The sequence below is a fragment of the Burkholderia sp. AW33-5 genome, from assembly GCF_053427615.1.
Map to the genome: position 1 here is coordinate 167,759 of NZ_JBSAXA010000006.1, position 55,377 is coordinate 223,135.

Genomic DNA, 55,377 nt, shown 5'->3' on the forward strand with positions numbered 1-55,377 from the left:
ACTGAATGGACGGGAATCCGTTTCTGAAGATACAGGGCCTGGGTCGAGCGCTGATGCTGCCGATCGCGGTGTTGCCGGTCGCCGGCATCCTGCTGCGGCTCGGACAGCCGGACGTGTTCAACATCAAGATGATCGCCGACGCCGGCGGCGCGATCTTCGACAACCTGCCGCTGCTGTTCGCGATCGGCGTGGCGGTCGGTTTCGCGAAGGACAACAACGGCGTGGCGGCGCTCGCGGGCGCGATCGGTTACCTGATCGAAACCGCGATCATGAAGGATATCGATCCCAAGCTGAACATGGGCGTGCTGTCCGGGATCATCGCGGGCGTGGTCGCGGGCTTGCTGTACAACCGCTACAAGGACATCAAGCTGCCGGACTACCTCGCGTTCTTCGGCGGCAAGCGGTTCGTGCCGATCATCACGGGGCTGGTGTGCGTGGTGCTCGGCATCGCGTTCGGGTACGTGTGGCAGCCGATCCAGCATGCGATCGACGCGGCCGGTCAGTGGCTGACGACGGCGGGCGCGATCGGTGCGTTCGTGTTCGGCTTCCTGAACCGCCTGTTGCTCGTCACGGGCCTGCACCACATCATCAACTCGCTCGCGTGGTTCGTGTTCGGCAACTTCACGCCGCCGGCCGGCGGCGAGCTCGTGCACGGCGACCTGCACCGCTTCTTCGCGGGCGATCCGACCGCGGGCACCTTCATGGCCGGCTTCTTCCCGATCATGATGTTCGGCCTGCCGGCCGCGTGTCTCGCGATGCTGCATGAAGCGCCGAAGGAGCGCCGCGCGATGGTCGGCGGCCTGCTGTTCTCGATGGCGCTCACGTCGTTCCTGACCGGGGTGACCGAGCCGATCGAATTCAGCTTCATGTTCCTCGCACCGGTGCTGTACGTGATCCACGCGGTGCTCACGGGGCTGTCGCTCGCGGTCTGCCAGATCCTCGGCGTGAAGCTCGGCTTCACGTTCTCGGCCGGCGCGATCGACTACGTGCTGAACTACGGGCTGTCGACGAAGGGCTGGATCGCGGTGCCGCTCGGTATCGCATACGGCGTCGCGTATTACGGACTGTTCCGCTTCTTCATCCGCAAGTTCAACATGGCGACGCCGGGCCGCGAGCCGGCCTCGGCCGATGCGGCGGCCGAGTCGTACGCATCGGGCGGCTTCGTCGCGCCGGCGGCCGGCGCCGCCGCGGCAGCACCGCGTGCGCAGCGCTACATCGCCGCGCTCGGCGGTGCAGGCAACCTGACGGTCGTCGACGCATGCACGACGCGCCTGCGCCTGACCGTCGTCGATCCGGAGAAGGTGTCGGAGCCGGAACTGAAGTCGATCGGCGCGCGCGGCGTGCTCAAGCGCGGCGGCAACAGCGTGCAGGTGATCATCGGGCCCGAGGCCGACATCATTGCCGACGAGATGCGCTCGGCGATCGGCAGCGGCGCGACCGGCGCCGCTGAGACGGCCACGGCCACGGCCACGGCCACGGCCGCTGCGGCTCAGCCGGTCACGGGCGCGGCCGCCGGTCCGCTCGATCCCGATCCGCTGCGCTGGCTCGCGGTGTTCGGCGGGGCGACCAACGTCGCTTCGCTCGACGCGATCGCGACCACGCGCCTGCGCGTCGTCGTGCGTGACGCATCGGCGGTCGATCGCGATCGACTCGGCGCGCTCGACGTCGCATGGGTGTCGCCGGACACGTTCCACATCGTCTGCGGCAACGCGGCGGCACGCTACGCGGAACAGCTCGGCGCGCGCCTGACGTCGACGGGCGGCGGGGCGGCGCCGCAACCGGCCTGATCCGGCACGATGCGATGAGGTGGGCCCGATCCGCGTGGCGGGTTCGGGCCGCCGGCCGGTAAAACGAAAACGGCTTGCGATACGTCGCAAGCCGTTTTGCTTTGACGGGGCGTGGGCGCGATGCAATCGTCCGCATCGCGCACCGCTTGCGCGGATCTGCAACCGCTCAATCGTTCACGGGTTCGTCAGCGTGAAGGTCGGCTTCCGGTAGCCGATGCCGGCCCGGTCGAGCTTCGGCAATTCGCGCTGCGTGAGCAGCGTCGCGAAGCCGGCCCAGTCGCGCTGCAGCGCGGCCAGGTCGACGTGATGCGTGTCGCCGCGCTTGAACCGCACGCCGGCCGCATACGGCAGCTCCCAGTCGGCCCGGTGCCACGCGCGTTCGGCGAGCGCGAGCAGCCGCGGATAGGCCATGTATTCGAGGAACGTGTCGTTGCGCATCACCTCGCCCCACGCCTGTCCCTGCATGCCTTCGATGCGCGGCGCGGGGCCGGTGCCCGTCACCTCGAATGCGTTGCCGTCACGATCGCCCATCACTTCGGCGTTCTGCGGCAGGTTCTCGGGCGCGAACGAGAACACCTTGTACTCGTCCGTCGCGTGCGAGCCCCAGTAATAGCCGCGCTCGCGCGGGTTGAGCGTGTACGGGAAGTCGAAGTACAGGTAGTCGGGCAGCGCGAGCACCGTCAGGTAACCCTTGCTGCTCAGGTCGCGTGCGCTGTCCGACGCGCCCCAGAAGACCGTGTCCCACAGCGACACCATCACGTGGCGCGTGCTGAAGTCCTGCGGCCCGTTCGCATGCTTGATGCCGTCCTGCCACGCGGCCATCGTGTCGATCCCGTTCGCGTCGACCGCCGCGCTCACCTGTTTCGCGAAACGCGTCGGCAACTCGTCGATCGATTTGATCTCGCCGCGCTGGAGCAGCGCCGTACACGCGGGCGAACGCGCCCACGGCTTGTCCTGCGCGGCGAGATCGATGCGCCCCTTGTTTGGATCGGTGCCGTTCAGCGGCTGGAAGCCCCCGCCGAGGAAGATGTTCTTCGCCTCGTCGCCGCCGTAGTGCCAGGTGTGCAGCGGCGCCTGCGCGTCCGCATGCATCGCCGCGATTTCGCGGATCACCTTCGACGCGAAATTGAGCGCGCCCGGCACGCACGGATTCAGGTCGCTGCGCCGATCGTAGAACTGCACCGTCGTCAGGTTCGTCGTGTCCTGCGGATCGAGCAGCCGGTACGCGTTCGCTTCCTGCTCGCGGCCGGCCGCGTGCAGCCGCCGGTAGCGCGCCTCCATCGTCACGACGGCCGCGCGCGCATGCGCGGGCATGTCGATCTCGGGGATGATCCTGACGAAGCGGGCAGCCGCGTAGCGCACGAGCGCCACGTAGTCGTCGCGCGTCAGGTAGCCGCTGCCCGAGCGGTTGTCGGGGCCCGAGCCGAGCTGCGGCAGCAGGCAGCGCGTCTCGCTCGGGTCGTGACAGCGGCGCGAGCCGATATCGGTCAGCTCCGGCAGGCCGGGAATCTCGATGCGCCAGCCTTCGTCGTCGGACAGATGCAGGTGCAGGCGGTTGAGCTTGTATGCGCTCATCTGATCGATCAGGCGGCGCAGCGTCGCCGGGTGCTTGAAGTTGCGCGCGAGGTCGACGTGCATCCCGCGATGCGTGAAGCGCGGTGCATCCTCGACGAGCATCGCCGGGATCGGGCCGCCGCCGGCGGGCGCGAGCGAGTAGAGCGTCTGCACGCCGTAGTAGAGGCCCGCGCGATCGTAGCCTTCGATCAGCACGCCGCGCGGCCCGATCGCGAGCCGGTAGCCGCCCGGCACCGCAATGTCGGCCGGCAGCCGGCGCGGTGCGACGGCACCGCGGACCGGCACGCGCGCGCCGTCGAGCCCGAGTGTCGTCGCACGTTCGCGCAGCGCCGCGATTTGCCCATCCGGCAGGTCCGGCAGCGCGAGCTCGACGCCGCGCAGGTCGAGCGTGCCGGGCAGCGGCTGTTCGCGTTTCACGCTCGGCAGTGCGCGGCTCGCGTCGGGGCGTGCCGCCACGGGCGGCGCGTTGCCGGTCGAATTGTTTTGCGCGTCGGCCGGCAGCGATTCGACATAGCGGAGCTCGTCGTCGGTGTCGTTGTAGCGGAGCACGGCGGGCGGTGCGCCGTCGACGACGACATACGGGCGCGGAATCACGTCGCTGTAGCGCAGCAGCCAGTATTCGGCGACGAACGGCAGTTCGATGCGTTCGCCGGGCGCGAGCCGCACCGAGCCCGGCTGCGGCGTCAGCTCGTACAGGTCGCCGGTGAGCCGCCGCAGCGCGAAGCCCGGACGATCGATCCGCAGCAGCCGCCGGATGCTGTGCAGGTACAGCTTCCAGCCGCCGTCGGCGATCGTCTGGTGGCCGCGGTTCTGCAGGATCAGGCGGCCGGTCGCGCAGGCTGCGCCGTCGGCGCCGAGATCGGCGCACGGCACGCCGGCCGCGGCCGCGTGGTTGTTGTCGACGGCGACGCGCAGCGCGAGGCCGTTCGACAGAAGCGTCGCGAGACTGGCCGCTTGCGCGGCCGGTTGTGCGATGCCGGCAGCCGCGACGGCGGCGGTCGGCGTCGGCTGCGCGCCGATCGCGACGGGCGGCAGCGCCGCGATCAACAGGGCGGCAACGAAGGATGGCAAGGTGTGCTTCATTCGAACTCCTGAGAAAAAAGTGGGCGTGGCGGCGTCGTTGGGGGCGACGTCGCCGCGATCGGGTCTTTCAATGGAGCTGCGGGAGATACCCGCGCACGGGGCGATGCAGCCGCACCGCGCGCATTCGGCACGCGGGGGCGTGCGTTACGGAACGGGAGGCGGGCACGCGTGCCGATCGGATCGGCGGGGCGGCGGATGCGTGCTCATCGGCGGCGCACGGCAATCGCCGCGGCAACGATGCGACCGCGGCGGAGTGGGTTCGACCGGCCGCGCACGATCGCAACGGCGGCCGCTGCCGCATACGCATGGCAACTCGGCGCGCGGGCGCGCGCCAGACACGGGATTCGCATGTCTCCCCCACCAGATGGATTCGGCCTGTCGGCGACCGTGTCCAAAGATCTTATGAAACCTTTGATTGGTATTCAAGTGGTATCAATCTGGCGCTAAATTGGCATCGGGGATTCGCGGGGCCGCCGATGGTGCGGACGAAAAAAAACCTCGCATGACGCGAGGTTCGTTCCGGACGGGAGGGGCGGTGCGAGCCGCCTTCCCGCGTGCGATCAGCCGCGGCGTGCGCGCACCGGCGCTTCCTGCGGCTTCTGCCGTGCTTCGAGCCACATCGCGTTGACGATGCCGAACGACAGCGCGACGCCGATACCGAGAATCCAGCTGAAATACCACATGATCCGACTCCTTGCGAAACGGTGGGCAGGGGCGCGTGCGCGCCCCGGCCGGGTTCAATACATCGAGTGCTTGTTCTCTTCGAGCGACTGATGCGTGACCTTGCCGCGCATCACGCGGTACACCCAGCTCGTGTAGAGCAGGACGATCGGCAGGAACACGATCACCGCGAACAGCATCACCTGCAGCGTCATGTGGCTCGACGTCGAGTCCCACACGGTCAGGCTGCTGCGCGGGTCGAGCGACGACGGCATGATGAACGGGAACATCGAGAAGCCTGCGGTCAGGATGACGCCGGTGATCATCAGGCCGGTGCAGAAGAACGCCGTCTTTTCCTGCTTCGAGCCGGCGAGCAGCAGCGCGAGCAGGCCGCCCGCGATCCCGACGACGGGTGCCGCGATCATCCACGGATACTCGCCGTAATTCGCGAGCCACAGGCCCGAGCCGGCGGCGACGTCCTTGAGCAGCGGGTTCGCGACCGTGTCGGTCGGCGCGGCGTGCGTGATGTGGAAGCCGCCGATGGTCGACGCGATCAGCACGCCGGCCAGCACGAACAGCACGACCGCGAGGAGCGCCGACACGCGCAGCGCGATCGACGCGCGGCGTGCGATCACGCCGTCGGTCTTCATCTTGATGAACGCGGCGCCGTGCGCGACGAGCATCGTGAGGCTGACGAGCCCGCAGAGCAGTGCGAACGGGTTCAGCAACGCCCAGAAGCCGCCGTAGTAGGTCACGCGCAGGTCGCTGTCGAACTTGAACGGCACGCCCTGCAGCAGGTTGCCGAACGCGACGCCGAACACCAGCGCCGGCACGAAGCCGCCGACGAACAGGCCCCAGTCCCAGCCGGCGCGCCAGCGCGGGTCGGGCCGCTTGCTGCGATAGTCGAAGCCGACCGGCCGGAAGAACAGCGCGAACAGCACGAGCAGCATCGCGAAGTAGAAGCCGGAGAACGACGCGGCATAGACGAGCGGCCAGGCGGCGAACATCGCGCCGCCGGCCGTGATCAGCCACACCTGGTTGCCTTCCCACGTCGCGCCGACCGTGTTGACGATGATGCGGCGTTCCTCGTCGGTCTTGCCGAGGAACGGCAGCAGCGCGGTCGCGCCCATGTCGAAGCCGTCGGTGACGGCGAAGCCGATCAGCAGCACGCCGACGAGCAGCCACCAGATCAGCTTGAGAGTTGCATAGTCCATAGCGATTCCTTGTTCGGTTTCAGGTGCGCGCTCAGGCCGACGCGTGCTCGCCGGCGGCCGCCAGCTCGTGGTGATAGCGGCCGGTATGCAGCGAGGACGGGCCGAGACGCGCGTACTTGAACATCAGCTTGATCTCGATGACGAACAGTGCCGTGTAGAACGCGATGAAACCGGCGAGGCTCAGGTACAGGTCCGTCGACGTCAGGCTGGACGCGGACAGATGCGTCGGCAGGATGCCCGCGATCGTCCACGGCTGGCGGCCGAGCTCGGCGACGACCCAGCCGAATTCCGCGGCGAGCCACGGCAGCGGGATCGCCCACACTGCATAGCGCAGGAACCAGCGGCGGTTGTCCTGCAGCAACTGCCGGCGCGCGCAGAACCAGAACGCGGCGACGAAGGTCGCGAGGAACAGGAAGCCGAGGAACACCATGATCCGGAACGAGAAGAACACGGGCGCGACCGGCGGGATCGTCTTCTTCGCGGCGGCCTTGATCTGCTCCGGCGTCGCATCGACCACGTTCGGCGTGAACTGCTTGAGCATCAGCCCGTAGCCGAGATACTGCTTGTGCTGATCGAACAGCGCGCGGGTCGCGTCGCTCTTGTCGCCTTCCTTGATCTTCTGCAATGCGCCGTACGCGACCATCCCGCTCTGGATGTGTTCCTCGCTGTGCTTCGCGAGCTCGCGCAGGCCGATCACCGGTTCGTCGATCGAGCGTGTCGCGATCAGGCCGAGCGCGTACGGGATCTTGATCGCGTAGTCGGTGCGCTCTTCCTTCTGGTTCGGGATGCCGATCAGCGTGAACGATGCGGGTGCCGGCTGGGTTTCCCATTCCGATTCGATCGCGGCGAGCTTCATCTTCTGCACTTCGCCGGTCGTGTAGCCCGATTCGTCGCCGAGCACGATCACGCAGAGCGTCGACGCGAGACCGAAGCCTGCCGCGACCGCGAACGAGCGCAGCGCGAAGTCGGTGTCGCGCTTCTTCAGCAGGTACCACGACGAGATGCCGAGCACGAACATCGCGGCCGTCACGTAGCCGGCCGACACGGTGTGCACGAACTTCACCTGGGCGACCGGGTTGAACAGCACGTCGAACAGGTTCGTCAGCTCCATGCGCATCGTCTGGTAGTTGAACTCGGCGCCGACCGGATTGTTCATCCAGCCGTTCGCGACGAGGATCCAGAGCGCGGACAGGTTCGAACCCAGCGCGACGAGGAACGTGACCAGCAGGTGCTTGACCTTCGACAGGCGGTTCCAGCCGAAGAAGAACAGGCCGACGAACGTCGATTCGAGGAAGAACGCCATCAGGCCTTCGACCGCGAGCGGCACGCCGAAGATGTCGCCGACGTAGTGCGAGTAGTACGACCAGTTCGTGCCGAACTGGAATTCGAGCGTGATGCCGGTCGTCACGCCCATCGCGAAGTTGATCCCGAACAACTTGCCCCAGAACTGGGTCATGTCCTTGTAGACCTGTTTGCCGGTCATCACGTAGACGGCTTCCATGATGACGAGCAGCCAGGACAGGCCGAGCGTCAGCGGCACGAACAGGAAGTGGTAGAGCGCCGTGATGCCGAACTGCAGACGCGACAGATCGACGACTTCGCTACTTATCATGGTGGTCTCCCTCGGTAGATGCAGGCGCCGGCACCGAGAGCAGCTTCTCGGCGACGACGGCAGGCGGCAGCGACATGTGCTTGGCCTGCGGATGATTGAAGAATGCGTATTTGAGCGACATCAGGAGGATCAGCTTGACGATCACCACCAGCGTGATGTCGCGCATGAGGGTCGGCCCGCGCGCCCACGCGGCGATGCGTGCGCGCCAGCCGAGCGTGCCGGCGGCCTGCGGGGGAGGCGGCGCAGGCTCTTTATTGATCGAGATCAAGGCGATTATCCTGAATCGATTTACGTGGGTTTTGGGGCGACTCTACGTCGGATTTATGACGGCAGTTAAGCTGTTTTAATCCTTTTAAGCCGACATGCCAATTTTAAAATGCCGGCTTTCCGATGCCGAGTGTTGCGCTGCGGCAGACCGTCGCGAAGCACGTGTCGAAACTTGATGCAGATCAAGGTTATGCGGAAGGGGGCGGAATTCGCCCGATACCCGATCAATAAGGTCGATTAATACGGGGTGATCGAGGCCAAAACATAGACGAAAAAAAACCGCTGCCGGGTGGGCAGCGGTTTTGGGTAAGGCGCTCTAAATCGCGGAGTTACGCGTATTCGGCGAGTGCCGTGCGCATCTTCTTCATGGCGCTCGCTTCGATCTGGCGGATGCGTTCCGCCGATACGCCGAACTCGGCCGCGAGATCGTGCAGCGTCGAGCCGCCCGAGCCGTCGTCGTCGACGTTCAGCCAGCGCGCCTCGATGATCCGGCGGCTGCGTGCGTCGAGTGCCTCGAGCGCCTGCGCGATGCCGTCCGTCTGCAGCATGTCGCGCTGACGCGCGGCGAGCACGGCGGTCGGCTCGTTGTGCGAATCGGCCAGATAGGCGATCGGTGCGTACGACTCCTCGCCGTCTTCCACTTGGCCCTCGAGCGCGATGTCGCCGCCCGACAGACGCGTCTCCATCTCGGTCACGTCTTCGCGCTTGACGTTGAGCTCCTGCGCGAGGCCGTCGATTTCCTCGGGCGTCATCGCCTGCATGCTCTTCTTGTGGCTGCGCAGGTTGAAGAACAGCTTGCGCTGCGCCTTCGTCGTCGCGACCTTCACCATCCGCCAGTTGCGCAGGATGTACTCATGGATCTCGGCCTTGATCCAGTGGATCGCATACGACACCAGGCGCACGTTTTGCGCCGGGTCGAAACGTTTCACGGCCTTCATCAGGCCGATGTTGCCTTCCTGGATCAGGTCGCCGTGCGGCAGGCCGTAGCCGAGGTAGTTGCGCGCGATCGACACGACGAGCCGCAGGTGCGACAGCACGAGGCGGCGTGCCGAGTCGAGGTTGTTGTCTTCGCGGAATTCGGTCGCGTACTGGCGTTCCTCTTCGGCGGTCAGGAGCGGGATCCGGTTGACGGCCTGGATGTACGCGTCGATGTTGCCGAGCTGGCCCGACAACATCGATTGAGTCGCGAGCGCCAGCGAGCCTGCCGATTCGGCCTTGGCCGGCGTCGGGCTCAGGGTGTTCGGAAGGGTCAGGGCGTGGCTCACTAAAAAACTCCTTTGGAATCAGGGACAAACCCCTGGTCTCGGATGAGATTCCGGGGCCCATCTTAGCACTCCCGTAATCCGAGTGCTAATTCCTTAGAGGGGGTGCGGGCATCCAAGTTCCCGGTTCTCTATCGAACTTGTCGAGTCGATAGTCTAATTTGCGACCGGAGTGGCCGGTGGAAGTTCCGTAAGTTGTTGTTTCTGATAGTAATCAGTAGACGGTTTCGATTTTTGTAGTTTTGGAAGCAAACAATTTCGCTTCGTGATGCCGATTCGAAAAGTCCTTTACCATACCATTCAGTTCGCTCGGGCCCGGCCGCTGCGGCAAGGCTCCATTCAACCCACGAAGTTGGAGTGTCTGATGAACAATAAGAAGAATTGCCGGCCCCGTAGTCGGCTTGCGCTGCATGCGCTGCTGGCGGCGTCGCTGCTGGGCGGATCGGGTGCCGCGTTCGCGGATCGATGGGGAATCCAGGCGGGCGGCGGGTTTTCCGATCGCCACGGGATCGACAAGGCCGATCTCGGCGTCGTGTGGGATCCGGGCTGGAACTGGTGGGAAATCGGCGGCTGGCACTTCGCGTTCGTGATGGAAGGCCACGCCGGCTACTGGCACACGGGCGGCAATGTTCATGGCAGCATCGGCGAATTCGGTGCGACGCCGATGTTCCGCTTCATCAAGAGCGCGGGGCAGGTGCGGCCGTTCATCGAGGCCGGCGCCGGCATCCGCTTCCTGACGTCCCCGACGATCTCCAACAAACTGTCGCTGGCGACGTCGTTCCAGTTCGTGGACGTCGTCGGCGTCGGCGCGCAGTTCGGAGAACGGCAACAGTATCAGCTCGGCTACCGTTTTCAACATGTGTCTAACGCGGGTATCAAAGAGCCGAATCCTGGTATAAATTTCCACCAGTTCTACGTGCAGTACAACTTCTGATCCGCACGCCCGCGCACGGCGGGCGCGTTGCCGAGGAGTCAGGCGATGGCGAAGGTGGTCGATGCGATTCGCGCGCTCGAGCGCGATCGGTTCCGGGCGATGGTCGACGGGGACGGCGAGGCGCTCGAGGCGCAATTGTCGGACAAGGTGTTCTTCGTGCACACCAACGGCAAACGCGAAACCAAGCAGCAGTTCATCGACGCCATCGTCGCCGGCCGCCGCCGCTATCGTCAGATCGAAATCCAGTCGCAGGACCTGCTGCCCGTCGGCGACGCAACCTGCGTCGTCACCGGGCGCGCACTGATCGAGATGGAAACGAACAACGGCGGGCTGGTGTTTCCGATCGCCTATACCGCCGTCCATACCCATGAGCAGGGGCAGTGGCGCCTGCTGGCGTGGCAGGCGACGCGGTGCGCGACCGAGACATGAGCGCGCGTGGCGCTCCTTTTCGTGTCCCGACCGAGGCGGCCTTCTGGGCCGCTTTTCATTGCCCGTGCGGCGCGGATCGCGCGGCGCACGGGCGGTCACGCACCGCTCGCTGACGTTCGAACCCTGAAACGAAAATCTGCCGATCAGGCTGCCGCACGGCGGTCGGCGCACTGCCAGGCCGAGCGGTTGATCGCGCTGACGACCGCGTCGAGCGCGGCGCTTGCCGCATCGGCGTGCACGCCGACGCCATGCCGCAGCGGTGCATCGCCGACCCGGCAGCCGACCGATACCGCAATTCGTCCGTCCCTCGTGCGCGCGTGTTCGCACGAGGCGACGTCGATCGTCGCGCCGGCCGCCGTCGCGAAGGCCGCGGCCGTGCGTTGCACGACGTCTTCGGGTGTCGCGCCGGCCGGCGGCGCGCCCGCGATGTCGCGGTTCTGCCAGCGTGCGGCGTCGCCGTGGCGCGCGGCCGGGCCGTCGGTCTTGAAGAATTCGCGGGCGAACAGCGCGCAGATCGCGTCGCCGGTCACTTCCTCGCCGGACGTGTCGGCGAGCGTCTGCACCGCGTGGCTGAATTCGATCTGCACGCGCCGCGTCGGCGTGAAGCCCATCCCGCGTTCGAGCAGGAACGTCGCGCCGCCCTTGCCGGACTGACTGTTCACGCGAATGACCGCGTCATAGCTGCGACCGAGGTCGGCCGGGTCGATCGGCAGATACGGCACTTCCCACACCGCGTCGGGGCGCTGCTGCGCAAAGCCCTTGCGGATCGCATCCTGGTGCGAGCCCGAGAACGCGGTGAACACGAGGTCGCCCGCGTACGGATGACGCGGATGCACCGGAATCTGGTTGCAGCGCTCGACTACGCGGCGCACCGCGTCGATGTCGGAGAAATCGAGGCCCGGATCGATGCCCTGCGTATAGAGGTTCAGCGCGAGCGTGACGAGATCGACGTTGCCGGTGCGCTCGCCGTTGCCGAACAGGCAGCCTTCGATGCGGTCGGCGCCCGCGAGCAGCGCGAGTTCCGCGGCCGCGACCGCGGTGCCGCGATCGTTGTGCGGATGCACGGACAGCACGATGCTGTCGCGATACGCGAGGTTGCGGTCCATCCACTCGATCTGGTCGGCGAACACGTTCGGGCTCGCGGCTTCGACGGTCGCCGGCAGGTTGACGATCATCTTGTGATCGCGGGTCGGCCGCCACGCCTGCGCGACCGCGTCGCACACTTCGCGCGCGAACGTCAGCTCGGTCATGCTGAAGGTTTCCGGCGAATACTGGTAGGTCCAGTGCGTGTCGGGGCGGGCCGCCGCGTGTTCCTTGATGAGTCGCGTGCCCTCGACCGCGAGCGCCTTCACGTCGTCCTTCGACATCCCGAACACGATGCGCCGGAACGACGGGCAGATCGCGTTGTACAAGTGCACGATCGCGCGCGGCACGCCTTCGAGCGCGTCGAAGGTGCGCGCGATCAGGTCTTCGCGCGACTGCACGAGCACTTCGATCGTCACGTCGTCGGGAATGCGCTTGTCGTCGATCAGCTTGCGGACGAAATCGAAGTCGGTTTGCGACGCCGACGGAAAACCGACTTCGATTTCCTTGAAACCGATCGCGACCAGCATGTCGAAGAATTCCAGCTTCTGTTCGATGCTCATCGGCTCGATCAGCGACTGGTTGCCGTCGCGCAGGTCGGTGCTCATCCAGACCGGCGCACGCTCGATGGTGCGGGTCGGCCAGCGGCGGCCATTGATGCGGACGGGCTCGAACGGACGGTACTTGTCTTGCGGGTTGCGCTTCATCTTCTGGACCTCGGGTCTCAAGTCGCGAGCGAAGACGGGCGGCATGGGCGACGGGTGGCGCTGCCTCGCACCGTGGCGCGGCAAACGCGCTGCGGATGCGGATGATCTTCGCGAATCGGCCGACGGATAGACGGACGAATGCTGACGACTTCGGGTTGTAAAAACTGCGAGAAGGGTGCTGCGAGGAACTGCAGGGAGGGACCGTGCGGACAGCACACGGCGCTAAGACAGCCTTAGGCTAGTCGTAGCGATAGCGACCGCGCTAGGCGGCCGGAGGTAATTCGGAGGGTGTTCGGAAAGGAACGCATGGCGACAACTCTATGCCAGGATGCGTGCGCGTGTCAAATGGTCGGTCGAAAGGCCGGTGCGGCGGCGTGCCGGCCCGGGATGCCGGTCACGGTGCGAGCCGGGCGATTCGTACGATCGTCTCGACCTGCCGCGCAAGCGCGTCGGGTACCGGAATTTCGCCGCGCAACACGGCGTCCGTCCACGCGGCCGTGGTTGCCGCGTCGCGCGATTCGGGCAGCGCGACGGGCGGCGCGTCGCTCGACGAGCGCTCGGGCTCGATCATCGTGTCGCATACGCCGTCGTGCAGCCAGTCGACCTGCACCTGGCGCCGCGTGTCGGCCACCGCTTCGCCTTCCGTGCCGCGCGCGAGCAGCGCGCCGCCGAGTGCGGCGTCCGGATGATCGCGGAACAGTTGCGCGAGGCTGTCGCGGTACGGCGGATGCGTGTAGTTGACGAGCCGCAACCCGGCCGGCGCGAACGGCTGCAGGATCTTCACGAGCGTGTGCGTCGAGTTGCGCACGCCGAGCACGCCGCGCAGCGACAGCAGACGCGCGATGCGCGGCGCCAGCGCGGCGATGGGCGCGAACGCGACGCGGCGTTCCGCGAGCATGTCCTCGATCGCGTCGTGCGACGTCGACGGCGGGATCGACAGCGCCGAGAAGATCTCCGCGCTCGTCACGCGGCCCGGATCGCGCTCGACACCGTGCACGAGCACCGGCACGCCTTCGCGCGCGAGCAGCAGTGCGAGCAGCGGCACCAGGTTCGGCTGCTTGCGCGCGCCGTTGTAGCTCGGGATCGACACCGGGCGGAACGCGGCATCCTGCACGTGCACGGGTTCGAACGACGCCTGCGCGGCGGCGAGCATCGCGGCCAGTTCGTCGGCGCTTTCACCCTTCAGACGATAGGCGATCAGGATCGCGCCGAGTTCGACGTCCGACACGCGCGCGTCGAGCATCGCGCGATAAAGCTCGAACGTGTCTTCGGCGGACAGCGCGCGTGCGCCGTGCGGGCCGCGGCCGATTTCCTTGATGAAGCGGGCGCAAGGGAACGGCGAGGTTGCGGGGTCGAGGGAAGCGGTCATCGGGGCGTGGGGCGGGCGGCTGGCATCGGGCCGCGCGGTGAGCGGTAAGGAATGCCCCGAGTATCGCACGGGCACGGCTGCGCGCGCCGACGCGGCGCGGCGCGCTAAACTCGGGTTCCCGGCGGTGCCGCGTGCGCCGCGGACGCCGTCGCCGGCCGAATACGAATTCCAGAGAGACATCCCATGAAGCTCTACAGCTATTTCCGCAGTTCCGCGTCGTACCGCGTGCGGATCGCCCTGAACCTGAAGCAGCTGCCGTACGACACGGTTCCCGTGCACATGCTGCGCGACGGCGGCGAGCAATTGAAGGACGCCTACCGCGCGGTGAATCCGGATGCGGTCGTGCCGACGCTGATCGACGGCGATGCCACGCTGCAGCAGTCGCTCGCGATCATCGAATATCTCGAGGAAACGCATCCCGAACCGGCGCTGTTGCCGAAGCAGCCGGTCGACCGCGCGTATGTGCGGGCGATCGCGCTGCAGGTGGCGTGCGAGATCCATCCGCTGAACAACCTGCGCGTGCTCAAGTACCTGAAGCACACGCTGAAGGTGTCGGAGGAAGCGAAGAACGACTGGTACCGGCACTGGATCGAGGCGGGTTTCGCATCGCTCGAGACGCGCCTCGCGAACGATCCGCGCACCGGCAAGCTGTGCTTCGGCGACACGCCGACGCTCGCCGATATCTGCATCGTGCCGCAGGTGTTCAACGCGAACCGTTTCTCGATCGATACGACGCGCTTTCCGACGATCCAGCGGATCGCCGATCATGCGTCGACGCTCGACGCGTTCAAGGCCGCCGAGCCCGGCGCGCAGCCCGACGCCGAATGACGTCGCGCGGCTGTCAGCCACCGGCTGACGGCTTCCGGACGCGCATCAAAAAAGGGCGCCCGAAGGCGCCCCGTGCGGTGCGGGCCGGCGACGTTCAGCCGAGCAGCGCGTCCGCGAATTCCACTGCGCTGAACGGCTGCAGATCCTCGACCTTCTCGCCGACGCCGATGAAGTAGACGGGCACCGGGCGCTGCCGTGCGATCGCGGCGAGAATGCCGCCCTTCGCGGTGCCGTCGAGCTTCGTGACGATCAGGCCCGTGAGGCCGAGCGCATCGTCGAATGCCTTCACCTGCGTGAGCGCGTTCTGGCCCGTGTTCGCGTCGATCACGAGCAGCACCTCGTGCGGCGCGCCATCGTGCGCCTTCGAGATCACGCGCTTCACCTTCTTCAGCTCTTCCATCAGGTGCAGCTGCGTCGGCAGGCGGCCGGCCGTGTCGGCCATCATCACGTCGATCCTGCGCGCGCGCGCGGCGCTGACCGCGTCGAAGATCACCGCGGCCGGGTCGCCGCTTTCCTGCTGGACGACCGTCACGTTGTTGCGCTCGCCCCAGACCGCCAGTTGTTCGCGCGCGGCCGCGCGGAACGTGTCGCCCGCGGCCAGCAGCACCGACTGGTCGAAGCTCTGCAGGTGCTTCGCGAGCTTGCCGATGCTGGTGGTCTTGCCTGCGCCGTTCACGCCCGTGATCATCATCACGAGCGGCTGCGCGCGGCCGAGCATCAGCGATTTCTCGAGCGGCTTCAGCAGTTCGACGAGCAGGTCGTGCAGCGCGCCCTTCACCTGCTGCGGATCGGTCAGCCGGCCCGCACGCACCTTCTCGCGCAGCGCGCCGAGCAGGTACTCGGTCGCATCGACGCCGGCGTCGGCCATCAGCAGCGCGGCTTCGAGCTCTTCGTACAGGTCCTCGTCGATCTTCGTGTTGACGAACACGCCGGTAATGCTCGAGCCCGTCTTCGCGAGGCCCGACTTCAGGCGCGCGAGCCACGATTTCTTCGCGGAGGCGTCCTGCGTCGGCGGCGGCACGATCTCGACCGCTTCGACGACTTCGTCACTGCCGTCGTTGGTCGGCGTGACCGTCATCACGACAGCCGGCGCGGCCGGCTGCGGTTGCGCGGGCGCTTGCGGCGCTTCGATCGCCTGGCGCGCGTCGGCGGCGGGCGAGTCGGACGGTTCGTCCGGTTGCGGCGCATCGATCGATTGCGATTCCGCGGAGTCGGGCTCCTGCGTTTTCTTGAATCGTTTGAAGAAGCTGAACATGGTCTGACGTCGGGAAGAGGGCGGGGCGCCGCCAGGGCGGAGCGCCGGAGGGCGCCGTCATGCGTGCGCACGGCGGCCGAAACCCTGCATTTTATCAGTGCGGCGGCGCACTCGCGTCAGCCGGTGCCGCCGCTGTGGTAACGTGCGCCTGTTTGGCGGTGCGCCCTCCCGCGCACCCGGTCCCCCCGTCGTCGATATTCCGTATGTCCCGTTCCTCTTCCGGCCGCCCGACGGCCCCCCCTGGTCGCGGCAAGCCGCACACGATCCGCATCATCGGCGGTGACTGGAAGCGCACGCCGCTCGCCGTGCTCGATCTCGACGGCCTGCGGCCGACGCCCGATCGCGTGCGCGAGACGCTGTTCAACTGGCTCGGCCAGGATCTCGAAGGCCGGCGCTGCCTCGACCTGTTCGCGGGCACCGGCGCGCTTGGATTCGAGGCTGCGTCGCGCGGCGCGACGAGTGTCGTGATGGTCGAGCGCCACCCGCGCGCGGCGCAGCAGCTGCGCGCGATCAAGGACAAGCTCGGTGCACGCTCGGTCGAGGTCGCGGAAGCCGACGCGCTGCGGCTCGCTGCCGGGCTGACCCCGGGCGCGTTCGACGTCGTGTTCCTCGATCCGCCATTCGGTGAGCCGGCCGTGCTCGATCGCGCGATTGCGCTGACGGCGCCGCTCGTCGCGCCGGATGGCGCGCTGTACGTCGAGACGGGCGCGGAGCTCGACCCGGCCGCGCACGAAGCGCTGGCCGGTTGGCAGGTGGTGAAGCACGGCAAGGCGGGTGCGGTTCACTATCATTTGCTGCGGCGCGAAAATGATGAATAATGCGCGTTCCATGCGAGGCGGCGCACCGCAAAGGCGACGCATGCCCATCTCGGCAGTGGCGTGCGCGTCGCACGGCTGCCACCCCGTTTGCGTGATGACAGGAGGAGCGACATGGTAGTCGCCGTGTATCCCGGTACGTTCGATCCGCTGACGCGCGGGCACGAAGACCTCGTGCGGCGTGCGTCGAGCATTTTTGATACGCTGGTGGTCGGTGTTGCCGACAGCCGCGCGAAGAAGCCGTTTTTCTCGCTGGAAGAACGTCTGAAGATTGCGAACGAGGTGCTCGGCCATTATCCGAACGTGAAGGTGATGGGGTTCAAGGGCCTGTTGAAGGACTTCGTCCGCACCAACAACGCGCGCGTGATCGTGCGCGGGCTGCGTGCCGTATCCGATTTCGAATATGAGTTCCAGATGGCGGGGATGAACCGCTATCTGCTGCCCGACGTCGAGACGATGTTCATGACGCCGTCCGATCAGTATCAGTTCATCTCGGGGACGATCGTGCGCGAAATCGCGCAGTTGGGCGGCGATGTCAGCAAGTTCGTGTTTCCGTCCGTGGAGAAGTGGCTGACCGAGAAAGTCGCCGCGATGGGAGGCCCGGCCGCGTGACGCGGTGCCGGCCGGTTTCGTTGCGAAGCCGGCCGCCGGCCTGAAGAAGTGAGATCAGTATGTCTTTGATGATTACCGACGAGTGCATCAATTGCGACGTGTGCGAGCCAGAGTGCCCGAACGGCGCGATTTCGATGGGCCCGGATATCTACGTGATCGACCCCAACAAGTGCACCGAATGCGTCGGCCATTTCGACGAACCGCAGTGCCAGCAGGTGTGTCCGGTCGAATGCATTCCGCGCGATCCGCAGCATGACGAATCGCATGCGCAGTTGATGGCGAAGTATCACGCGTTGACCGCCGCGAAGAGCGACGACGCGCAGTGACCGCGCAGTGACGCGCGCGCGTCGCGAATTGCTTGGCCGGCGCCGCTTGGCGCCGGTTCCACTTCTCCCTTCGCTTCAGCCGATCAGGTCGCGCAATGCCGCGACGAGCATGTCGCACTCGGCGTCGGTGCCGATGGTGATGCGCAAATGCTGGTCGATGCGTGGCGCCCGGAAGTGCCGTACGAAAATTTCCCGATCCTTCAGCTTTGCCGCGATCGTGCCCGCATCGTGCGCGGGATGGCGCGCGAACACGAAATTCGCGGCCGACGGCACGACGTCGAAACCGAGTGCCTCCAGCGCGTGCGTGAGCCGCACACGGCTGTCGATCACGCGTCGGCAGGTCGCACCGAAGTAGTCGGTGTCTTCGTATGCCGCCTGCGCGGCGACCTGCGCGAGCCGGTCGAGCGGATAGGAATTGAAGCTGTCCTTCACACGATTCAGTGCGTCGATCAACGCGGCATCGCCGAACGCGAAGCCGACGCGCATGCCCGCGAGCGAGCGCGCCTTCGACGTCGTGTGCACGACGAGCAGGTTCGGATGGCGGTCGATCAGCGTGATCGCGGATTGCGCGCCGAAATCGACGTACGCCTCGTCGATCAGCACGACCGACGACGGGTTCGCGGCCGCGATCCGTTCGATGTCCGCGAGCGGCAGCGCGCGCCCGGTCGGCGCGTTCGGATTCGGAAACAGCACGCCACCCGCATCGTCGAGATAGTCTTCGACACGGATCGAAAAATCGTCCGCGAGCGGCACGACCGTGGTCTCTACACCGTACAGGCGCGCGTAGGTCGGGTAGAAGCTGTACGAGATGTCGGGAAAGCGCAGCGGCCGGTCATGCTTGAGCAGTGCCTGGAACGCATGCGCGAGCACTTCGTCGGAGCCGTTGCCGGCGAAGACCTGCTCGGGCTTGATGCGATGATGGGCCGCGACCGTCTCGCGCAGTGCGCGCGCGAGCGGGTCGGGATAGCGGCGCAGCGTGTCGCCGGTGTCGCCGAGTTCGCGTGCGATCGCCGCGACGACGCGCGGCGAAGGCGGATAGGGATTCTCGTTGGTGTTCAGCTTGACGGGGTGTGCGAGCGCGGGCTGTTCGCCCGGCACGTAAGGCACGAGTTGCTGAACGACGTCGCTCCAGTAACGGCTCACCGCTTGGCTCCTGACGGGCAAAAACGACCAGATTACCGCATGTGGACGCTGCGGTGCGCGATTGCGCACGACGGAGACACCGCCCGGCGCCGCCGGACGGCACGTTGCACCATGCCGGTGCGGTGGGAGTCAGTTGCGATGCAGTTGCATCGTCGCGCGGTCGAGTTCGCCCTTGACGACCATCGGCATCACGGCGAGCGCGCGCTCGATCGATGCGTCGATCACGTCCTGCTCCTCGCGGCGCGGCGGCTTCAGCACGAAGTTCGCGACGTCGGGCTTTGCGCCGGCGCGCGCGCCTTCCGGGATCAGGTCGCGCGGATGGCCGATGCCGATGCGCAGGCGCCAGTATTGCTGCGACGACAGATGCGCGGTGATGTCCTTCAGGCCGTTGTGACCGCCGCTGCCGCCGCCGAGCTTCAGCTTCACCGTGCCGGGCGGCAGATCGAGTTCGTCGTGTGCGACGAGGATCTGGTCGGGCAGGATCTTGAAGAAACTCGCGAGCGCGACGACCGACTGGCCGGAGCGGTTCATGTAGGTTTGCGGCTGGAGCAGGTGGACTTCCTCGCCATGCAGGCGCGCTTTCGCGTAGAAGCCGTGGAAGCGGCGCTCGTCGCGCAGCGTCGCGCCGGCTTCGCGGGCGAGCTGGTCGATCAGCCAGAAGCCGGCGTTGTGGCGCGTCGCAGTATATTCCGCCCCGGGATTGCCGAGGCCGACGATCAGTTTGATCATGACGTTTCGTAGGCGGCAGCGCCCGCCTGGGCGCAGAAAAAGAAAAACCCGCCGGGCAAGCCGCGGCGGGTTGCGTCGACCGTTTCTTGAAACGGATCGAACGGGCGCGTAGGCGGCCGCTTAGGCAGCCGGCGTTTCGCCTTCGCCTGCTGCGTCCGACACGGCGCCAGCCGGGACCGTCGCCGAGGCGACAACCGGGTTTTCCGCGTCGACGTGCGCGACCAGCGTCACGCCCTTCGGCAGTGCGATGTCCTTCGCGTGCAGCGACTGACCTGCTTCGATCTTCGACAGATCGACTTCGAGGAATTCCGGCAGAGCCGACGGCAGGCACTCGACTTCGATTTCCGTCGCGACGTGCGAGACGATGGCGCTCGACAGCTTCACTGCCGGGCTGACTTCAGCGTTCAGGAAGTGCAGCGGCACCTTCGTGTGCAGCTTCTTCTTCGCGTCGACGCGCTGGAAGTCCACGTGCAGCACGAGTTGCTTGAACGGGTGGTATTGCACGTCGCGCAGCAGAACCTGTTGCGACTGGCCAGCCACTTCGAGGTCGAGGATCGACGAGTGGAAGGCTTCCTTCTTCAGCGCGTGCCACAGCGCGTTGTGATCGAGTTCGATCTTTTGCGGGGCTGCTTCGCCACCGTAGACGATACCCGTGGTCTTACCGGCGTTGCGCAGGCGGCGGCTCGCACCCGTACCTTGCTCTTGGCGCTCGAAAGCGACGACTTTCATGTGATTCTCCATTAGCTGCCCGCGACCAGGCAGTAAAACGGGGCCGGCGAAATGGCGGCCCCCGATGAAACGGACGGGGTTTCGTCTATCCCGTCCGATTGTGCAAAAAGCGAAGCGTTGCCGCTTCGCTTTCCGCGCATACTTTGTCGTGTCGTTCCGCGATCAGGATTCCGCGAACAGCGACATCACCGAGTCGCCGCGGCGAATCCGCGAGAACGTTTCGGCCAGCAGGCTCGCGCTCGTCAGCGAGCGGATCTTCGAGCAGCCGAGCGATTCGGCCGACAGCGGGATCGTATCGGTGACGACCAGCTCGTCGAGTGCCGATGCGGCGATACGCTCGGCGGCGCCACCCGACAGAACCGGGTGCGTCGCGTACGCGAACACCTGCTTCGCACCGCGATCCTTCAGCACTTGCGCTGCCTTGCAGAGCGTGCCGGCCGTATCGACCATGTCGTCCATGATCACGCAGGTGCGGCCTTCGACTTCACCGATGATGTTCATCACTTCGGCGACGTTCGCCTTCGGACGACGCTTGTCGATGATTGCGAGATCGCAGTTGAGCTGCTTCGCGAGTGCCCGGGCACGGACCACGCCGCCGACGTCCGGCGACACGACGAGCAGATCCGAGTAGTTCTGCTTGCGCAGGTCGCCCAGCAGGATCGGCGTTGCGTAGATGTTGTCGACCGGGATGTCGAAGAAGCCTTGAATCTGGTCGGCGTGCAGATCCATCGTGATGATCCGCTCGACGCCGGCGATTTCCAGCATGTTCGCGATGACCTTCGCCGAGATCGCGACGCGCGCCGAGCGCGGGCGACGGTCCTGGCGGGCATAGCCGAAGTAGGGGATGGCGGCGGTGATCCGGCCGGCGGACGCACGCTTGAGCGCGTCGACCATGATCATCAGTTCCATCAGGTTGTCGTTCGTCGGCGCGCACGTGGATTGCAGGACGAAGACGTCCTTGCCGCGCACGTTTTCCTGGATCTCGACCTGGATCTCGCCGTCGGAGAAACGGCTGACCATTGCTTTGCCGAGGGGGATTCCAAGGATATTGACGACTTCCTGGGCGAGCGCGGGATTCGCGTTACCAGTAAAGACCATCAAGCCATCATGGCTGTGGCTGCTCATCGTGCACCTGCTTCAGGCTTAGGCGGGAAATGCGGGAAAATTTTTGGCAGGGGAGGAAGGACTCGAACCCTCGCATGCCGGAATCAAAATCCGGTGCCTTGACCAACTTGGCGACTCCCCTACACTCAACTGATAACTTTACCGGACTTGTAGGCCATCCGATAAAGCAAAACTTCATGACGCGAAAGCGAAGAGCGGATGCTCGTTCAGACTCTCGGCAACTGCACCGTTCCAACCGGCGGGCAGCTTGGCTTTCGCCGCTTCTGCCTCGTGCCTGCTATGAAACGCTGCAAACACGCTTGCTCCGGAGCCGGTCATCCTCGCGGGGGTCACATCATACAACCATTTGACCACCTGCGCAACTTCCGCGTACTTACTTGTCACAACTTGCTGCATGTCGTTCCGGCCGAAACTGTCTGGCCATCCCGCATCGCTGTTTTGCTGTGCAAGAAAGTCCGTAATTGTGACGCGCTTCGTATCTCTTGTCAACAACTCGTCTGAAAAAATTTCAGCGGTTGGGACATGAACGCGTGGCGTCACAACCAAGAACCAGCGAGTCGGCAATTCTACCTCAGCTAATTCTTCTCCGATACCCTCTGCGAACGCATTTTTTCCAAAAACAAAAAACGGGACGTCCGCGCCGAGTTTCACCGCGAGCGACTGCAGTTCCGCACGCGGCAGATCGAGCTGCCACAGGCGGTTCAGCGCGAGCAGCGTCGTCGCCGCGTCGGAGCTGCCGCCGCCAAGGCCCGCGCCCATCGGCAGGCGCTTGTCGATCTCGATGTCGACGCCGGCCGCGGTGCCCGTGTGCGTTTTCAGCAGGTTGGCTGCGCGCACGACGAGATCGCTCTCCTCGGGCACGCCCGGCACGTCGGTGACGCGTGCGACGCGACCGTCGTCGCGCAGCGTGAAGTGCAGCGTATCGCCCCAGTTCAGCAGCTGGAACACGCTCTGCAGATCGTGATAGCCGTTCGGTCGACGGCCGGTGATGTGCAGGAACAGGTTGAGTTTCGCGGGCGCAAGGCAGTTGCGCAGCGAGCGGGTCGAATCGGTCATGCGTATGTCGGGGCTAGGTTCACGTGCTTACTGGTCGAGCACGAGCTTGATGTCGAGCGGCGGCGTCGCGCGCACGAGGTTGACGCGTTTGACGCCCGTGGCCGGTGCGTCCGCGTAGGCGAGATAGTCGATCGTCCAGCCGTCCTGGCGAATCTGCTTGACGTGCGTCGTGTCCGCCGGGTCGCGCACCGTCTGCGCGGGCGTCGCGGGCGCGGGCGTCGGCAGCAGCCAATAGCGCAGACCGGCCAGCGGCAGCGAGAAGCCGAGCGCGTTCTGCATCAGTTCGCCGACGTCGGTCGCGTATTGCGGTTGGCGGTTCGGCAGTTCGAGCGATGCGGCCTGCGGCGTCGATTTCACGACCGCGAGCGTCTGGCCGAGCGGGCTGCGCAGTTCCAGCGACACGTCGTCGCCGTTTTCCTGCCAGTCGAAGTTGCCGTATACGTTCTGCGGTCGGCCGAGGCGGTCGCTGTACTGCACCGCGAAGCGGCCGTGATACGCGTGTGTCGCGGCCGTCTGCAGCACGGTGCCCGACGGCGCATTCGCCGACGGCGGCGTGCTCGCGCAGCCGACGAGCGCGAGCGCGGCGCCGGCCGCGGCCAGCGTGCGCAGCGCGCGGGAAGACGAGGAAAACATCGGGAACATCCGCATCAAAGGCCGTTGATCTGCAGGCGCTTGAGCGTCTGCACGAGCGTGTCGTTGTCGGGTTCGAGCTTCTGCGCGGCACGCCACGCGACGCGCGCGTCTTCCTGCGCGCCGCTCTTCCACAGCACTTCGCCGAGGTGCGCGCCGATCTCGGCGTTGGGTTGCAACTCGTACGCGCGCCGCAGCACCTTCGTTGCGCCGGCCGTGTCGCCCATCCGGTACTTCACCCAGCCGAGGCTGTCCATGATGTACGCGTCGTTCGGCGCGAGCGACAGCGCCTTGTCGATAAGCTTGCTCGCCTCGGGCAGGCGCTGGTTACGATCGGCCAGCGAATAGCCGAGCGCGTTGTACGCCTGCGGGTTGTCGGGCTGCGTGCGGATCAGCTCGCGCAGCTGCTTTTCCATCGCCGCGTAGTGGCCGGTCTTCTCGGCCGCCATGGCGTAGTCGTAGCGCAGGTCGGGATCGTCCGGGAAATCCTGGACCGCCTGCGCGAGTCGCGCCTCGGCTTCCGGATAGCGCTTCGCGGTGAACAGGATCGACGCGTCGGTGCGTGCGACCACGGCCGCATCGCGCGGATCGCTGATCGGCAGGTCGTCGAGCACCTTGCGCGCCTCGTCGGTCTTGCCCTGTTTCTGCAGCAGCTGCGCGCGCGTGATCTGCGCGGGCAGGTAGTGCTGGCTCGTCTGGTCGACCTTGTCGAGCCATTGCGACGCCTGCGCGTCGTTGCCCTGCTCGATCGAGATCTGCGCGAGGTAGATGTAGCCCTGACCGACGTCGAGGTTCGGCTGCTTGTCGCCGAGCTGCACGTACTGCTTCAGGTACGCGGTCGCGTCGTCGAGTTTCTTCTGCTGGATCTTGATCAGCGCGAGCGCCATCAGCGGCGTCGGGTCCTTCGAGTCGAGCTTGCGCATCGTCTCGAACTGCTTCTGCGCGTCGTCGAGACGGTCGTCGGCGAGATAGAGCTGCGACAGCGCGAGGCGCGCATCGCGCGACTTCGGATTCTGCTGAACATATTTCTCGAACGACGCGATGCCGGCCTTGCGCTCGGCCGGCCCCATCTGCGACAGCATCAGCGCTGCCGGCAGATAGTCGGGGCGGATCTGCAGCGCCTGCTTCAGCGACTGCGCCGCGCCTTCCTTGTCGTCGACCGCGAGTTGCTGCCGCGCGATCGCGAGCTGCGCCTCGGGGCGATTCATGTCGTTCTTCAACATGTCCTTCAACACCGCGAGGCCGCCGACGCGGTCGGAGCCGCGCACCAGCAGTGCCTGCAGCGCGAGGATCGCGGGGCCGCGCGTTTCGCCCGTCGCGCGGGCCAGTTCGCGCGCGAGCATCGGCTGTGCGTCGGCCGGCTTGCCGGCGAGCACGAGCAGCGCGGCGTCGACTTGCGATGCGCGGTTCGAACCGGGGGCGTACTGGCGCCACAGATCGGCCGCGGACAGCGCGTCGGCCGGGCTTTGCGCGCCGAGCGCGATTTCGGTCGCACGCTGCGCCATGCGCGGGTCGCGCGTGTCGCGGGCGAGCGCGAGGTAGGTCTGGTAGGCCGGCGCAGGCTGGTTGCGCTGGAGCGCGACCTCGGCGGCCAGCACCTGGTAGACGATCTGGCTCGTCAGAGGGACGCCCGGGAGATCCTTTTTCTCGTCCGGCAACACGTGCTCGAACGCGCCCTGCGGCTCCGCGTCGTCCGATGCCGGATTCTGCGCGTGAGCCGGGAAGGCGGTGAGGGTCCACGCGGCGAACAGCGCGGCGCCGAGCGCACGGCGGACCGGGAAGGCGCGCGCGCCGCGCACGGCGGCGGGGCGCTTCAGAAGCAGCTTCGAGGGCAAGGTCATGGAAATCCGTTCGATGTTTCAACCGATTGTAACGCGCTCGCTACAATACACGCACGATCGTGAATCCAGTCTCAGACCCGCAAAACATGCCAGAGTTGCCAGAAGTCGAAGTCACGCGCCGGGGCATCGAGCCCTTTGTCGCGGGCCGCCGCGTCGAGCGTGTCGACGTCCGTACCGCGATGCTGCGCTGGCCCGTGCCGGCGGGGCTCGCCGAGCAATTGCGCGCGCGCGAGGTGCTCGCCGTCGAGCGTCGCGGCAAGTATCTGCTGTTCGAGGTCGACGCGGGCTGGTTCATCGTTCATCTCGGGATGACCGGCACATTGCGCGTGCTGCCCGCGGCTGGCGTGCCGGTCGCTGCCAAACACGATCACATCGACTGGATCTTCGACGAATTCGTGCTGCGGTTCCGCGATCCGCGCCGTTTCGGCGCGGTGCTGTGGCACCCGCGCGAAGCGGGCGACGTGCATGCGCATCCGTTGCTCGCGAGCCTCGGCGTTGAGCCGTTCTCGCCGGCGTTCACCGGCGCGCTGCTGCACGCGCGCACGCGCGGCCGCACGGTGTCGGTCAAGCAGGCGCTGCTCGCGGGCGACATGGTCGTCGGCGTCGGCAACATCTATGCGTCGGAGAGCCTGTTTCGCGCGGGCATCCGGCCGACGACCGCCGCCGGCAAGGTGTCGCTGCCGCGCTACGAGCGGCTGGCCGACGCGGTGCGCGCGACCCTCGCCGACGCGATCGAGCGCGGCGGCAGCACGCTGCGCGATTTCGTCGGCAGCAACGGCGAAAGCGGCTATTTCCAGCTCGACTGCTTCGTCTACGATCGTGCAGGGCTGCCTTGCCGCGCATGCGGCACGCCGATCCGCCAGATCGTGCAGGGGCAGCGCTCGACCTATTTCTGCCCGACCTGTCAGCGTTGAGTCGCGCGTTGCAACCACTTTCCAAAGATTCGAACACTTGAAGCCGCCCCGCATTGCTCCCGCTCCGTTCCCCGTCACGCCGCTGCATCGCACGTTCGCCACGCGCCTGATCGCCTGGCAGCGCGTGCACGGCCGCCACGACCTGCCGTGGCAGAACACCCGCGATCCCTACTGGATCTGGCTGTCGGAAATCATGCTGCAGCAGACGCAGGTCTCGACCGTCGTCCCGTATTACGTGCGCTTTCTCGAGCGCTTTCCCGACGTCGCCGCGCTCGCGGCCGCGCCGTCCGACGACGTGATGGCGCTATGGGCCGGGCTCGGCTACTACTCGCGCGCGCGCAACCTGCATCGCTGCGCGCAGGTCGTCGTCGCCGAGCATGGCGGCGTATTCCCGTCGACGCCGGAAGCGCTCGCCGAACTGCCGGGCATCGGCCGTTCGACGGCCGCGGCGATCGCGTCGTTCGCGTACGGTGCGCGCGCGACGATCCTCGACGGCAACGTGAAGCGCGTGCTGGCGCGGGTGTTCGGCGTCGAAGGCTTTCCGGGCGAAAAGCGCGTCGAGAACGACATGTGGGCGCTTGCGGAATCGCTGCTGCCGGATGCCGCGAACGCGGCCGACGTGAGTGCCTATACGCAAGGGCTGATGGATCTCGGCGCGACGCTGTGCGTGCGCGGCAAGCCGGATTGCGCGCGCTGTCCGTTTGCGGGCGACTGCGTCGCGCAATCGACGGGCCGGCAGCGCGAACTGCCGGCCGCGCGGCCGAAGAAGGCCGTGCCGACGCGCAAGACCTGGATGCTCGTGCTGCGCGACGGCGACGCCGTGCTGCTCGAGCGGCGTCCGCCGGTCGGCATCTGGGGCGGCCTGTGGTGCCTGCCGCAGGCAGACGGCGATGCGGCACTCGCGGAACTCGCACGCGGCTTCGGCGGTGGCGGCCCGGTGCCGCTCGCGCCTTTCACGCACACGTTCACGCATTTCCGGCTCGAGATCGAGCCGCGGCTGAGCGATGTGGCCGACGGCGAGCAGCCGTTCACGCACGCGCAGGATGCCGAGACGGCGTGGGTGCCGTTGGCGGGGCTCGATGCGTACGGTGTGCCGGCGCCCGTGCGCAAGCTGCTCGATGCGTTGAGCGGGCCGCTGCTGTAAAGAACGGGGAAGGGCGCGGCGCGGCCGCGCTCACCGAAGCGCCGGGCCGCAGCGGGTGTTTTGCCCGCCAGGATGATCCGCTCGGCGACGCCGCCGCGGTACGCTTGGCCGACCGCGGCTTACAGCCATCCGTGCCGGTCGAGCACGTGGTGCACGGCATCGATCCGCGCGCCGACGTCCGGAAATTCCATCAATTTCTGCCGCGCACGCAGGTCGAGTGGCAGCAGTTCAGCGAGGCGGTTCGATACCCAGCTCGGATCGTCGAGGCGGAACGGTTCGCCGAACGGCATCTTGTCCGGTTCGGATTTCTTCAGTGCTTCGATGATGCGCTCCAGCACCTCGGCACACGAGCCGAATTGCGCAAGCGCCTGTTCGCCTTCGAGCGGAATGTCGTCGGGCAACGGCTCCGCGATCCCGACCAGCAGCCCGTTGCCTTCGACGCGATACGACAGAAGCTCGAATCGCTGCGTGCCGATCGCCTGCAGGTACAGCATCCCGAACTCGCCGGTATCGCATTCGGTGATGCGCGCCATGCAGCCGATCGTCTCGGGCACCGACACGGCGCCGTCCTGCGCGACTTCGGGCCCGCTCTTCAGCAGGCACACGCCGAACGGTGCGTCGTCGCGCAGGCATGCGCGGGACATGTCGAGATAGCGCGCCTCGAACACCTTGAGCGGCAGCCAGCCACCGGGGAACAGCACCGTGTGCAGCGGAAACAGCGGCAGGTCGATCAGGGTGGTCGATAGCGTGGACATGGCGCACCGGCAAGAGGGCGGTGTCGCTAAGGTCGTTCGACCTCGGCGACGAGCCGCGACGACGCGTCGACATCCACGGGCGCGTCACGATGCCGCACGATCACGTTCGCATCGTGCGCGAGGCGCGCGGCGAGCGTTTCCGCGATGAACACCGAGCGATGCTGACCGCCCGTGCAGCCGATGGCGACGGTCAGGTAGCTGCGGTTGTCTTCACGAAAGTGCGGAAGCCATTTCGTCAGGAACGCATGGATGTCGTCGATCATCTGGTGGACGATCGGCAGTGCGTCGAGAAAGGCGATGACCGGCTGGTCCAGCCCGGTGAGCGGGCGCAGCTCATGGTCATAGTACGGGTTCGGCAGCGCGCGCACGTCGAACATCAGGTCGGCATCGAGCGGCACGCCGCGCTTGAAGCCGAACGACTCGAACATCACCATCAGGTCGTTGTTCTTCTGTTCGATGAAGCGCTTGACCCACGTGCGCAGCACGTTCGCGCGCAGCGTGCTGGTATCGATCTGGTGACCGAATTCGGCGAGCGGTGCGACCAGTTCGCGTTCGCGCTCGATCGCTTCCTCGAGCGAGGACAGCAGCCCGACGTTCGCGTCGTGCGACGGCGAACCGGACAGCGGGTGGCGCCGGCGCGTTTCGGAGAAGCGCTGGATCAACGCCTGCGTGCTCGCGTTGAGGAACAGCACGCGGACATCGTGCTCGAGCGACAGCGCGCGGATCAGGCCGGGCATTTCGTCCAGCGATGCGCTCGAACGCGCGTCGATCGCGACCGCGAGCCGGTGCTGGCCGCCGTCGGCCAGGTAGCGGGCGAGTTCGGGCAGCACGTGCGGCGGCAGGTTGTCGACGCAGTAGTAGCCTGCGTCTTCGAGCGCGTTCAGCGCGACGGACTTGCCTGAGCCGGAGATGCCGGTGATGAGGACGATGCGCATGGGAAGCAGAGAATCCTGACGTTTCATCATAGCACCGGCTCGACGCGTCGGCGCTGCGAGGCCGGCGCGCGGGAGCGTTACACGAGCTTGCCGGGGAACTGACTATCGGGATCTTGCATCGCGAGTCGTTGCCGATCCATGAAATCGCGCAACGTGTCGATTCCGCGCAACTGCAGGATCGTGTTCCGCACGGCCGCCTCGACGAGCACCGCGAGGTTGCGGCCAGCCGCCACCTGGATCGTGACCTTGCTGATCGGCAGGCCGAGCACGTCGACCGTCTGGCTTTCGAGCGGCAGGCGCTGGAATTCGCCGTCCGGGCGGCGCACGAGCTGGACGATCAGTTTCAGCTTCATTTTCCGGCGCACCGCTGTTTCACCGAAGATCGTCTTGATGTCGAGCAGGCCGAGGCCGCGCACTTCGAGCAGGTTCTGCAGCAGCGGCGGGCAGCGGCCTTCGACGAAATCGGGGCCAAGTCGCACGAAATCGACCGCGTCGTCGGCGACGAGGCCGTGGCCGCGGCTGATCAGCTCGAGGCCGAGTTCGCTCTTGCCGAGGCCCGAATCGCCGGTCAGCAGCACACCCATCCCGAGGATGTCGATGAACACGCCGTGCAGCGTCGCGCGCGGCGCGAGAATCCGCGACATGTAGAGCCGCAGGCTGTCGATCACCGCAGCGGCCGACATCGGCGTCGTGAACAGCGGCGTGGACGAGCGCGTGCAGCGCAGCACGAGTTCGGGCGGTGCCGCGGCGCCGCCGGCGACGACGAGGAACGGTGGCTCGAGGGCGATCAGCTCGGCCATGTGGCGCGAACGGTCTTCGTCGGTTTGCCGCTGGTAGTAGTCGATTTCGGCTTCGCCGAGCACCTGGATCCGGTTCGGGTGGATCAGGTTCAGGTGGCCGACGAGGTCGGCGCTCGACGTTGCGTTGCCGACGGTATCGGCCGAAAAACCGCGCTCCCAGCCTTCATGCCCCGTCAGCCAGCTCAGCTTCAGCGTGGCCGCGTTGTCGTCGAAGATGCTCTGGGCGTTGATGCTGGACGTATCCATGACTCTCGTCACTCCAATGGGCCGGTGTTCAGGCGCGCGGCGACGGACGTCGCCATGCCGGGCGGCCCTGGAAGGCGGCGCGTGCCGCCTCGTACCGGAAAAATTCCGCCCGGATCAACTCAAGGTTGCCACTGAGTGAGCAGGCGATGCAACTCGGCGATATCCGTTTCGTTGTGCAGACGCTCGCGCGCGTCGCGATCGGACAGCAGTTGCGCGATTTCCGACAGGATCTCGAGGTGCTGCTGGGTGGCTTGCTCGGGGACGAGCAGGAAAATCAGGAGACCGACGGGCTGGCCGTCGGGGGCTTCGAACGGGATCGCGTCGGCGAGCCGGACGAACGCGGCGAGCGGGTGCTTGAGACCCTTGATGCGCCCGTGCGGAATCGCGACGCCTTCGCCGAGCCCGGTCGAGCCGAGGCGCTCGCGCGCGAACAGGTTGTCCGTGACGGTGCTGCGGGCGATGCCGTTCTGATTCTCGAACATCAGCCCGGCTTGTTCGAAGACGCGTTTCTTGCTGGTGACGGAGAGGTCGATGACGACGTTCTCTATGGGCAGGATTTTGGCTAGGCGATTCATGTTGGCAGGCGATTGGGCGGCCTGGGGTCTCCTTGCGGCGGCAGACTGATTTTCCATGTTCGGCGATATCAAGGCGTTCGGCATCGGAAACCTGCAAGGCAGCTACCGCACCCAACGCCCCCCGGCGATAACCGGAACATTATAGAGCACAGCCGCGCGCGTGGCGCGGCATGGACGGACCGGTCGCACCACTGCCGCTCGGACACAAAAAAAACGCCCGGCGAACCGGGCGGCGTGTGTATTGCGGGGAACGTTATTGCGGCGGCAGTTCGATCTGATCGATCGACGGCTGCAGCTTGATCGGGTCGTGCGCATGGGTCTGCAGACGCTCCATGTGCTTGACGACCTGGCGATCCAGCTTGTCGATCAGCAGATCGATCGCAGCATACAGGTTGCCGTTCGCGCTTTCGACGAAGATGTCCTTGCCCTTCAGGTGCAGGTTGATTTCCGCGCGCTGCTGCTTGTCCTTTTCCTTGTGATTGTCGACCGAGAGGATCACAGTGCCATCGATCACCTGATCGCTATGCCGTAGCACCCGGTCCAGCTTGGTGATCACGTATTCGCGAATTGCAGGCGTGACTTCGAGATGATGTCCACTGATCTTCAGGTTCATAGTGCTTCTCCAAGCGAGTGACCACCCGGCCGCATCGAGGCGGCGCTCCGGTCGACTTGCCCCTGCCGCAGGTAGCGGCAAATTCGCGGACGAGTCGCCCGGCCTGTTCCCCGTGTGCGCGGTGGCCGGAACACGCCTGCCGCCGGGCAGGCAGCAGGCTTAAAGAGACTTGCGCAGATTCACTGCCGGGATTTTGAGGGCTTCGCGATACTTGGCAACCGTGCGGCGCGCGACCACGAATCCCTGTTCTGCCAGCAGCTCGGCAATGCGGCTGTCCGAAAGTGGCGATTTTGGGTCTTCAGCTCCTATCAGTTGCTTGATCAGGGCTCGGATGGCGGTCGACGATGCGGCGCCTCCGGTGTCGGTCGAAACGTGTGATCCGAAGAAGTACTTAAATTCAAGCGTCCCGAACGGGGTCAGCATGTACTTGCCTGTTGTCACACGGCTGACAGTCGACTCGTGTAGGCCCAGCGTATCAGCTATTTCCCGCAAAACCAAGGGGCGCATGGCAATTTCACCGTGCGCAAAGAAATTCTTCTGACGTTCGACAATAGCCTGCGCGACACGCAGGATCGTGTCGAATCGCTGCTGGATATTCTTGATCAGCCAGCGTGCTTCCTGGAGCTGCTGTTTCAACGATCCGGCCGACGGATCGCCGCGGCTGTTGCGCAGGATGTTCGCGTACAGGTTGTTGATCCGCAGGCGCGGCATCACTTCCGGATTGAGTTCCGCGAGCCAGCCCTGGCCGGCCTTCTTCACGATGATGTCGGGCACGACGTAGTCGGCCTCGGCCTTGCCGTATGCGGCGCCGGGGAACGGCTCCAGCGAACGGATCAGCGCGTGCGCGTCGCGCAGCGCATCGTCGCTCGCCTTCAGGTGCTTGCGCAGCCGCGTGAAGTCGCGCGCGGCGAGCAGTTCGAGATGCTGCGACACGATCTCCAGTGCGAGCGTGCGCGTGGGGGACGGATCGAGGCGCAACAACTGCAGCTTCAGGCATTCCGACGCCGAGCGGGCCCCGACCCCGGGCGGATCGAAACTGTGCAGCAGCGCGAGCGCCGCATTCAGTTCGTCGCAGTCGATTTCCAGTTCCGGCGGCAGGTCGGCGAGCACTTCGTCGAGCGAGGCGGTCAGGTAGCCGTCGTCGTCGAGCGATTCGATCAGGAACATCACGAGCGCGCGATCGCGCGGGCTGGCCTGCGTGACGCGCAATTGCGCGGACAGGTGGTCGCGCAGCGACGTCGCCGCTTCCTGTACCTGCAGCGGGGGGAGGTCGTCGTCGTCCGATGCGCCGCTCGAGCGGCCGAACTCGTCGAGATTCCACTGCGGGCCGTCGCCGGCGTCGCCCGATGCGTAGCTGTCGTATTCGTCGGCAGCGGCCGGCTCGTCGCGCTCGGCGCGGTCGCTCGACTGGCTGCTGCCGTTCGCGGCACCCGGCTCGGTGTTCTGGCCGGGAGGCGTCTGCGCGATCAGCGATCCGTCCGCCGCGACGCGCAGCGGGCTCGCGATCCATTCGTCGTCGTTCTCGAGCAGTGGATTCTGCGCGACGGCCATCGCGACTTCCTGCTGCAGTTCGAGCGTCGACAGCTGCAGGAGCCGGATCGACTGCTGCAGTTGCGGCGTCAGTGCCAGGTGTTGCGACAGGCGGAGTTGAAGGCTGGCTTTCATGGCAGAGAGGGAGTCATACCGGCAGTTTGCCACGACCCAGGCGCCTTGAGCCATCCGCGATTACGCGCGGCGCGGCGTACGGCCGCAGGGGCCGCCGTGCGGGGCACGCGGACGCGGCCCCGCGCGGCGATGCCGGGCGCCGGAGCGGCGGCCAGCCACGGGGGAAGTTACATGCGGAAGTGTTCGCCGAGGTACACGCGGCGCACGCTTTCGTTTTCGATGATTTCGCTCGGCGCGCCGGCGGCGAGCACCGAACCGTCGCTGATGATGTATGCGTGGTCGCAGATGCCGAGCGTTTCGCGGACGTTGTGATCGGTAATCAACACGCCGATGTTCCGCTGCTTCAGGAACTTGACGATCTTCTGGATCTCGAGCACCGCGATCGGGTCGACGCCTGCGAACGGTTCGTCGAGCAGGATGAAGTTCGGGTTGGTCGCCAGCGCGCGCGCGATCTCGACGCGACGGCGTTCGCCGCCCGACAGCGACAGCGCCGGGTTCTCGCGCAGATGGCCGATCTGCAGCTCGTCGAGCAGCGCCTCGGTGCGCGACGCGATCGCGTCCTTCGACAGCCGCTTGCCGTCTTCGCCGTGCTGCAGTTCGAGCACCGCGCGGATGTTTTCCTCGACGGTCAGCTTGCGGAACACCGATGCTTCCTGCGGCAGGTACGACAGGCCGAGCGACGCACGCTTGTGGATCGGCAGCAGGCTGATCGAGCTGCCGTTCAGCGAGATCTCGCCCGCGTCGAGCGGCACGAGGCCGACGATCATGTAGAACGACGTCGTCTTGCCGGCGCCGTTCGGGCCGAGCAGGCCGACGACTTCGCCGCTCTTCACGTCGAGCGACACGTCCTTGACGACCGTGCGCGAGCCGTAGCGTTTCTTCAGGTTGCGGACGACGAGCGAGCTCGTCGTGCCGGCCGGCTGGCGGTTCGGAAGCGCGTTCATTGGCCCGGCGCTCCCTGGATCGTGGTCGACGGCGACAGCTTCGCCGGCGCGCCGTTCAGCTGCCCGGGGCCGCCGTTCTTCGGCGACAGCATCGCGCGCACGCGGCCGTTCGGGTTGCCCGGCGCCGCGACGTCCTTGCCGCCCTTCGCGGTGTAGAAGTCGCGCTGGCCGTCGTACGTGATCACGCTGCCGTGCACGGTATCGGCGATCGTCGACGTGCCTTGCAGGCGGCGCACGGTCGCGGCGGTGGTCAGCGTCGTCAGGTCCTGCTTGCCGTCGTAGTCGATGCGCTCGGCGTCGCCGTCGATGTACTCGTCGAGACCTTCGCGCTTCTGGCGGAACGTCGCGTGCTTCTTGCCGCTGCCGAACGACGTCGCGTACTGATAGCCTTCGGGATCCTGGCGCACTTCGACGCGGTCACCCTTGATGATGATCGTGCCTTTCGTGATCACGACGTTGCCGGTCGCGACCGTCACCTGCTTCAGGTCGTCATAGGTCAGGTTGTCGGCCTCGACGTTGATCGGCTTGTTCTGGTCGGCCTTCTCGGCATGGGCGAGCGGCGCCAGCCCGACGAGCGGGAGCGCCACGAGCGTCGCGGCGAGCGCGGCGCGGACGGCGCGCGCAGCGCCGCCGGAATTCTGTCGAGGGAACGGTTCGTTCATGCAGTCACGTGAGGGATGCGTCACCTGGATTGACCTTTCGAGCCGCCGGACGTGTCCGCAGCGGCGATCGTGCCGCGCACGTTGCCGTAAAGCTCGATGACCCGGGTGACGTTGTTGTACTTCATGCCGTCGGTCGCGTTGACGAGCGACAGGCCGCGCTGAAGTTTAACCGGCTTTTCGGTCTGGATCACATCGTCATTGACGAAGATCCGGAAATGCTGGGAATCGGCCTGCATCTGCGGATCGCCGCCGCCGGCCACGCGCAGGATGCGTGCGTCGTCGTACAAGTCGACGATCGACACGTCGCCGTTGACGGTGCCGCGCTTCGCGGTGGTCGTCACGACCGGCTTGCCGGGCTGGAATGCGCGCATGGCCGGATCGGTCAGGTCGCTGTTTTCGGTGTCTTCGTAATGGATCAGCTTCGCGGCCGTCAGGCGGTATTGCGTCGTGCCCGTCTGGTCGAGTTCGGTGACCGAGAAGTTGTCCGCGAAATAGTCGGGCGTGTGGCGCTTCGGCTGCACGGTGCCTTCGCCGGGCGGTGGCAACGTCGCCTGCAGCAGCCACCACGTGATGCCCGCGAGTGCGGCGACCGCGACGAGCGGCAGCAGCTGGGTCCAGCGGAAATGCGTGTTCATCCGTCAGGCTCCGCAGGCAGCCGCGAGCAGCGCGTCGTAGCGGCGCTGCGCGCGCAGGATCGCGTCGCAGACTTCGCGCACCGCGCCGTTGCCGCCGCGGGCCTCGGCCACCCAGTGCGCGCGGGCGATCACCTCGGGGTGCGCGTTGGCCGGTGCCGTCGCGAAGCCGCAGCGCAGCATCACCGGCAGGTCGGGCCAGTCGTCGCCCATGTAGCCGGCGGCGTCGGCGGTGATGCCGAGCGACGCGATCAGGTCGTCGAACACGGCGAGCTTGTTCTCGACGCCCTGGAACAGATGCGCGATCTTCATTTCCTTCGCGCGGGCCGCGACGATTTCCGAGCGGCGCCCGGTGATGATCGCGGTCGCGATGCCGGCCTCGCCGAGCAGCTTCACGCCGTGGCCGTCGAGCGAATTGAACGACTTCATCGCGTCGCCTGCCGCGGTAAACAGCAGGCCGCCGTCGGTCAGCACACCGTCGACGTCGAAAATCATCAGCTTCACGCGGCTCGCGCGTTCGGCCGCAGTCAGCGCTGCGCTCATCAGATCACCTTCTTCGAAAACAGGTCGTGCATGTTCAGCGCGCCAATCAGTGCGCCGTCGGCATCGACCACCAGCATCTGGTTGATCCGGTGGCGCTCCATCAGTTCCACGGCTTCGACCGCGAGATGGTCGGGGCCGATCGTCCGCGGTTTGCGCGTCATCACGTCGACGATCGGCAGCGTGCGGAAATCGCCGTCGCGCGCCAGCACGCGGCGCAGGTCGCCGTCGGTGAAGATGCCGGCCACGCGGCCGTCGGCGTCGACCACGGCGGTCATGCCGAGCCGCTTCGCGGTGATCTGGAACAGTGCGTCCGACAACGTCGCGTCGAGCCCGACGCGCGGAATGTCGTCGCCCGAGCGCATCACGTCGCGCACGTGGGTGAGCAGGCGCCGGCCGAGCGCGCCGCCCGGATGCGAGCGCGCGAAATCCTCGGAGCCGAAGCCGCGCGCGTCGAGCACCGCGACGGCGAGCGCATCGCCGAGCGCGAGCGCGGCGGTCGTGCTCGCGGTGGGGGCGAGGTTCAGCGGGCAGGCTTCTTTCGAGACCGCGGCGTTCAGGTTCACGTCGGCGAGCGTGCCGAGGCTCGATTCCGCACGGCCCGTGATCGCGATCAGCTTCGCGCCGATCCGCTTCACGAGCGGCAGGATCGCGACGAGTTCTTCCGACTCGCCGGAATAGGAGATGCCGATGAAGACGTCGTCCGACGTGACCATGCCGAGGTCGCCGTGGCTGGCCTCGGCCGGGTGGACGAAGAAGGCCGGCGTGCCGGTGCTCGCCAGCGTGGCCGCGATCTTGCGGGCGATATGCCCCGATTTGCCGATGCCGGATACGACGACGCGGCCGCGGCAGCCGAGCAGCAGCGCGACGGCCTGGACGAAGTCGCCGTCGAGCTGGTCGCGCAGCGCGCGCACGGCGTCCGCCTCGATGTCGAGCACGTCGCGGGCGAGCGCGAGCGCCCGATCATCATTGATTTTCGCTATCATGCGCGGAGTATAGCAAAGGCGTTTGTTCGCCGCGCCGCGCCTTCGGACTCGTCCGATGCCGCTTGCCCACCGCCACCACCCGCGCCCGCATTGCCGTGGCCCCGACGAACGAGGACGCTTCGCCCGTGATTTCCCCGCTCGAAATGACCCTGCTGCTGCTGCTGGCCTCGGTGGTGGGCGTCGTCGTATTTCGCTCGTTGAACCTGCCGCCGATGCTCGGCTACCTGACCGTCGGCATCCTGGTCGGGCCGCACGCGTTCGGCGTCGCCGCGGATCTGGAGCGGGCCGAGCATCTCGCGGAATTCGGCGTGGTGTTCCTGATGTTCTCGATCGGCCTCGAATTCTCGCTCGCGAAGCTGCGGGCGATGCAGCGGCTCGTGTTCGGGCTGGGCCTCCTGCAGGTGGTCGCGACGCTCGTGCTCGCGCTGGCGCTCGGCATGCTGTTCGAGCGCTGGGTGCACATCACGTGGCAGGGCTGCATCGCGCTCGGCGGCGCGCTCGCGATGTCGTCGACGGCGATCGTGTCGAAGATGCTCGCCGAGCGGCTCGAGATCGAGACCGCGCACGGCCGCAACATCTTCGGCGTGCTGCTGTTCCAGGATCTGGCCGTGGTGCCGCTGCTGATCGTGATCGCCGCGTTCGGCGCCGAGTCGTCGAAGGATCTCGCGCTCACGCTCGGTTTCGCGGCGGTCAAGATCGTGATCGCGCTGGCGCTGCTGCTGATCGTCGGGCAGCGTTTCATGACGCGCTGGCTCAACGTCGTCGCGCGGCGCCGCTCGCAGGAGCTGTTCGTGCTGAACCTGCTGCTCGTCACGCTCGGCGCCGCGTTCATCACCGACCGCTTCGGCCTGTCGCTCGCGCTCGGCGCGTTCATCGCGGGCATGCTGATCTCCGAGACGCCGTTCCGCCATCAGGTGGAGGAAGACATCAAGCCGTTTCGCGACGTGCTGCTCGGCCTGTTCTTCGTGACGACCGGGATGCTGCTCGATCCGCGCGTGATCTGGGAGCATCCGTTGCTCGTGTTCGGCTTCTTCGTCGGGCAGATCCTGTTCAAGGGGACGATGATCGCTGGCCTCGCGCGGCTGTTCGGCGCGACGCCGGGCGTCGCGATGCGCACCGGCATCGGCCTCGCGCAGGCCGGCGAATTCGGCTTCGTGCTGCTGAACCTGATCCTCGACCGGCATCTCGTCGATCCGACGCTGCTGCAGGCGATTCTCGCGTCGATGCTGCTGTCGATGCTCGCCGCGCCGTTCCTGATCCAGAATGCCGACCGGATCGTGATGCGGCTGTCGTCGACGGAATGGATGCAGCAGTCGCTGCAGATGACGCGGATCGCGACGCAAAGCCTCAAGCAGCGCGGCCACGTGATCATCTGCGGCTACGGCCGCGCAGGGCAGAACCTGGCGCGCATGCTCGAGCAGGAAGGCATTTCGTACGTCGCGCTGGACCTCGACCCCGATCGCGTGAGCGCGGCCGCGACGGCCGGCGAATCGGTCGTGTTCGGCGACGCGGCGCGCCGCGAGTCGCTGCTCGCGGCGGGTATCCATCGCGCGGCGGCCGTCGCGATCACGTATGCGAACACGCCGTCCGCGCTGCGCGTGCTGCATCACGTGCACGAACTGGAGCCGACGCTGCCGGCGATCGTGCGCACGGTCGACGACGCCGATCTCGAGAAGCTGCTCGCGGCCGGCGCGACCGAGGTGATTCCGGAGATCGTCGAGGGCAGCCTGATGCTCGCGTCGCACACGCTGGTGCTGGTCGGCGTGCCGATGCGCAAGGTCGTGCGGCGTGTCGAGGAGATGCGCGACGAGCGCTACAGCCTGTTGCGCGGCTATTTCCGCGGCGCGGACGATGCGGACGACGACGATCACGAGCAGGTGCGGCTACAATCGGTGCCGGTCGATGCGCGCGCGGACGCGGTCGGGCGCTCGCTGGAGGAACTCGGGCTGTATGCGCTCGGGCTGGAAGTCACGGCGATCCGCCGGCACGGCATCCGCGGCGTCGAGCCCGACCCGCAGACCAAGCTGCGCGCGAGCGACATCGTCGTGCTGCGCGGGCTGCCAGAGGCGCTCGCGCTTGCGGAGGAGCGGCTGTCGCGCCATCGGCGCGAGCCGCCGGCCGCGGTCGCCTGAGTCGCGATTCGATAACCTGACCCGTATTTGTTCGAAACGGTGCCCGATCTTCGCGCACCGTTTTTTTCGGAGAGTTTCATGCCGCATTCGTCGTCGGGCGCACCGCTCGATCCGGTCGCCTTCATCCACAGCCAGATCCGCACCGTGCCCGACTGGCCGCAGCCGGGCGTGATGTTCCGCGACATCACGACGCTGCTGCAGAGCCCGAAGGCGCTGCGCATCCTCGTCGACCTGTTCGTCGAACGCTATGTCGATGCGAAGCTCGACTACGTCGCGGGGCTCGACGCGCGCGGCTTCATCATCGCGCCGATCGTCGCGTACGAATTGAGCGTCGGCTTCGTGCCGATCCGCAAGGTCGGCAAACTGCCGTACAAGACGTGCTCGGAGTCGTACGACCTCGAATACGGCAGCGCGACGGTCGAGATCCACGAAGACGCGTGCCGCGCCGGCGACCGCGTGATCATCATGGACGACCTGATCGCCACCGGCGGCACGATGATGGCGGGGCGCAACCTGCTGCAGCGGCTCGGCGCGGTCGTCGTCGAAGGCGCGGCGATCATCGATCTGCCCGATCTCGGTGGCTCGACGCTGCTGCGCAACGCGGGGCTGCCCGTCTATACCGTCACCGAATTCGCCGGCCACTGAACCACTGGACGCCGGCCCACGCCGCGAGGTCACGATGCCCAACTTCATGCTGTTTCTCGCCACGTCGATTGCGATCACGTTCGCGCCGGGTCCCGACAACCTGCAGGTGCTCGCGCGCGGCATCTCGCAGGGCCGCGCGGCCGGCTTCGTCGCCGCGCTCGGCTTCACGGCCGGGATCCTGTTCCATACGACGCTCGCGGCGCTCGGCGTCGCGGCCGTGTTGCGCTCGTCGCCGGTCGCGTTCCAGATACTGAAGCTCGCGGGCGCCGCGTACCTCGTGTGGATCGGCATCAAGGCGCTGCGCAGCCAGGGTCTCGCGAACGCGCACGAGCGTCCGCCGCAGCCGCTTGGCGCGATCTTCCGGCAGAGCGTGATCGGCAACCTGATGAATCCGAAGGTCACGCTGTTCTTCGTCGTGTTCCTGCCGCAGTTCGTCGATCCGCATGGCGTGCAGGGCGTGACGCTGCAGATGTTCGAGCTCGGGGCGCTGTTCATGCTGCAGACGGCCGTGGTGTTCTCGCTGTTCGGCGTCGGCGCGGGCGCGATCGGCACATGGCTGAAGCGCCGCCCGAAGGCCGGCGTGTGGCTCGACCGGATCGCCGGCGCGACTTTCATCGCGATCGGCATTCGCGTCGCGCTGAAGGACTGAGCCGATGACGTTTCCGTGCATCGCAGCCGCGCGCCGCTTCGATCCGGCCGCGCACCTGCGTTTCGAGATCGCCGGCGAGCAGGTCGGCTGGGTGCGTCGCCGGGACGTCGCGAAGCTCGCCCGCTGGCCCGACGTGTTCGAGCTGACCGACGCGCGCGTCGTGCTGTCGGCGCGTTACGACACGGTCGACGCGCGCAGCATGGCGCTCGCGAGCGCGATCGGCGCGCTCGCGGCCGAGGGCGCGATTCCGGGCTGGCGCGACGAGATCTACGCGATCCGCAACCGCTTCGACGATCCGCCGCTCGCGTATATCGAACGCGCCGCGTCGCGCTTCTTCGGCACGCAGACCTATGCGGTGCACCTGAACGGCATCGTAGAATATGCGGTTGCGCCGGGCGAGCCGGCCGTGCCGCGGATGTGGCTCGGCCGCCGCAGCGCGACCAAGGCCACCGATCCCGGCATGCTCGACAACGTCGTCGCGGGCGGCATCGGCTGGGGCCTGGGCGTTCACGAGACGCTCACGAAGGAATGCTGGGAAGAGGCCGGCATGCCGGCCGAACTGGCGGCGCGCGCGATCGCGGGCCGGGCGGTGCAGGTGCTGTGCTCGCTGCCGGAAGGCACGCAGTCCGAACTGATCTTCGTGTACGACCTGCCGCTGCCGCGCGACTTCGCGCCGCACAACCAGGATGGCGAAGTGGCCGAGCACCTGCTGGCCGGTGTGCCCGAGGTGATCGGCTGGCTGCGCGAAGGCCGCGCGACGATGGATGCGAGCCTCGCGATGCTCGACACGCTGCTGCGCCATCGCTGGCTCCCGGCGGCCGACGCGGCCGGCATCGACGCGCTGTTCGCGCCGGCCGCGTAACGCGCGGCACGCCGGCACGAGCGCGGCCGAACGAACGGCCTATTTGACGAATACCGAAACGAAGGGAGTAGCGGTCATGTCGACCGATCACAGCTTTATCTTGAAACTGTCGTGCCCCGACCGGCACGGCATCGTCCACGCGGTCTCGGGCTTCCTGTTCGAGCGCGCCAACAACATCCTCGATTCGGCGCAGTTCGGCGACAGCCGCACCGGCGAGTTCTTCATGCGCGTGCACTTCGTGCAGGACGGTGGCGGCGCGGATGCCGCGTCGGCGCTCGACACGCTTCGCAACGAATTCGCGCCGCTCGCCGAGCAGTTCGCGATGCGCTGGGAGATGCACGACGCGGCCGTGAAGCCGCGCGTCGTGATCATGGTGTCGAAGATCGGCCACTGCCTGAACGACCTGCTGTTCCGCTACCGCACCGGCCAGCTGCCGATCGAGATCCCGGCGATCGTGTCGAACCACAAGGAGTTCTACCAGCTCGCCGCGAGCTACAACATCCCGTTCCATCACTTCCCGCTCGTCGGCGGTTCGTCCGATGCGGCGAAGGCCGCGCAGGAAGCGCGCGTGCTCGAAGTGATCGACGAACACCAGGCCGATCTCGTCGTGCTCGCGCGCTACATGCAGATCCTGTCGCCGAACATGTGCCAGCAGCTCGCCGGCCGGGCGATCAACATCCACCATTCGTTCCTGCCGAGCTTCAAGGGCGCGAAGCCGTACTACCAGGCGTTCGACCGCGGCGTGAAGCTGATCGGCGCGACCGCGCACTACGTGACGACCGATCTCGACGAAGGCCCGATCATCGAGCAGGAAGTCGAGCGCGTCGATCACAGCATGACGCCCGACCAGCTCACCGCGATCGGCCGCGACGTCGAGTGCGTGACGCTCGCGCGCGCCGTGAAGTGGCACGTCGAGCACCGGATCGTGCTGAACGGGACGAAGACGGTCGTGTTCCGCTGATCGGCGGTTCGGGGCGGCTATCGGCCGTCCGGCCCGCCGGCCCGCGTGCAAAAACGCCGCGCCCTTCACGGGGCGCGGCGTTTTTTTCGTGTGAGGCGCGCGACGCGCCGGGGCGGGGGGCGTCAGATCAACCGCAGCATGTACAGCTCGCGCTTCAGGTACGCATAGAAGATCGGCGCGGCGATCACGCCCGGCAGCCCGAACGCGGCTTCCATGATCAGCATCGCGAGCAGCAGCTCCCACGCGCGCGACTCGATCTGGCCGCCGATGATCTTCGCGTTCAGGAAGTATTCGAACTTGTGGATCACGACGAGGAACGCGAGCGACGCGATCGCCGTACCCATGCTGACCGACAGCGACACCGCGACGATCAGCGTGTTCGAGATCAGGTTGCCGATCACCGGCAGCAGGCCGACGATGAACGTGACGAGCACGAGCGTCTTCGACAGCGGCAGCCGCTGATGGAAGATCGGCAGCGCGACGAGCAGGTAGATGCCGGTGAAGGTCGCGTTGATCGCCGAGATCTTGATCTGCGCGAACACGATCCGGCGGAACGATTCGGCGAAGCGCGACACGCGCGTGACGAGCGCGGTCGACAGCGGCCGGCGCACCTTGCCGTGCTCGACGCCGATCGCGATCATCGCGCCGATGATCATCCCGAACAGCACGTGGCCGAAGCCGCGCGCGACGCTCTTGCCGCCTTGCTGGAGCTGATCCATGTGCGAGTGCATCAGCAGCGCCGCCTTGGTCTTCATCTGTTCGACGTCGACCGGCAGCAGGCTCGCGATCCAGGACGGCGTGCGGGCGCGGGTCTGCTCGACGATCTGCATCAGCTGGTCGAGCAGGCTCTGCAGGTTCGGCACCGTGTGCTCGAAGTGCTCGATGATGCCGATCGTCAGGCCCGTGAGCCCGCCGACGATGGCGATCGACAGCAGCACGACGGCGACCCAGCGCGCCCGCATGCTCGTGGTGTGGCGTTCGACCACCGGGGCGATCGTGTGGATCAGCTGATAGACCAGCATGCCGGCCAGCAGCCCGCCCAGCAGCTTCAGTTCGATGACGAGCACCATCGCGACGAGGGCGAACAGGTAGCTGCCGATCTCGATTGCCGACAGCTTCGGCAGGCTGAAGTCGCTCGTCAGCCGCACGCTGCGCAGGTGCGGCTCGCGGTTCTGCGCGTCGCGCGACTCTTGTTGCTTCTCCATCGTGGATTCCTGTCGTTCGTGTGTCGTGCCGCGCGGTGGGCGGCAGGACGGCGGTCGCCCGGTGCCGCACCGGATTGGTGCGGATGGCGAACCTTACGACCGTAAAGTATAGCTGCCATTATGGTCCGCCACGGGGCAGTTTGGCTCGTGGTGTAAACGCAGAAGGGAAAACCGCAGAAGGGAAAACGATGAGGCCGGCGCCGCCGCGGGCGCCGGACGCGCGCGGCCGGCAGCCGCGCGCGGGAACGGAAAGTGTCAGCCGGCCGCCGCCTTGCGGGTGGGACGCTTGAGCAGCGGCGCGAGGTACTTGCCGGTGAAGCTCGCCTTCGTCTTCGCGACCTGCTCGGGCGTGCCCTGCGCGATGATCTGGCCGCCGCCGGCGCCGCCCTCGGGGCCGAGGTCGATCACCCAGTCGGCGGTCTTGATCACGTCGAGGTTGTGCTCGATGATCACGACCGTGTTGCCCTGGTCGCGCAGCCGGTGGATCACTTCGAGCAGCAGCGCGATGTCGTGGAAGTGCAGGCCGGTGGTCGGCTCGTCGAGGATGTACAGCGTGCGGCCCGTGTCGCGCTTCGACAGCTCCAGCGACAGCTTCACGCGCTGCGCCTCGCCGCCCGACAGCGTCGTGGCCGACTGGCCGAGGCGGATGTAGCCGAGGCCGACGTCGAGCAGCGTCTTCAGCTTGCGGGCGATGACCGGCACCGCGCTGAAGAATTCGTACGCGTGCTCGACCGTCATGTCGAGCACTTCGCTGATGTTCTTGCCCTTGTACTGCACTTCGAGCGTTTCGCGGTTGTAGCGCTTGCCGTGGCACACGTCGCACGGGACGTAGACGTCCGGCAGGAAGTGCATCTCGACCTTCAGCACGCCGTCGCCCTGGCACGACTCGCAGCGGCCGCCCTTCACGTTGAACGAGAAGCGGCCCGGATCGTAGCCGCGCTCCTTCGCGGTCGGCACACCCGAGAACAGCTCGCGGATCGGCGTGAACAGGCCCGTGTAGGTGGCCGGGTTCGAACGCGGCGTGCGGCCGATCGGCGACTGGTCGACGTTGATCACCTTGTCGAAGTGCTCGAGGCCTTCGATTGCCTCGTGCGGCGCCGGCTCGGCCGACGAGCCGTACAGGTGGCGCGCGACCGCGTGGTACAGCGTGTCGTTGATCAGCGTCGACTTGCCGGAACCCGACACGCCGGTGATGCAGGTCAACAGGCCGACCGGCAGCTCGAGATCGACGTGCTTCAGGTTGTTGCCGTGCGCGTCGACGATGCGCAGCATCCGCTCCGGATCGGGCGCGATCCGCTCGTCCGGATACTCGATCGTGCGCTTGCCGACCAGATACTGGCCCGTCAGCGACTGCGGGTTCGACTGCACCTGCTTCGGCGTGCCTTCGGCGACCACCACGCCGCCGTGCTCGCCCGCGCCGGGGCCCATGTCGACGACGTAGTCGGCCGTTCGGATCATGTCCTCGTCGTGCTCGACGACGATCACCGAGTTGCCGAGGTCGCGCAGGTGCTTGAGCGTCGCGATCAGGCGGTCGTTGTCGCGCTGGTGCAGGCCGATCGACGGCTCGTCGAGCACGTACATCACGCCGGTCAGGCCCGAGCCGATCTGCGACGCGAGCCGGATCCGCTGCGCCTCGCCGCCGGACAGCGTTTCGGCGCTGCGCTCGAGCGACAGGTAGTCGAGGCCGACGTTGTTCAGGAAGGTCAGGCGCGCGACGATTTCCTTGATCACCTTGTCGGCGATCTCGCGCTTCGCGCCGTCGAGCGACAGGCCGTCGAAATAGCCGAGCGCGTCGCGCAGCGGCCAGCCGCTGATTTCATAGATGCCGCGCGCGTAGTCGCCGGTGCCGACCCGCACGTGGCGCGCCTCGCGGCGCAGCCGCGTGCCGTCGCACGACGGGCACGGCTGGTTGTTCTGGTATTTCGCGAGCTCTTCGCGCACCGCGACCGAATCGGTTTCGCGGTAGCGGCGCTCGAGGTTCGGGATGATCCCTTCGAACACGTGCTCGCGGATCGTCGTGCGGCCACGCTCGTTGATGTACGAGAACGGGATCGTCTGCTTGCCCGAGCCGAACAGCAGCACCTTGCGGATCTTCTCGGGCAGGTCCTCGAACGCGGCGTCGATGTCGAATTCGTAGAACGCCGCCAGGCTCTGCAGCATCTGGAAATAGAACTGGTTGCGGCGGTCCCAGCCCTTCACGGCGCCCGCCGCGAGCGACAGCGACGGGTGCGCGACGACCCGCTTCGGATCGAAGAACGTGATCTGGCCGAGGCCGTCGCATTCCGGGCACGCGCCCATCGGGTTGTTGAACGAGAACAGGCGCGGCTCGAGCTCCTGCAGCGAGTACGAGCAGATCGGGCACGCGAACTTCGAGCTGAACAGGTGTTCGCGGTCGGTGTCCATTTCCAGCGCGATCGCGCGGCCGTCGGCGAGGCGCAGCGCGGTCTCGAACGATTCGGCGAGGCGCTGCTTCATGTCCGGGCGCACCTTCAGCCGGTCGACCACGACGTCGATCGTGTGCTTGTCGTTCTTCTTGAGCTTCGGCAGCGACTCGACCTCGAAGATCTTCGCGACGCCCTCGTTCGCGGTGCCGCCGCCCGAGCGCACGCGAAAGCGGACGAAGCCCTGCGCCTGCATGTCCTCGAACAGCTCGGCGTGCTCGCCCTTGCGGTTCGCGACGACGGGCGCGAGGATCATCAGCTTGGTTTCCTCGGGCAGCGCGAGCGCCGCGTCGACCATCTGCGACACGCTCTGCGCCTCGAGCGGGATGTCGTGGTCGGGGCAATACGGCGTGCCGACACGTGCGAACAAAAGTCGCAGGTAGTCGTGGATTTCGGTGACCGTGCCGACGGTCGAACGCGGGTTGTGGGACGTCGCCTTCTGCTCGATCGAGATCGCGGGCGACAGGCCCTCGATCAGGTCGACGTCGGGTTTCTCCATCAGTTGCAGGAACTGGCGGGCGTACGCGGACAGGCTTTCGACGTAGCGGCGCTGGCCTTCGGCATAAAGGGTGTCGAACGCGAGCGACGACTTGCCCGACCCTGACAACCCGGTAATCACGATCAGCTTGTGGCGCGGCAGGTCGAGATTGACGTTTTTCAGGTTGTGGGTGCGTGCCCCACGGATACGGATCTGTTCCATGAACCTGGCGAAAATGGAGGGAACCAAACCTGCTACTATAACGGCTTTTCGAGGCCGTCGTTGGGGGTCCCCAGCCTTTGCAGCAGCTGGCAGCAAGGCGGTTCCACGCCGGGGAAGCGGCCGCGCCGCACGGCTCGAGGCGGCCCGCGGGCAGCCTGCGTGACGTCCCGGAAAGCAGTCCCGGAAAGCGCCTGCCAGGCCCGCCGGGCCGGTGGCCCTGATCTTCCGCCGCCCGCCGCCGGGCGGACATTCCGATCATTCGAAATTCATTCCCGATGTCCAATCCGTCCGCCACGTCTTCCCGCATGAGTGCGCCCGAACTGCGCGCGACCACGTCGCTCGCGGCGATCTTCGCGCTGCGCATGCTCGGCCTGTTCATGATCATGCCGGTTTTCTCGGTCTACGCGAAAACCATCCCGGGCGGCGACAACGTGCTGCTCGTCGGCATCGCGCTCGGGGCCTACGGCGTCACGCAGTCGCTGCTGTACATCTTCTACGGGTGGGCGTCGGACAAGTTCGGCCGCAAGCCCGTGATCGCCACCGGCTTGCTGATCTTCGCGCTCGGCAGTTTCGTCGCCGCGTTCGCGCACGACATCACGTGGATCATCGTCGGCCGCGTGATCCAGGGCATGGGCGCCGTGTCGTCCGCGGTGCTCGCGTTCATCGCCGACCTGACCTCCGAACAGAACCGCACGAAGGCGATGGCGATGGTCGGCGGCTCGATCGGCGTGTCATTCGCGGTCGCGATCGTCGGCGCGCCGATCGTGTTCCATTGGGTCGGGATGAGCGGGCTGTTCGCGATCGTCGGCGTGCTGTCGATTCTCGCGATCGGCGTCGTGATGTGGATCGTGCCCGATGCGGCGAAGCCCGTGCACGTGCCGGCGCCGTTCGGCGAGGTGCTCCACAACGGCGAGCTGCTGCGCCTGAACTTCGGCGTGCTCGTGCTGCACGCGACGCAGACGGCACTGTTCCTCGTCGTGCCGCGCCTGCTGGTCGACGGCGGGCTGCCGGTCGCCGCGCACTGGAAGGTCTACCTGCCGGTGATGGGGCTCGCGTTCGTGATGATGGTCCCGGCGATCATCGTCGCGGAAAAACGGGGCAAGATGAAGCCGGTGCTGCTCGGCGGCATTCTGGCTATCCTTATCGGCCAATTGTTGCTCGGCAGCGCACCGCATACCATCCTGATTGTGGCGGCGATCCTGTTCGTATACTTCCTCGGCTTCAACATCCTGGAAGCGTCGCAGCCGTCGCTCGTGTCGAAGCTCGCGCCCGGTTCGCGCAAGGGCGCGGCCACGGGCGTCTACAACACCACGCAATCGATCGGGCTCGCGCTCGGCGGCATCGTGGGCGGCTGGCTGCTGAAGCACGGCGGCGCGAACACCGTCTTCTATGCATGCTCGGGGCTCGTGGCGGCGTGGCTTATAATCGCGGCCAGCATGAAAGCGCCGCCGCGCAAGGCCTGAACCCTCTTTTCGGGCAGGCACCGGCGGCGCTCGCCGGCTTGCCCGGCGGGCCGCTCCGACGACATTCGCGGGCGGCCCGGCATCGAATTTACTGGAGAAACACATGGCATCCGTCAACAAGGTCATCCTCGTCGGCAATCTCGGCGCCGATCCTGAAGTCCGTTACCTGCCGAGCGGCGACGCGGTTGCGAACATCCGTCTCGCGACGACCGATCGCTACAAGGACAAGGCAAGCGGCGATTTCAAGGAAATGACCGAGTGGCACCGCGTCGCGTTTTTCGGCCGTCTCGCCGAAATCGTCAGCGAATACCTGAAGAAGGGTTCGTCGGTCTATATCGAGGGCCGTATCCGCACGCGCAAGTGGCAGGGCCAGGACGGCCAGGATCGCTATTCGACCGAAATCGTCGCCGACCAGATGCAGATGCTCGGCGGCCGCGGCGGTTCGGGCGGCGGCGGCGGTGGCGGTGGTGACGAAGGCGGTTACGGCGGCGGCTACGGTGGTGGTGGCGGCGGTCGCGGCGGCGAACAGATGGAACGCGGCGGTGGCGGCGGCCGTGCCGGCGGTGCGCCGCGCGGCGGTGCAGGCGGTGGTCAGAGCCGTCCGAGCGCGCCGGCAGGCGGCGGTTTCGACGAGATGGACGACGATATTCCGTTCTGACGGAACGTCGGCATCCCGCACCGGAATGGGCCCGAATGTCCGAGTCAAGCGAATCGCTTGGCACGGGCCTTCGGGTCTTTTTTCGTTTACGCCCCGCGCCCCGGAGGCCGGCCGTGGCTGACGCGCTTCCCCCCGTGCGGCGAACATCTCGCAGGCTTCACGCCGACGAAATCGCGCCGAGTGACCGCAACTGCTGAACAGGACTGGATCCTCGCGACAACGGACCGATGGAGCGGGCCCGGCAACCGTCATGCGTCAGAGCCGCTGCCGCGCATCTGACCTATGTCACGCGGCCGCCACGATTGACCGGCTAAGCTCGTTCTTTCGACGTTTCGATCGAAGGAGACACCATGCGGCGGGTCGTGTTCAACCAGAAGGGCGGTGTGGGCAAGTCGACGATCGTCTGCAACCTGGCGGCGATCAGCGCGAGCGAAGGGCTGCGCACGCTCGTCATCGACCTCGACGCGCAGGCGAATTCCACCCGCTACCTGCTCGGCGATCGCGCGGCCGACGCGCATCCCGGCGTCGCCGAATTCTTCGAGACCGCGCTGACGTTCAACTTCCGGCCGGTCGACGTCGCATCGTTCATCCATCCGACGCCGTTTGACGGGCTCGACGTGATGCCCGCGCATCCGGACCTCGACACGCTGCACGGCAAGCTCGAGTCGCGCTACAAGATCTACAAGCTGCGCGATGCGCTCAACGAGCTCGACACCTACGATGCCGTCTACATCGACACGCCGCCCGCGCTGAACTTCTACACGCGCTCGGCGCTGATCGCGGTCGAGCGTTGCCTGATTCCGTTCGACTGCGACGACTTCTCGCGCCGGGCGCTGTACACGCTGCTCGAGAACGTGAAGGAAATCCAGCAGGACCACAACGCGGCGCTCGAGGTCGAAGGGATCGTCATCAACCAGTTTCAGCCACGGGCGAGCCTGCCGCAGCGGCTGGTCGACGAGCTCGTCGAGGAGGGGCTGCCGGTGCTGGCGTCGCGGCTGTCGGCGTCGGTGAAGATCCGCGAGTCGCATCAGCAGTCGACGCCGGTGATCCATCTCGAGCCGGCGCACAAGCTCGCGCAGGAGTTTCGCGCGCTGCATCGCGAACTGGTCGGGTGAGGGGCGGGCGCCGTCGCACGTCCCGGCGATTTATATACGATCATTGAATTCGTCATTAATAATCCCGGGAACGATTTCAAAATAAATCTGGAAAAACGATTACATAAGCATCCGCCCCATTTTCAATGCGCGCCCTTTTTCTAATAACGGGAATAATGACGGGGTAAATGTTGCGGGCAGCTACGGTGGGTTATCCTGTAAAAAGGTAAAAATCATTGCTGGACAAGGCGTTGCGACACGACCCTATTACGAACGCGCTCTGTCGTGGAGCGGGCGCTTCGGCTGCTAAGGGTTTTCACCTAGCATTAATGCAATTTAATTGACAATTAATCCATCTAAAATGGCCATCCTCAACTCTTCGCAGTCAATCGTGTCCGAGGGTTGTGAATAAGGAAGCAGGCCCTCGATCTGCCTTCCATTTTCTTTACGTCGTCTCTCGCATTGCCAACAGGAGCGTGCCCGATGTCCGTATTTGCCCCCGAAAAATTCGCCGCCGATTATCAGTCCGGAATCGCCGCGTGGTTCGCGATTGCCCGTCCGGCAATCAATGGTTTCGAGGCAGTCGTCGAACTCAACCTGCAAGCGGCCAAGACGGCGCTCGAGGAATACGAGGACAAGCTGAAGAACGCGTTCAACGCGAGCAACCCGGCGGCAGGCTTCGCGCAGCAAGTCGCCGCGCCGCAGGAAGCCGCCGGCAAGGCCGTCGCATACGGTCGTCATCTGTTCGATATCGCGGTGTCGACGCAGGCCGAGTGGGCGAAGGTTGCCCAGGCTCAGTACGAACAGAACGACAAGCGCGTGAAGGAAGTGGTCGGCGAGCTGACGAAGCATGCGCCGGCGGGTTCGGGCGCCGTGGTCGCCGCGCTGAACTCGGCGCTGTCCGCGGCGACGGCCGCGGCCGACTCCGTGCGTGCAGCGACGGGGCAGGCGATCGAGGCCGCACAAAGCGGTTTCGACGCGGTCAGCGAAACGACGGCCCGCGGTGCCAAGCAGACCGCCGCCGCCGCTCGCAAGGAAGCCGCTTCGCGCGAATCGGCTGCATGAGCGCGTGTCGCGCGCAGGCGCGACACTAGACACTAATTGAGCGGCGCCGGCGGGCGCCGGCCGCCGCGTGTGCCGCGCGGCGGTCGGCGTACGTCCGGTTCGCCGCCGCGTGCCCGGACGCGGTCGAGGCGGGCGGATGCGCGGCGCGCATGCGCGCGAGCGTGCAACCGCATCGCCGGCCGCATGGCGCTCGCGCGCCGCCGCCGCGCCGTACCGGCGCGCAATACGGATCGACCCACTGATTTCAATGCAGGAAGAGAACATGACGGACGTAGTGATCGTATCGGCCGCGCGGACCGCGGTCGGCAAATTCGGCGGCTCGCTCGCGAAGATCGCGGCACCGGAGCTGGGCGCGACGGTGATTCGCGCGGTGCTGGAGCGTTCGGGCGTGAAGCCCGAGCAGGTGAGCGAAGTGATCATGGGCCAGGTGCTGGCGGCGGGTTCGGGGCAGAACCCGGCGCGCCAGTCGCTGATCAAGGCCGGCCTGCCGAACGCGGTGCCGGGCATGACGATCAACAAGGTGTGCGGCTCGGGCCTGAAGGCGGTGATGCTGGCGGCGAACGCGATCGTGGCGGGCGACGCGGACATCGTGATCGCCGGCGGCCAGGAAAACATGAGCGCGGCGCCGCACGTGCTGCCGGGCTCGCGCGACGGGTTCCGGATGGGCGACGCGAAGCTGGTCGACACGATGATCGTCGACGGCCTGTGGGACGTGTACAACCAGTACCACATGGGCATCACGGCGGAGAACGTCGCGAAGGAATACGGGATCACGCGCGAGGAGCAGGACGCGTTCGCGGCGCTGTCGCAGAACAAGGCGGAGGCCGCGCAGAAGGCCGGCCGCTTCGATGCGGAGATCGTGCCGGTGTCGATTCCGCAGCGCAAGGGCGAGCCGCTGCAGTTCGCGACCGACGAGTTCGTGCGTCACGGCGTGACGGCGGAATCGCTGGCGGGGCTGAAGCCGGCGTTCTCGAAGGACGGCTCGGTGACGGCGGCGAACGCGTCGGGGCTGAACGACGGCGCGGCGGCGGTGCTGGTGATGTCGGCGCAGAAGGCGGCGGCGCTCGGCCTGACGCCGCTTGCACGGATCAAGGCATACGCGAACGCGGGCGTGGATCCGAGCGTGATGGGCATGGGTCCGGTGCCGGCATCGCGCCGCTGCCTGGAGCGAGCGGGCTGGACGCCGGGCGACCTGGACCTGATGGAAATCAACGAGGCCTTCGCGGCGCAGGCGCTGGCGGTGCACAAGCAGATGGGCTGGGACACGTCGAAGGTGAACGTGAACGGCGGTGCGATCGCGATCGGTCACCCGATCGGCGCGTCGGGCTGCCGGATCCTGGTGACGCTGCTGCACGAGATGGTCAAGCGCGATGCGAAGCGCGGGCTGGCGTCGCTGTGCATCGGCGGCGGGATGGGCGTCGCGCTTGCGGTCGAACGCGATTGAGCCAGATCTGACGATATTGCACGCGGGCGGCGCCGGCCAGCACCGCACGCGTGCGCAGCAACCTTCGCGCGGAACAAGCAGCCAACAACAAGCGTGAAGTTCCGGTGCGCCGTGCCCGCCTCGCGGGCGCCAGCGCATCGCAGCGGTGGGGCAACAGCATGTGCCATGCCGTCGCTCCGCATCATTGACTACTTTTTTGTCGGTAATTCATAGGATGACTAAGCGAATTGCAGTTGTGACTGGTGGAATGGGCGGCCTCGGCGAAGCGATCAGCATCCGGTTGAACGATGCGGGCCACCGGGTCGTCGTCACGTATTCGCCGAACAACGCGGGCGCCGATCGCTGGCTGACGGAAATGCATGCGGCCGGCCGCGAATTCCATGCGTATCCGGTGGACGTGGCCGATCACGATTCGTGCCAGCAGTGCATCGACAAGATCGCCCGGGACGTCGGCCCGGTCGACATCCTGGTGAACAACGCGGGCATCACGCGCGACATGACGCTGCGCAAGCTCGACAAGGTCAACTGGGATGCGGTGATCCGCACCAACCTCGATTCCGTGTTCAACATGACGAAGCCGGTCTGCGACGGCATGGTCGAGCGCGGCTGGGGACGCATCGTCAACATCTCGTCAGTCAACGGCTCGAAGGGCTCGGTCGGCCAGACCAACTACGCGGCCGCGAAGGCCGGCATGCACGGCTTCACGAAATCGCTCGCGCTCGAGATCGCGCGCAAGGGCGTGACGGTGAATACGGTATCGCCGGGCTATCTCGCGACGAAGATGGTGACGGCGATCCCGCAGGACATCCTCGATACGAAGATCCTTCCGCAGATTCCGGCGGGACGGCTCGGTCGACCCGAGGAAGTCGCGGCGCTGATCGCGTTTCTGTGCTCGGAGGAGGCCGGCTTCGTGACGGGCTCCAACATCGCGATCAACGGCGGCCAGCACATGCACTGACGCGCGGCGGCCCGGGCGGCGTTCGCGCGCGCGTCCGGGCCGTGCTCCCGCTGTATCCAGCGCCGGGGCGACGCGCCAAGCGCGCGGTGACGGATCACGGACGCAGGTTCGCCGCGCATGCGACGGCCCGTGTGCGCCCGCGCTCCGGCCACCGCGTCGCGGCACGCGCGCCGCACCGGCCTCGCATTCCGGAGGAGGCATGGGTGACACCTGGATGGGACTCGCGATCGGCGGCTCGGCACTGGCCGTCGCACTGACGATGGCGATCGCGCTTCACTGGCTCGAGCGGCGCCGCGCGCGGCTGCTGCGCAACTTCGATCATCGCGATTGCTGGCTCGTCGCGTACGGCAAGTGCTTCGCGCGCGGGCCGGCGCGTCGCACGCGCAGCGGCACGCGTTGACGGCGGCGGTGCGGCAACGGCGCGTTCGCGCGTCGTGCCGCATCGCGCGCATTCGTGTGCCGCGCGCGGTGCGCGGGACGCCCACGCTCAATCGCTGCTTTTCGCCGAGCCTTCGCCCGAATCGTTCTTGTGGAAGATCCGCTTCGTCGTGCGCTTGGTGGCATCCCAGCCCTCGCGCGACGCATGCGCGATGCCGTGGCCGACCGTCTTCGCGGCGCTCGCGGTCGCGTGGCCGAAGCTGCGCGCGGCCTCGCCGGTCTTGTGCGCGGCTTCCTTCGAATCGCGCTTGATGTCCTGCTTCACTTCCGACATGTCCGCGTGCGCGATCGGGCTGATCAGCGCGAGAACAAACGCGGTGCAAATGAACTGACGTGCTTTCACGACCTGGTTTCCTTGGGGCTAGTCATCGAGGGTCCGCGCGGCCGGCAGGCGGCGGAACGAGTACGCCGGCCGCCGATGCATCGAGCATCACCGCGGCGCGGCCGCCGAGCAGCACGCGCTCGCCGCAGCGCAGCGTGAAGCCGTACAGCACGGAGCGGTCGTCGCCGCCGATGCGCTCGGCGTCGACGGTCAGCGGCAGCTCGAACGTGTCGAGCCGATCGACGAACGCGTCGACGTTGCGCACGCTCGCCAGATAGCCGGCGCGCGGCCGCGCGGGTTCCGTCTGCGCGTGTTGCGCACCGACCAGCGCGCCATGCACGGCCATCGCCTGTGCCGCGTATTCGATTCCGCAGACCGATGCGAGCCGGCCGCGCGAGCGCAGCGGGTTGTGCGGATCGCGATGGCTCGTCGCGCTGCAGCGGATCCGCACGGCATCCCATGCTTCGACGCGATCGAGCAAGCACATCGCGCCGTCGTGCGGAATGTGCGCGGCGATCCATGCGCGATCGAGCGTGGCCGTCGTCGGCGCAGGCATCGGCGTCGCGGCGGGCGTCGTCATGGCGCGTGCTCCGCCGTGGGATCCGCCGGCGCGATATCGACCTGCACGCGCGCGTCTTCCAGATAATCGAGCACGACACTTGCCGTGCGCCGCGCGGCGAGCGCGTCGAGCAGCGGCAGTGCGCGCGCGGCCGGATTGCCGGTGCGCAGCGCGTCGAGTTCGGGGTTCGCGAGCGTCGTCGCCGGCGCGTCGGTGAGCTGCACGTCGATGCGCGCGAGCGTGCGTTCGCTCGCGTCGGGCGCGAGCACGAGCGCGACGCCGAATGCGTCGACGATCGGACGTACCGCGCGCAGCGGCTCCGGATAGTCGGTGTCGTAGGCGATCAGCAGGCTCGGCACGCGATCGACCGCGACCTGGCACAGGCTCTCGAGCAGGCCCGCGGCAAAGCTGCCGTCGTGTGCGCACAGCACGTTCGACGTCGCCATTGCGCGGGTCGCGATGCTCCAGTAGCCGGCCGGCGCGTTGTGCACGGAGTTGTGAAAGCGCGTGGGCGACAGGTGACGATCGTCGCCGGCGAGGGTCTCGCAGATCGCGTGGCAGTTCTGGCCGTCGCCGCCGGACGCGCTGAACACGGTCGCGAGCGTGGCGGCATCGCGCCCGCTCGCGGCCGCCGCCTCGAGGCCGACCGCCAGCGCGACGCGCACGACGGGGCCGGTGCGGCGGCGTTCCGCCGGCGGCAGGCTGGCGGGCGGCGGCAGCACGGTGCGCGTGCTCGCATAGGCCGCGCGGCCCGCGAGCACGTCGGCCGCGTGCGGCCAGTCGTTCAGTCCCGGCCCGACGAGGCCGACGCTTTCGATGAAGGCGGTGAGGGTCATGTCGGCTCCCCGCGGCGGGCATGCTCGGCACGGCCGAGGATCAGGCTGCAGTTCGTGCCGCCGAATCCGAACGAATTCGACAGGACCGCGCGCACGCGGGCCTCGCGGCTCGCGAGCACGTAGTCGGCGGCCAGCGCCGGGTCGGGTTGCGTCGTGTTGACGCCGGCCGGCACGAACTGCTCGCGCAGCGCGAGCGCGGCGACGACCGCTTCGAGCGCGCCGGCCGCGCCGAGCGTGTGACCGGTCGCCCCCTTCGTCGAGCTGCACGGCGTGCGCGTGAGCAGCGCGCCCACGGCGCGGCTTTCGGCGGCATCGTTGCTGGGCGTCGCGGTGCCGTGCAGGTTCACGTAGTCGATGTCGCCTGCAGCGAGGCCGGCGGAGGCGAGCGCCTGTTCGATCGCGAGCCGGGCACCGAGCCCTTCCGGATGCGGCGACGACATGTGATGCGCATCGCTCGATTCGC

General features: G+C 66.8%; 54 protein-coding genes and 1 tRNA gene (1 of these 55 running past the window's edge). 21 read left to right on the plus strand and 34 right to left on the minus strand.

From position 1 onward, the window contains the following. Nucleotides 1-5 precede the first annotated feature (5 nt). Entirely contained in the window at nt 6-1,787 is a 1,782-nt protein-coding gene (gene nagE, locus ACV22V_RS13645) for an N-acetylglucosamine-specific PTS transporter subunit IIBC (protein ID WP_448014192.1), read from the plus strand. A 174-nt stretch (nt 1,788-1,961) separates the two neighbouring features. Here the strand turns inward: nagE and ACV22V_RS13650 are convergent, their stop codons facing one another. The 6 genes from ACV22V_RS13650 to rpoH form a co-directional block, all read right to left on the minus strand. Further along, nucleotides 1,962-4,445 carry a family 20 glycosylhydrolase gene (locus ACV22V_RS13650; RefSeq protein WP_448014194.1) on the minus strand — a complete coding sequence of 828 codons (2,484 nt, stop codon included), beginning with the start codon at nt 4,443-4,445 and terminating at the stop codon, nt 1,962-1,964. 560 nt (nt 4,446-5,005) lie between these two features. Next, nucleotides 5,006-5,128 carry a cytochrome bd-I oxidase subunit CydX gene (gene cydX, locus ACV22V_RS13655; RefSeq protein ID WP_059526148.1) on the minus strand — a complete coding sequence of 41 codons (123 nt, stop codon included), beginning with the start codon at nt 5,126-5,128 and terminating at the stop codon, nt 5,006-5,008. 54 nt (nt 5,129-5,182) lie between these two features. Beyond that, on the minus strand, nt 5,183-6,319 hold the full coding sequence (cydB, locus tag ACV22V_RS13660) for a cytochrome d ubiquinol oxidase subunit II (protein WP_059526145.1): 1,137 nt from the start codon (nt 6,317-6,319) through the stop codon (nt 5,183-5,185). Nucleotides 6,320-6,350: 31 nt separating this feature from the next. After that, nucleotides 6,351-7,931 carry a cytochrome ubiquinol oxidase subunit I gene (locus ACV22V_RS13665; protein WP_059691451.1) on the minus strand — a complete coding sequence of 527 codons (1,581 nt, stop codon included), beginning with the start codon at nt 7,929-7,931 and terminating at the stop codon, nt 6,351-6,353. Then, a complete protein-coding gene (gene cydP, locus ACV22V_RS13670; RefSeq protein ID WP_059526138.1) occupies nt 7,921-8,199 on the minus strand; it encodes a cytochrome oxidase putative small subunit CydP in 279 nt (92 codons plus the stop codon). The genes ACV22V_RS13665 and cydP overlap by 11 nt, the downstream gene beginning before the upstream one ends. A 328-nt stretch (nt 8,200-8,527) precedes the next feature. Further along, nucleotides 8,528-9,463, minus strand: a complete 936-nt coding sequence (rpoH, locus tag ACV22V_RS13675; protein WP_059691452.1) for an RNA polymerase sigma factor RpoH — start codon at nt 9,461-9,463, stop codon at nt 8,528-8,530. A gap of 361 nt (nt 9,464-9,824) precedes the next feature. On the opposite strand from rpoH, the gene ACV22V_RS13680 reads away from it, so the two are divergent. Continuing rightward, nucleotides 9,825-10,394: an acyloxyacyl hydrolase gene (locus ACV22V_RS13680; RefSeq protein ID WP_059526132.1), complete on the plus strand. Its 570-nt coding sequence runs from the start codon at nt 9,825-9,827 to the stop codon at nt 10,392-10,394. 45 nt (nt 10,395-10,439) lie between these two features. After that, nucleotides 10,440-10,823 carry a nuclear transport factor 2 family protein gene (locus ACV22V_RS13685; RefSeq protein WP_059526129.1) on the plus strand — a complete coding sequence of 128 codons (384 nt, stop codon included), beginning with the start codon at nt 10,440-10,442 and terminating at the stop codon, nt 10,821-10,823. 143 nt (nt 10,824-10,966) lie between these two features. Here ACV22V_RS13685 and leuA read toward each other — a convergent pair whose 3' ends face one another. Then, nucleotides 10,967-12,613 carry a 2-isopropylmalate synthase gene (gene leuA / locus ACV22V_RS13690; protein WP_448014197.1) on the minus strand — a complete coding sequence of 549 codons (1,647 nt, stop codon included), beginning with the start codon at nt 12,611-12,613 and terminating at the stop codon, nt 10,967-10,969. 394 nt (nt 12,614-13,007) lie between these two features. After that, entirely contained in the window at nt 13,008-13,982 is a 975-nt protein-coding gene (ybiB, locus tag ACV22V_RS13695) for a DNA-binding protein YbiB (protein WP_448014198.1), read from the minus strand. A gap of 183 nt (nt 13,983-14,165) precedes the next feature. Here ybiB and maiA point away from each other — a divergent pair, with 183 nt between their 5' ends. Continuing rightward, nucleotides 14,166-14,810 carry a maleylacetoacetate isomerase gene (maiA, locus tag ACV22V_RS13700; protein ID WP_448014199.1) on the plus strand — a complete coding sequence of 215 codons (645 nt, stop codon included), beginning with the start codon at nt 14,166-14,168 and terminating at the stop codon, nt 14,808-14,810. Between the two features lie 94 nt (nt 14,811-14,904). On the opposite strand, the gene ftsY is transcribed toward maiA, so the two are convergent. Beyond that, nucleotides 14,905-16,065: a signal recognition particle-docking protein FtsY gene (ftsY, locus tag ACV22V_RS13705; protein ID WP_321851792.1), complete on the minus strand. Its 1,161-nt coding sequence runs from the start codon at nt 16,063-16,065 to the stop codon at nt 14,905-14,907. Between the two features lie 203 nt (nt 16,066-16,268). Here ftsY and rsmD point away from each other — a divergent pair, with 203 nt between their 5' ends. From rsmD to ACV22V_RS13720, 3 genes are all read left to right on the plus strand, one after another. Further along, a complete protein-coding gene (rsmD, locus tag ACV22V_RS13710) occupies nt 16,269-16,883 on the plus strand; it encodes a 16S rRNA (guanine(966)-N(2))-methyltransferase RsmD (protein ID WP_059526118.1) in 615 nt (204 codons plus the stop codon). A gap of 111 nt (nt 16,884-16,994) precedes the next feature. Beyond that, nucleotides 16,995-17,492 (plus strand): pantetheine-phosphate adenylyltransferase, encoded by a 498-nt coding sequence (gene coaD / locus ACV22V_RS13715; protein WP_006398238.1) that lies wholly within the window; start codon nt 16,995-16,997, stop codon nt 17,490-17,492. Nucleotides 17,493-17,551: 59 nt separating this feature from the next. Continuing rightward, a complete protein-coding gene (locus ACV22V_RS13720; protein WP_175909339.1) occupies nt 17,552-17,818 on the plus strand; it encodes a YfhL family 4Fe-4S dicluster ferredoxin in 267 nt (88 codons plus the stop codon). Nucleotides 17,819-17,893: 75 nt separating this feature from the next. On the opposite strand, the gene hisC is transcribed toward ACV22V_RS13720, so the two are convergent. The 8 genes from hisC to ACV22V_RS13760 form a co-directional block, all read right to left on the minus strand. Continuing rightward, nucleotides 17,894-18,961 carry a histidinol-phosphate transaminase gene (hisC, locus tag ACV22V_RS13725; protein WP_448014201.1) on the minus strand — a complete coding sequence of 356 codons (1,068 nt, stop codon included), beginning with the start codon at nt 18,959-18,961 and terminating at the stop codon, nt 17,894-17,896. Nucleotides 18,962-19,090: 129 nt separating this feature from the next. After that, entirely contained in the window at nt 19,091-19,690 is a 600-nt protein-coding gene (gene pth, locus ACV22V_RS13730) for an aminoacyl-tRNA hydrolase (protein ID WP_059526108.1), read from the minus strand. A gap of 120 nt (nt 19,691-19,810) precedes the next feature. Next, nucleotides 19,811-20,419, minus strand: a complete 609-nt coding sequence (locus tag ACV22V_RS13735) for a 50S ribosomal protein L25/general stress protein Ctc (RefSeq protein ID WP_059526288.1) — start codon at nt 20,417-20,419, stop codon at nt 19,811-19,813. Nucleotides 20,420-20,581: 162 nt separating this feature from the next. Continuing rightward, on the minus strand, nt 20,582-21,544 hold the full coding sequence (locus ACV22V_RS13740) for a ribose-phosphate pyrophosphokinase (RefSeq protein WP_059526106.1): 963 nt from the start codon (nt 21,542-21,544) through the stop codon (nt 20,582-20,584). Nucleotides 21,545-21,588: 44 nt separating this feature from the next. Then, a tRNA-Gln gene (locus tag ACV22V_RS13745) sits at nt 21,589-21,665 on the minus strand. Between the two features lie 53 nt (nt 21,666-21,718). Continuing rightward, complete coding sequence (ispE, locus tag ACV22V_RS13750) at nt 21,719-22,600, minus strand: 4-(cytidine 5'-diphospho)-2-C-methyl-D-erythritol kinase (protein ID WP_448014203.1); 882 nt, start codon at nt 22,598-22,600, stop codon at nt 21,719-21,721. A 27-nt stretch (nt 22,601-22,627) separates the two neighbouring features. Next, nucleotides 22,628-23,248, minus strand: a complete 621-nt coding sequence (lolB, locus tag ACV22V_RS13755) for a lipoprotein insertase outer membrane protein LolB (protein WP_223963944.1) — start codon at nt 23,246-23,248, stop codon at nt 22,628-22,630. Beyond that, complete coding sequence (locus tag ACV22V_RS13760; protein WP_059691460.1) at nt 23,248-25,071, minus strand: tetratricopeptide repeat protein; 1,824 nt, start codon at nt 25,069-25,071, stop codon at nt 23,248-23,250. Before ACV22V_RS13760 ends, lolB begins: the two co-directional genes overlap by 1 nt. An 86-nt stretch (nt 25,072-25,157) precedes the next feature. Between ACV22V_RS13760 and mutM the strand changes: the two genes are divergently transcribed. Beyond that, a complete protein-coding gene (gene mutM / locus ACV22V_RS13765; RefSeq protein ID WP_059526099.1) occupies nt 25,158-25,985 on the plus strand; it encodes a bifunctional DNA-formamidopyrimidine glycosylase/DNA-(apurinic or apyrimidinic site) lyase in 828 nt (275 codons plus the stop codon). Nucleotides 25,986-26,022: 37 nt separating this feature from the next. Then, nucleotides 26,023-27,129 (plus strand): A/G-specific adenine glycosylase, encoded by a 1,107-nt coding sequence (gene mutY / locus ACV22V_RS13770; protein WP_448014204.1) that lies wholly within the window; start codon nt 26,023-26,025, stop codon nt 27,127-27,129. 119 nt (nt 27,130-27,248) lie between these two features. Here mutY and ACV22V_RS13775 read toward each other — a convergent pair whose 3' ends face one another. The 11 genes from ACV22V_RS13775 to kdsD form a co-directional block, all read right to left on the minus strand. Continuing rightward, nucleotides 27,249-27,884, minus strand: coding sequence for an LON peptidase substrate-binding domain-containing protein (locus ACV22V_RS13775; protein ID WP_059526095.1), 636 nt, complete (start codon nt 27,882-27,884; stop codon nt 27,249-27,251). 26 nt (nt 27,885-27,910) lie between these two features. Beyond that, on the minus strand, nt 27,911-28,819 hold the full coding sequence (rapZ, locus tag ACV22V_RS13780; RefSeq protein ID WP_059526093.1) for an RNase adapter RapZ: 909 nt from the start codon (nt 28,817-28,819) through the stop codon (nt 27,911-27,913). A gap of 77 nt (nt 28,820-28,896) precedes the next feature. Further along, complete coding sequence (gene hprK, locus ACV22V_RS13785) at nt 28,897-29,865, minus strand: HPr(Ser) kinase/phosphatase (protein ID WP_011353227.1); 969 nt, start codon at nt 29,863-29,865, stop codon at nt 28,897-28,899. Nucleotides 29,866-29,984: 119 nt separating this feature from the next. Further along, nucleotides 29,985-30,524 carry a PTS sugar transporter subunit IIA gene (locus tag ACV22V_RS13790; RefSeq protein WP_059526091.1) on the minus strand — a complete coding sequence of 180 codons (540 nt, stop codon included), beginning with the start codon at nt 30,522-30,524 and terminating at the stop codon, nt 29,985-29,987. 169 nt (nt 30,525-30,693) lie between these two features. Next, the gene (hpf, locus tag ACV22V_RS13795; protein WP_006477786.1) at nt 30,694-31,053 is read right to left on the minus strand and encodes a ribosome hibernation-promoting factor, HPF/YfiA family; all 360 of its coding nucleotides are present in this window, start codon (nt 31,051-31,053) and stop codon (nt 30,694-30,696) included. A gap of 159 nt (nt 31,054-31,212) precedes the next feature. Then, nucleotides 31,213-32,718, minus strand: a complete 1,506-nt coding sequence (locus ACV22V_RS13800) for an RNA polymerase factor sigma-54 (RefSeq protein WP_059526090.1) — start codon at nt 32,716-32,718, stop codon at nt 31,213-31,215. A gap of 167 nt (nt 32,719-32,885) precedes the next feature. Continuing rightward, the gene (gene lptB / locus ACV22V_RS13805) at nt 32,886-33,662 is read right to left on the minus strand and encodes an LPS export ABC transporter ATP-binding protein (protein ID WP_021162599.1); all 777 of its coding nucleotides are present in this window, start codon (nt 33,660-33,662) and stop codon (nt 32,886-32,888) included. Next, nucleotides 33,659-34,324 carry a lipopolysaccharide transport periplasmic protein LptA gene (gene lptA, locus ACV22V_RS13810; RefSeq protein WP_059464489.1) on the minus strand — a complete coding sequence of 222 codons (666 nt, stop codon included), beginning with the start codon at nt 34,322-34,324 and terminating at the stop codon, nt 33,659-33,661. The genes lptB and lptA overlap by 4 nt, the downstream gene beginning before the upstream one ends. 20 nt (nt 34,325-34,344) lie before the next feature. Then, entirely contained in the window at nt 34,345-34,959 is a 615-nt protein-coding gene (gene lptC / locus ACV22V_RS13815; protein ID WP_059451451.1) for an LPS export ABC transporter periplasmic protein LptC, read from the minus strand. 3 nt (nt 34,960-34,962) lie between these two features. Further along, nucleotides 34,963-35,499 (minus strand): KdsC family phosphatase, encoded by a 537-nt coding sequence (locus ACV22V_RS13820; RefSeq protein WP_059526086.1) that lies wholly within the window; start codon nt 35,497-35,499, stop codon nt 34,963-34,965. Beyond that, complete coding sequence (gene kdsD, locus ACV22V_RS13825) at nt 35,499-36,482, minus strand: arabinose 5-phosphate isomerase KdsD (RefSeq protein WP_059526084.1); 984 nt, start codon at nt 36,480-36,482, stop codon at nt 35,499-35,501. The genes ACV22V_RS13820 and kdsD overlap by 1 nt, the downstream gene beginning before the upstream one ends. A gap of 125 nt (nt 36,483-36,607) precedes the next feature. Between kdsD and ACV22V_RS13830 the strand changes: the two genes are divergently transcribed. The 5 genes from ACV22V_RS13830 (at nt 36,608) to purU (ending at nt 41,731) form a co-directional block, all read left to right on the plus strand. Next, complete coding sequence (locus ACV22V_RS13830; protein ID WP_059526284.1) at nt 36,608-38,614, plus strand: monovalent cation:proton antiporter family protein; 2,007 nt, start codon at nt 36,608-36,610, stop codon at nt 38,612-38,614. A 78-nt stretch (nt 38,615-38,692) separates the two neighbouring features. Then, nucleotides 38,693-39,259 (plus strand): adenine phosphoribosyltransferase, encoded by a 567-nt coding sequence (locus tag ACV22V_RS13835; protein WP_059526281.1) that lies wholly within the window; start codon nt 38,693-38,695, stop codon nt 39,257-39,259. Between the two features lie 34 nt (nt 39,260-39,293). After that, a complete protein-coding gene (locus ACV22V_RS13840; protein ID WP_059526081.1) occupies nt 39,294-39,908 on the plus strand; it encodes a LysE family translocator in 615 nt (204 codons plus the stop codon). Between the two features lie 4 nt (nt 39,909-39,912). Next, nucleotides 39,913-40,770, plus strand: coding sequence for an NUDIX hydrolase (locus tag ACV22V_RS13845; protein WP_448014210.1), 858 nt, complete (start codon nt 39,913-39,915; stop codon nt 40,768-40,770). Nucleotides 40,771-40,846: 76 nt separating this feature from the next. Next, nucleotides 40,847-41,731 carry a formyltetrahydrofolate deformylase gene (gene purU, locus ACV22V_RS13850; protein ID WP_059526077.1) on the plus strand — a complete coding sequence of 295 codons (885 nt, stop codon included), beginning with the start codon at nt 40,847-40,849 and terminating at the stop codon, nt 41,729-41,731. Nucleotides 41,732-41,853: 122 nt separating this feature from the next. On the opposite strand, the gene ACV22V_RS13855 is transcribed toward purU, so the two are convergent. Both ACV22V_RS13855 and uvrA read right to left on the minus strand, forming a co-directional pair. Then, nucleotides 41,854-42,936: an AI-2E family transporter gene (locus ACV22V_RS13855; protein WP_059526075.1), complete on the minus strand. Its 1,083-nt coding sequence runs from the start codon at nt 42,934-42,936 to the stop codon at nt 41,854-41,856. A 255-nt stretch (nt 42,937-43,191) separates the two neighbouring features. After that, the gene (gene uvrA, locus ACV22V_RS13860; RefSeq protein WP_059526073.1) at nt 43,192-46,077 is read right to left on the minus strand and encodes an excinuclease ABC subunit UvrA; all 2,886 of its coding nucleotides are present in this window, start codon (nt 46,075-46,077) and stop codon (nt 43,192-43,194) included. A 275-nt stretch (nt 46,078-46,352) separates the two neighbouring features. Between uvrA and ACV22V_RS13865 the strand changes: the two genes are divergently transcribed. The 7 genes from ACV22V_RS13865 to ACV22V_RS13895 all read left to right on the plus strand — a co-directional run bounded on the left by ACV22V_RS13865 (nt 46,353) and on the right by ACV22V_RS13895 (nt 53,159). Beyond that, the gene (locus ACV22V_RS13865) at nt 46,353-47,540 is read left to right on the plus strand and encodes an MFS transporter (protein ID WP_059451442.1); all 1,188 of its coding nucleotides are present in this window, start codon (nt 46,353-46,355) and stop codon (nt 47,538-47,540) included. Nucleotides 47,541-47,643: 103 nt separating this feature from the next. Further along, nucleotides 47,644-48,198 carry a single-stranded DNA-binding protein gene (locus tag ACV22V_RS13870; RefSeq protein WP_059691466.1) on the plus strand — a complete coding sequence of 185 codons (555 nt, stop codon included), beginning with the start codon at nt 47,644-47,646 and terminating at the stop codon, nt 48,196-48,198. Between the two features lie 350 nt (nt 48,199-48,548). Further along, nucleotides 48,549-49,313, plus strand: coding sequence for a ParA family protein (locus ACV22V_RS13875; RefSeq protein ID WP_059526069.1), 765 nt, complete (start codon nt 48,549-48,551; stop codon nt 49,311-49,313). A 462-nt stretch (nt 49,314-49,775) separates the two neighbouring features. Further along, a complete protein-coding gene (phaP, locus tag ACV22V_RS13880) occupies nt 49,776-50,357 on the plus strand; it encodes a TIGR01841 family phasin (RefSeq protein ID WP_059526067.1) in 582 nt (193 codons plus the stop codon). Between the two features lie 262 nt (nt 50,358-50,619). Then, nucleotides 50,620-51,801, plus strand: a complete 1,182-nt coding sequence (locus ACV22V_RS13885) for an acetyl-CoA C-acetyltransferase (RefSeq protein ID WP_107938165.1) — start codon at nt 50,620-50,622, stop codon at nt 51,799-51,801. Between the two features lie 214 nt (nt 51,802-52,015). Further along, on the plus strand, nt 52,016-52,759 hold the full coding sequence (phbB, locus tag ACV22V_RS13890; RefSeq protein ID WP_175910603.1) for an acetoacetyl-CoA reductase: 744 nt from the start codon (nt 52,016-52,018) through the stop codon (nt 52,757-52,759). 199 nt (nt 52,760-52,958) lie between these two features. Beyond that, nucleotides 52,959-53,159: a hypothetical protein gene (locus ACV22V_RS13895; protein ID WP_448014215.1), complete on the plus strand. Its 201-nt coding sequence runs from the start codon at nt 52,959-52,961 to the stop codon at nt 53,157-53,159. Nucleotides 53,160-53,246: 87 nt separating this feature from the next. On the opposite strand, the gene ACV22V_RS13900 is transcribed toward ACV22V_RS13895, so the two are convergent. The 4 genes in view from ACV22V_RS13900 to ACV22V_RS13915 are tightly spaced (at most 22 nt apart) and all read right to left on the minus strand, a layout consistent with a single transcriptional unit that may run on beyond the window. Further along, the gene (locus ACV22V_RS13900; RefSeq protein ID WP_059447900.1) at nt 53,247-53,540 is read right to left on the minus strand and encodes a hypothetical protein; all 294 of its coding nucleotides are present in this window, start codon (nt 53,538-53,540) and stop codon (nt 53,247-53,249) included. 22 nt (nt 53,541-53,562) lie between these two features. After that, nucleotides 53,563-54,099 (minus strand): hotdog family protein, encoded by a 537-nt coding sequence (locus ACV22V_RS13905; protein WP_448014217.1) that lies wholly within the window; start codon nt 54,097-54,099, stop codon nt 53,563-53,565. Then, on the minus strand, nt 54,096-54,914 hold the full coding sequence (locus ACV22V_RS13910; RefSeq protein WP_448014219.1) for a beta-ketoacyl synthase chain length factor: 819 nt from the start codon (nt 54,912-54,914) through the stop codon (nt 54,096-54,098). Before ACV22V_RS13910 ends, ACV22V_RS13905 begins: the two co-directional genes overlap by 4 nt. Continuing rightward, nucleotides 54,911-55,377 carry the end of a beta-ketoacyl-[acyl-carrier-protein] synthase family protein gene (locus tag ACV22V_RS13915; protein WP_059528271.1) on the minus strand. It continues 757 nt past the right edge of the window, so the window shows 467 of its 1,224 coding nt (coding positions 758-1,224); the start codon falls outside the window, past its right edge — the gene reads right to left on this strand; the stop codon is at nt 54,911-54,913. Before ACV22V_RS13915 ends, ACV22V_RS13910 begins: the two co-directional genes overlap by 4 nt.

Excerpts from the sequence above, each read along its gene's own strand:
- nagE (WP_448014192.1), top strand. The coding sequence starts at position 6 with ATGGACGGGAATCCGTTTCTGAAGATACAGGGCCTGGGTCGAGCGCTG.
- ACV22V_RS13650 (WP_448014194.1), bottom strand. The coding sequence starts at position 4,445 with ATGAAGCACACCTTGCCATCCTTCGTTGCCGCCCTGTTGATCGCGGCG.
- cydX (WP_059526148.1), bottom strand. The coding sequence starts at position 5,128 with ATGTGGTATTTCAGCTGGATTCTCGGTATCGGCGTCGCGCTGTCGTTC.
- cydB (WP_059526145.1), bottom strand. The coding sequence starts at position 6,319 with ATGGACTATGCAACTCTCAAGCTGATCTGGTGGCTGCTCGTCGGCGTG.
- ACV22V_RS13665 (WP_059691451.1), bottom strand. The coding sequence starts at position 7,931 with ATGATAAGTAGCGAAGTCGTCGATCTGTCGCGTCTGCAGTTCGGCATC.
- ACV22V_RS13680 (WP_059526132.1), top strand. The coding sequence starts at position 9,825 with ATGAACAATAAGAAGAATTGCCGGCCCCGTAGTCGGCTTGCGCTGCAT.
- ACV22V_RS13685 (WP_059526129.1), top strand. The coding sequence starts at position 10,440 with ATGGCGAAGGTGGTCGATGCGATTCGCGCGCTCGAGCGCGATCGGTTC.
- leuA (WP_448014197.1), bottom strand. The coding sequence starts at position 12,613 with ATGAAGCGCAACCCGCAAGACAAGTACCGTCCGTTCGAGCCCGTCCGC.
- ybiB (WP_448014198.1), bottom strand. The coding sequence starts at position 13,982 with ATGACCGCTTCCCTCGACCCCGCAACCTCGCCGTTCCCTTGCGCCCGC.
- maiA (WP_448014199.1), top strand. The coding sequence starts at position 14,166 with ATGAAGCTCTACAGCTATTTCCGCAGTTCCGCGTCGTACCGCGTGCGG.
- ftsY (WP_321851792.1), bottom strand. The coding sequence starts at position 16,065 with ATGTTCAGCTTCTTCAAACGATTCAAGAAAACGCAGGAGCCCGACTCC.
- rsmD (WP_059526118.1), top strand. The coding sequence starts at position 16,269 with ATGTCCCGTTCCTCTTCCGGCCGCCCGACGGCCCCCCCTGGTCGCGGC.
- coaD (WP_006398238.1), top strand. The coding sequence starts at position 16,995 with ATGGTAGTCGCCGTGTATCCCGGTACGTTCGATCCGCTGACGCGCGGG.
- ACV22V_RS13720 (WP_175909339.1), top strand. The coding sequence starts at position 17,552 with ATGTCTTTGATGATTACCGACGAGTGCATCAATTGCGACGTGTGCGAG.
- pth (WP_059526108.1), bottom strand. The coding sequence starts at position 19,690 with ATGATCAAACTGATCGTCGGCCTCGGCAATCCCGGGGCGGAATATACT.
- ACV22V_RS13735 (WP_059526288.1), bottom strand. The coding sequence starts at position 20,419 with ATGAAAGTCGTCGCTTTCGAGCGCCAAGAGCAAGGTACGGGTGCGAGC.
- ACV22V_RS13740 (WP_059526106.1), bottom strand. The coding sequence starts at position 21,544 with ATGAGCAGCCACAGCCATGATGGCTTGATGGTCTTTACTGGTAACGCG.
- ispE (WP_448014203.1), bottom strand. The coding sequence starts at position 22,600 with ATGACCGATTCGACCCGCTCGCTGCGCAACTGCCTTGCGCCCGCGAAA.
- lolB (WP_223963944.1), bottom strand. The coding sequence starts at position 23,248 with ATGCGGATGTTCCCGATGTTTTCCTCGTCTTCCCGCGCGCTGCGCACG.
- ACV22V_RS13760 (WP_059691460.1), bottom strand. The coding sequence starts at position 25,071 with ATGACCTTGCCCTCGAAGCTGCTTCTGAAGCGCCCCGCCGCCGTGCGC.
- mutM (WP_059526099.1), top strand. The coding sequence starts at position 25,158 with ATGCCAGAGTTGCCAGAAGTCGAAGTCACGCGCCGGGGCATCGAGCCC.
- ACV22V_RS13775 (WP_059526095.1), bottom strand. The coding sequence starts at position 27,884 with ATGTCCACGCTATCGACCACCCTGATCGACCTGCCGCTGTTTCCGCTG.
- rapZ (WP_059526093.1), bottom strand. The coding sequence starts at position 28,819 with ATGCGCATCGTCCTCATCACCGGCATCTCCGGCTCAGGCAAGTCCGTC.
- hprK (WP_011353227.1), bottom strand. The coding sequence starts at position 29,865 with ATGGATACGTCCAGCATCAACGCCCAGAGCATCTTCGACGACAACGCG.
- ACV22V_RS13790 (WP_059526091.1), bottom strand. The coding sequence starts at position 30,524 with ATGCCGAACGCCTTGATATCGCCGAACATGGAAAATCAGTCTGCCGCC.
- hpf (WP_006477786.1), bottom strand. The coding sequence starts at position 31,053 with ATGAACCTGAAGATCAGTGGACATCATCTCGAAGTCACGCCTGCAATT.
- ACV22V_RS13800 (WP_059526090.1), bottom strand. The coding sequence starts at position 32,718 with ATGAAAGCCAGCCTTCAACTCCGCCTGTCGCAACACCTGGCACTGACG.
- lptB (WP_021162599.1), bottom strand. The coding sequence starts at position 33,662 with ATGAACGCGCTTCCGAACCGCCAGCCGGCCGGCACGACGAGCTCGCTC.
- lptA (WP_059464489.1), bottom strand. The coding sequence starts at position 34,324 with ATGAACGAACCGTTCCCTCGACAGAATTCCGGCGGCGCTGCGCGCGCC.
- lptC (WP_059451451.1), bottom strand. The coding sequence starts at position 34,959 with ATGAACACGCATTTCCGCTGGACCCAGCTGCTGCCGCTCGTCGCGGTC.
- ACV22V_RS13820 (WP_059526086.1), bottom strand. The coding sequence starts at position 35,499 with ATGAGCGCAGCGCTGACTGCGGCCGAACGCGCGAGCCGCGTGAAGCTG.
- kdsD (WP_059526084.1), bottom strand. The coding sequence starts at position 36,482 with ATGATAGCGAAAATCAATGATGATCGGGCGCTCGCGCTCGCCCGCGAC.
- ACV22V_RS13835 (WP_059526281.1), top strand. The coding sequence starts at position 38,693 with ATGCCGCATTCGTCGTCGGGCGCACCGCTCGATCCGGTCGCCTTCATC.
- ACV22V_RS13840 (WP_059526081.1), top strand. The coding sequence starts at position 39,294 with ATGCCCAACTTCATGCTGTTTCTCGCCACGTCGATTGCGATCACGTTC.
- ACV22V_RS13845 (WP_448014210.1), top strand. The coding sequence starts at position 39,913 with ATGACGTTTCCGTGCATCGCAGCCGCGCGCCGCTTCGATCCGGCCGCG.
- purU (WP_059526077.1), top strand. The coding sequence starts at position 40,847 with ATGTCGACCGATCACAGCTTTATCTTGAAACTGTCGTGCCCCGACCGG.
- ACV22V_RS13855 (WP_059526075.1), bottom strand. The coding sequence starts at position 42,936 with ATGGAGAAGCAACAAGAGTCGCGCGACGCGCAGAACCGCGAGCCGCAC.
- uvrA (WP_059526073.1), bottom strand. The coding sequence starts at position 46,077 with ATGGAACAGATCCGTATCCGTGGGGCACGCACCCACAACCTGAAAAAC.
- ACV22V_RS13865 (WP_059451442.1), top strand. The coding sequence starts at position 46,353 with ATGTCCAATCCGTCCGCCACGTCTTCCCGCATGAGTGCGCCCGAACTG.
- ACV22V_RS13870 (WP_059691466.1), top strand. The coding sequence starts at position 47,644 with ATGGCATCCGTCAACAAGGTCATCCTCGTCGGCAATCTCGGCGCCGAT.
- ACV22V_RS13875 (WP_059526069.1), top strand. The coding sequence starts at position 48,549 with ATGCGGCGGGTCGTGTTCAACCAGAAGGGCGGTGTGGGCAAGTCGACG.
- phaP (WP_059526067.1), top strand. The coding sequence starts at position 49,776 with ATGTCCGTATTTGCCCCCGAAAAATTCGCCGCCGATTATCAGTCCGGA.
- ACV22V_RS13885 (WP_107938165.1), top strand. The coding sequence starts at position 50,620 with ATGACGGACGTAGTGATCGTATCGGCCGCGCGGACCGCGGTCGGCAAA.
- phbB (WP_175910603.1), top strand. The coding sequence starts at position 52,016 with ATGACTAAGCGAATTGCAGTTGTGACTGGTGGAATGGGCGGCCTCGGC.
- ACV22V_RS13895 (WP_448014215.1), top strand. The coding sequence starts at position 52,959 with ATGGGTGACACCTGGATGGGACTCGCGATCGGCGGCTCGGCACTGGCC.
- ACV22V_RS13905 (WP_448014217.1), bottom strand. The coding sequence starts at position 54,099 with ATGACGACGCCCGCCGCGACGCCGATGCCTGCGCCGACGACGGCCACG.
- ACV22V_RS13910 (WP_448014219.1), bottom strand. The coding sequence starts at position 54,914 with ATGACCCTCACCGCCTTCATCGAAAGCGTCGGCCTCGTCGGGCCGGGA.